Source organism: Methanoregula sp. UBA64 (assembly GCF_002502735.1).
In the GTDB taxonomy this organism is placed as follows: domain Archaea; phylum Halobacteriota; class Methanomicrobia; order Methanomicrobiales; family Methanospirillaceae; genus Methanoregula.
The window spans coordinates 53,473-107,380 of record NZ_DAQC01000008.1; the positions used below are offsets into that span (position 1 = coordinate 53,473).

Annotated in this window: 62 protein-coding genes, 1 tRNA gene and 1 pseudogene (2 of these 64 running past the window's edge); 21 read left to right on the plus strand and 43 right to left on the minus strand. The window is 59.2% G+C overall.

Annotation, left to right across the window (positions count from 1 at the left end; translation table 11 throughout):
- The 3 genes in view from BP758_RS10755 to BP758_RS10765 are tightly spaced (each overlapping or abutting the next) and all read right to left on the minus strand, a layout consistent with a single transcriptional unit that may run on beyond the window.
- A protein-coding gene (locus BP758_RS10755; protein ID WP_292370883.1) for a DEAD/DEAH box helicase crosses the window boundary here: on the minus strand, window positions 1-1,929 show its 5' portion. Its footprint begins 156 nt before the window's first position; only the first 1,929 of its 2,085 coding nucleotides appear in the window; the start codon lies at window positions 1,927-1,929; its stop codon lies beyond the left edge, outside the window.
- Window positions 1,926-2,735, minus strand: coding sequence for a MarR family transcriptional regulator (locus tag BP758_RS10760; protein WP_292370884.1), 810 nt, complete (start codon window positions 2,733-2,735; stop codon window positions 1,926-1,928). Before BP758_RS10760 ends, BP758_RS10755 begins: the two co-directional genes overlap by 4 nt.
- Window positions 2,719-3,231 (minus strand): ArsR family transcriptional regulator, encoded by a 513-nt coding sequence (locus tag BP758_RS10765; protein WP_292370885.1) that lies wholly within the window; start codon window positions 3,229-3,231, stop codon window positions 2,719-2,721. Before BP758_RS10765 ends, BP758_RS10760 begins: the two co-directional genes overlap by 17 nt.
- 58 nt (window positions 3,232-3,289) lie before the next feature.
- On the opposite strand from BP758_RS10765, the gene hypF reads away from it, so the two are divergent.
- The 4 genes from hypF (at window position 3,290) to BP758_RS10785 (ending at window position 8,011) form a co-directional block, all read left to right on the plus strand.
- A complete protein-coding gene (gene hypF / locus BP758_RS10770) occupies window positions 3,290-5,524 on the plus strand; it encodes a carbamoyltransferase HypF (RefSeq protein WP_292370886.1) in 2,235 nt (744 codons plus the stop codon).
- Window positions 5,525-5,650: 126 nt separating this feature from the next.
- Window positions 5,651-6,064 (plus strand): hypothetical protein, encoded by a 414-nt coding sequence (locus BP758_RS10775; RefSeq protein ID WP_292370887.1) that lies wholly within the window; start codon window positions 5,651-5,653, stop codon window positions 6,062-6,064.
- Window positions 6,065-6,096: 32 nt separating this feature from the next.
- On the plus strand, window positions 6,097-7,095 hold the full coding sequence (locus tag BP758_RS10780; protein WP_292370888.1) for a radical SAM protein: 999 nt from the start codon (window positions 6,097-6,099) through the stop codon (window positions 7,093-7,095).
- 301 nt (window positions 7,096-7,396) lie between these two features.
- Window positions 7,397-8,011, plus strand: coding sequence for a TetR/AcrR family transcriptional regulator (locus BP758_RS10785; protein ID WP_292370889.1), 615 nt, complete (start codon window positions 7,397-7,399; stop codon window positions 8,009-8,011).
- Window positions 8,012-8,112: 101 nt separating this feature from the next.
- Here the strand turns inward: BP758_RS10785 and rpl12p are convergent, their stop codons facing one another.
- The 5 genes from rpl12p to BP758_RS10810 all read right to left on the minus strand — a co-directional run bounded on the left by rpl12p (window position 8,113) and on the right by BP758_RS10810 (window position 11,079).
- On the minus strand, window positions 8,113-8,424 hold the full coding sequence (gene rpl12p, locus BP758_RS10790) for a 50S ribosomal protein P1 (protein ID WP_292370890.1): 312 nt from the start codon (window positions 8,422-8,424) through the stop codon (window positions 8,113-8,115).
- 26 nt (window positions 8,425-8,450) lie between these two features.
- Window positions 8,451-9,299 (minus strand): 50S ribosomal protein L10, encoded by an 849-nt coding sequence (locus BP758_RS10795; RefSeq protein WP_292370891.1) that lies wholly within the window; start codon window positions 9,297-9,299, stop codon window positions 8,451-8,453.
- Window positions 9,299-9,943: a 50S ribosomal protein L1 gene (locus BP758_RS10800; RefSeq protein WP_292370892.1), complete on the minus strand. Its 645-nt coding sequence runs from the start codon at window positions 9,941-9,943 to the stop codon at window positions 9,299-9,301. Before BP758_RS10800 ends, BP758_RS10795 begins: the two co-directional genes overlap by 1 nt.
- A gap of 57 nt (window positions 9,944-10,000) precedes the next feature.
- Window positions 10,001-10,477: a 50S ribosomal protein L11 gene (locus BP758_RS10805; protein ID WP_292370893.1), complete on the minus strand. Its 477-nt coding sequence runs from the start codon at window positions 10,475-10,477 to the stop codon at window positions 10,001-10,003.
- A gap of 134 nt (window positions 10,478-10,611) precedes the next feature.
- Window positions 10,612-11,079, minus strand: a complete 468-nt coding sequence (locus tag BP758_RS10810) for a hypothetical protein (protein ID WP_292370894.1) — start codon at window positions 11,077-11,079, stop codon at window positions 10,612-10,614.
- Between the two features lie 173 nt (window positions 11,080-11,252).
- Between BP758_RS10810 and BP758_RS10815 the strand changes: the two genes are divergently transcribed.
- Complete coding sequence (locus BP758_RS10815) at window positions 11,253-11,465, plus strand: hypothetical protein (RefSeq protein ID WP_292370895.1); 213 nt, start codon at window positions 11,253-11,255, stop codon at window positions 11,463-11,465.
- Window positions 11,458-11,733: a type II toxin-antitoxin system YafQ family toxin gene (locus BP758_RS10820; RefSeq protein ID WP_292370896.1), complete on the plus strand. Its 276-nt coding sequence runs from the start codon at window positions 11,458-11,460 to the stop codon at window positions 11,731-11,733. Before BP758_RS10815 ends, BP758_RS10820 begins: the two co-directional genes overlap by 8 nt.
- A gap of 95 nt (window positions 11,734-11,828) precedes the next feature.
- Here BP758_RS10820 and BP758_RS10825 read toward each other — a convergent pair whose 3' ends face one another.
- The gene (locus BP758_RS10825; RefSeq protein WP_292370897.1) at window positions 11,829-12,581 is read right to left on the minus strand and encodes an ABC transporter permease; all 753 of its coding nucleotides are present in this window, start codon (window positions 12,579-12,581) and stop codon (window positions 11,829-11,831) included.
- Between the two features lie 715 nt (window positions 12,582-13,296).
- On the opposite strand from BP758_RS10825, the gene BP758_RS10830 reads away from it, so the two are divergent.
- Window positions 13,297-14,142: a class I SAM-dependent methyltransferase gene (locus BP758_RS10830; protein ID WP_292370898.1), complete on the plus strand. Its 846-nt coding sequence runs from the start codon at window positions 13,297-13,299 to the stop codon at window positions 14,140-14,142.
- Between the two features lie 82 nt (window positions 14,143-14,224).
- On the opposite strand, the gene BP758_RS10835 is transcribed toward BP758_RS10830, so the two are convergent.
- Complete coding sequence (locus tag BP758_RS10835; protein ID WP_292370899.1) at window positions 14,225-15,001, minus strand: hypothetical protein; 777 nt, start codon at window positions 14,999-15,001, stop codon at window positions 14,225-14,227.
- A 402-nt stretch (window positions 15,002-15,403) separates the two neighbouring features.
- Here BP758_RS10835 and BP758_RS10840 point away from each other — a divergent pair, with 402 nt between their 5' ends.
- Genes BP758_RS10840 through BP758_RS10850 form a run of 3 tightly spaced genes read left to right on the plus strand, consistent with a single transcriptional unit; the run spans window position 15,404 to window position 18,881 of the window.
- A complete protein-coding gene (locus BP758_RS10840; RefSeq protein ID WP_292370900.1) occupies window positions 15,404-15,676 on the plus strand; it encodes an AbrB/MazE/SpoVT family DNA-binding domain-containing protein in 273 nt (90 codons plus the stop codon).
- Window positions 15,677-15,693: 17 nt separating this feature from the next.
- A complete protein-coding gene (locus BP758_RS10845) occupies window positions 15,694-17,064 on the plus strand; it encodes an NAD(P)H-dependent oxidoreductase (RefSeq protein ID WP_292370901.1) in 1,371 nt (456 codons plus the stop codon).
- A gap of 59 nt (window positions 17,065-17,123) precedes the next feature.
- Window positions 17,124-18,881 (plus strand): cation:proton antiporter, encoded by a 1,758-nt coding sequence (locus tag BP758_RS10850; protein WP_292370902.1) that lies wholly within the window; start codon window positions 17,124-17,126, stop codon window positions 18,879-18,881.
- A gap of 9 nt (window positions 18,882-18,890) precedes the next feature.
- Here the strand turns inward: BP758_RS10850 and BP758_RS10855 are convergent, their stop codons facing one another.
- The 6 genes from BP758_RS10855 to BP758_RS10880 all read right to left on the minus strand — a co-directional run bounded on the left by BP758_RS10855 (window position 18,891) and on the right by BP758_RS10880 (window position 23,512).
- Complete coding sequence (locus BP758_RS10855; protein WP_292370903.1) at window positions 18,891-19,436, minus strand: GNAT family N-acetyltransferase; 546 nt, start codon at window positions 19,434-19,436, stop codon at window positions 18,891-18,893.
- 179 nt (window positions 19,437-19,615) lie between these two features.
- Window positions 19,616-20,131, minus strand: coding sequence for a hypothetical protein (locus tag BP758_RS10860; RefSeq protein ID WP_292370904.1), 516 nt, complete (start codon window positions 20,129-20,131; stop codon window positions 19,616-19,618).
- Window positions 20,132-20,360: 229 nt separating this feature from the next.
- Window positions 20,361-20,891, minus strand: a complete 531-nt coding sequence (locus BP758_RS10865) for a transcription elongation factor Spt5 (protein ID WP_394339202.1) — start codon at window positions 20,889-20,891, stop codon at window positions 20,361-20,363.
- A 6-nt stretch (window positions 20,892-20,897) separates the two neighbouring features.
- Complete coding sequence (locus BP758_RS10870) at window positions 20,898-21,104, minus strand: protein translocase SEC61 complex subunit gamma (RefSeq protein WP_292370906.1); 207 nt, start codon at window positions 21,102-21,104, stop codon at window positions 20,898-20,900.
- Window positions 21,105-21,110: 6 nt separating this feature from the next.
- Window positions 21,111-22,202, minus strand: coding sequence for a cell division protein FtsZ (gene ftsZ, locus BP758_RS10875; RefSeq protein ID WP_292370907.1), 1,092 nt, complete (start codon window positions 22,200-22,202; stop codon window positions 21,111-21,113).
- Window positions 22,199-23,512, minus strand: a complete 1,314-nt coding sequence (locus tag BP758_RS10880; RefSeq protein WP_292370908.1) for a D-aminoacyl-tRNA deacylase — start codon at window positions 23,510-23,512, stop codon at window positions 22,199-22,201. The genes ftsZ and BP758_RS10880 overlap by 4 nt, the downstream gene beginning before the upstream one ends.
- 98 nt (window positions 23,513-23,610) lie before the next feature.
- Between BP758_RS10880 and BP758_RS10885 the strand changes: the two genes are divergently transcribed.
- On the plus strand, window positions 23,611-23,796 hold the full coding sequence (locus BP758_RS10885) for a hypothetical protein (RefSeq protein ID WP_292370909.1): 186 nt from the start codon (window positions 23,611-23,613) through the stop codon (window positions 23,794-23,796).
- 10 nt (window positions 23,797-23,806) lie between these two features.
- A complete protein-coding gene (glp, locus tag BP758_RS10890; RefSeq protein WP_292370910.1) occupies window positions 23,807-25,012 on the plus strand; it encodes a gephyrin-like molybdotransferase Glp in 1,206 nt (401 codons plus the stop codon).
- Between the two features lie 10 nt (window positions 25,013-25,022).
- On the opposite strand, the gene BP758_RS12325 is transcribed toward glp, so the two are convergent.
- From BP758_RS12325 to BP758_RS10905, 4 genes and pseudogenes are all read right to left on the minus strand, one after another.
- Window positions 25,023-25,232 (minus strand): hypothetical protein, encoded by a 210-nt coding sequence (locus BP758_RS12325; protein WP_349680510.1) that lies wholly within the window; start codon window positions 25,230-25,232, stop codon window positions 25,023-25,025.
- An 85-nt stretch (window positions 25,233-25,317) separates the two neighbouring features.
- Window positions 25,318-25,488: pseudogene (locus tag BP758_RS12330) on the minus strand (TIGR00725 family protein); the annotation flags it as partial.
- 7 nt (window positions 25,489-25,495) lie between these two features.
- Complete coding sequence (locus tag BP758_RS10900) at window positions 25,496-26,932, minus strand: aldehyde dehydrogenase family protein (protein ID WP_292370911.1); 1,437 nt, start codon at window positions 26,930-26,932, stop codon at window positions 25,496-25,498.
- A 141-nt stretch (window positions 26,933-27,073) separates the two neighbouring features.
- Entirely contained in the window at window positions 27,074-28,885 is a 1,812-nt protein-coding gene (locus BP758_RS10905; protein ID WP_292370912.1) for a hybrid sensor histidine kinase/response regulator, read from the minus strand.
- A gap of 193 nt (window positions 28,886-29,078) precedes the next feature.
- On the opposite strand from BP758_RS10905, the gene ileS reads away from it, so the two are divergent.
- Window positions 29,079-32,261, plus strand: coding sequence for an isoleucine--tRNA ligase (gene ileS, locus BP758_RS10910; protein ID WP_292370913.1), 3,183 nt, complete (start codon window positions 29,079-29,081; stop codon window positions 32,259-32,261).
- Between the two features lie 41 nt (window positions 32,262-32,302).
- On the opposite strand, the gene BP758_RS10915 is transcribed toward ileS, so the two are convergent.
- From BP758_RS10915 to BP758_RS10935, 5 genes are all read right to left on the minus strand, one after another.
- Entirely contained in the window at window positions 32,303-32,659 is a 357-nt protein-coding gene (locus BP758_RS10915) for a DUF5615 family PIN-like protein (protein ID WP_292370914.1), read from the minus strand.
- Window positions 32,656-32,904 (minus strand): DUF433 domain-containing protein, encoded by a 249-nt coding sequence (locus BP758_RS10920; RefSeq protein WP_292370915.1) that lies wholly within the window; start codon window positions 32,902-32,904, stop codon window positions 32,656-32,658. The genes BP758_RS10915 and BP758_RS10920 overlap by 4 nt, the downstream gene beginning before the upstream one ends.
- Before the next feature lie 327 nt (window positions 32,905-33,231).
- The gene (locus BP758_RS10925; protein ID WP_292370916.1) at window positions 33,232-34,179 is read right to left on the minus strand and encodes a magnesium transporter CorA family protein; all 948 of its coding nucleotides are present in this window, start codon (window positions 34,177-34,179) and stop codon (window positions 33,232-33,234) included.
- A 129-nt stretch (window positions 34,180-34,308) separates the two neighbouring features.
- Entirely contained in the window at window positions 34,309-35,049 is a 741-nt protein-coding gene (locus tag BP758_RS10930) for a tRNA(His) guanylyltransferase Thg1 family protein (RefSeq protein WP_292370917.1), read from the minus strand.
- A gap of 95 nt (window positions 35,050-35,144) precedes the next feature.
- A complete protein-coding gene (locus tag BP758_RS10935) occupies window positions 35,145-35,417 on the minus strand; it encodes a PRC-barrel domain-containing protein (protein ID WP_292370918.1) in 273 nt (90 codons plus the stop codon).
- Window positions 35,418-35,470: 53 nt separating this feature from the next.
- Here BP758_RS10935 and BP758_RS10940 point away from each other — a divergent pair, with 53 nt between their 5' ends.
- A complete protein-coding gene (locus BP758_RS10940; protein WP_292370919.1) occupies window positions 35,471-36,607 on the plus strand; it encodes a site-2 protease family protein in 1,137 nt (378 codons plus the stop codon).
- 342 nt (window positions 36,608-36,949) lie between these two features.
- Here the strand turns inward: BP758_RS10940 and BP758_RS10945 are convergent, their stop codons facing one another.
- Genes BP758_RS10945 through BP758_RS10955 form a run of 3 tightly spaced genes read right to left on the minus strand, consistent with a single transcriptional unit; the run spans window position 36,950 to window position 40,724 of the window.
- Window positions 36,950-38,605, minus strand: a complete 1,656-nt coding sequence (locus tag BP758_RS10945) for a radical SAM protein (protein WP_292370920.1) — start codon at window positions 38,603-38,605, stop codon at window positions 36,950-36,952.
- Window positions 38,589-39,221: a 6-hydroxymethylpterin diphosphokinase MptE-like protein gene (locus tag BP758_RS10950; RefSeq protein WP_292370921.1), complete on the minus strand. Its 633-nt coding sequence runs from the start codon at window positions 39,219-39,221 to the stop codon at window positions 38,589-38,591. Before BP758_RS10950 ends, BP758_RS10945 begins: the two co-directional genes overlap by 17 nt.
- Before the next feature lie 33 nt (window positions 39,222-39,254).
- A complete protein-coding gene (locus tag BP758_RS10955) occupies window positions 39,255-40,724 on the minus strand; it encodes a DHH family phosphoesterase (protein WP_292370922.1) in 1,470 nt (489 codons plus the stop codon).
- A 115-nt stretch (window positions 40,725-40,839) separates the two neighbouring features.
- Between BP758_RS10955 and BP758_RS10960 the strand changes: the two genes are divergently transcribed.
- A tRNA-Lys gene (locus tag BP758_RS10960) sits at window positions 40,840-40,913 on the plus strand.
- On the opposite strand, the gene BP758_RS10965 is transcribed toward BP758_RS10960, so the two are convergent.
- From BP758_RS10965 to BP758_RS10990, 6 genes are all read right to left on the minus strand, one after another.
- A complete protein-coding gene (locus BP758_RS10965; RefSeq protein WP_292370923.1) occupies window positions 40,895-41,017 on the minus strand; it encodes a hypothetical protein in 123 nt (40 codons plus the stop codon). The two genes, BP758_RS10960 and BP758_RS10965, sit on opposite strands and share 19 nt — an antisense overlap.
- On the minus strand, window positions 41,014-41,403 hold the full coding sequence (locus BP758_RS10970) for a PIN domain-containing protein (RefSeq protein ID WP_292370924.1): 390 nt from the start codon (window positions 41,401-41,403) through the stop codon (window positions 41,014-41,016). The genes BP758_RS10965 and BP758_RS10970 overlap by 4 nt, the downstream gene beginning before the upstream one ends.
- Complete coding sequence (locus BP758_RS10975; protein ID WP_292370925.1) at window positions 41,400-41,699, minus strand: AbrB/MazE/SpoVT family DNA-binding domain-containing protein; 300 nt, start codon at window positions 41,697-41,699, stop codon at window positions 41,400-41,402. Before BP758_RS10975 ends, BP758_RS10970 begins: the two co-directional genes overlap by 4 nt.
- Window positions 41,700-41,789: 90 nt before the next feature.
- On the minus strand, window positions 41,790-43,814 hold the full coding sequence (locus BP758_RS10980; RefSeq protein ID WP_292370926.1) for an Eco57I restriction-modification methylase domain-containing protein: 2,025 nt from the start codon (window positions 43,812-43,814) through the stop codon (window positions 41,790-41,792).
- A gap of 54 nt (window positions 43,815-43,868) precedes the next feature.
- The gene (locus BP758_RS10985) at window positions 43,869-44,261 is read right to left on the minus strand and encodes a cupin domain-containing protein (RefSeq protein ID WP_292370927.1); all 393 of its coding nucleotides are present in this window, start codon (window positions 44,259-44,261) and stop codon (window positions 43,869-43,871) included.
- A 50-nt stretch (window positions 44,262-44,311) separates the two neighbouring features.
- Entirely contained in the window at window positions 44,312-45,757 is a 1,446-nt protein-coding gene (locus BP758_RS10990; protein WP_292370928.1) for a DHA2 family efflux MFS transporter permease subunit, read from the minus strand.
- Between the two features lie 124 nt (window positions 45,758-45,881).
- Here BP758_RS10990 and BP758_RS10995 point away from each other — a divergent pair, with 124 nt between their 5' ends.
- Complete coding sequence (locus BP758_RS10995) at window positions 45,882-46,430, plus strand: hypothetical protein (protein ID WP_292370929.1); 549 nt, start codon at window positions 45,882-45,884, stop codon at window positions 46,428-46,430.
- 26 nt (window positions 46,431-46,456) lie between these two features.
- On the opposite strand, the gene BP758_RS11000 is transcribed toward BP758_RS10995, so the two are convergent.
- The 7 genes from BP758_RS11000 to BP758_RS11030 are packed head-to-tail and all read right to left on the minus strand — an operon-like array spanning window position 46,457 to window position 49,210.
- Window positions 46,457-47,137 carry a VTT domain-containing protein gene (locus BP758_RS11000; RefSeq protein ID WP_292370930.1) on the minus strand — a complete coding sequence of 227 codons (681 nt, stop codon included), beginning with the start codon at window positions 47,135-47,137 and terminating at the stop codon, window positions 46,457-46,459.
- Window positions 47,138-47,192: 55 nt separating this feature from the next.
- Window positions 47,193-47,492 carry a hypothetical protein gene (locus BP758_RS11005; RefSeq protein WP_292370931.1) on the minus strand — a complete coding sequence of 100 codons (300 nt, stop codon included), beginning with the start codon at window positions 47,490-47,492 and terminating at the stop codon, window positions 47,193-47,195.
- A complete protein-coding gene (locus BP758_RS11010) occupies window positions 47,446-47,799 on the minus strand; it encodes a hypothetical protein (RefSeq protein WP_292370932.1) in 354 nt (117 codons plus the stop codon). Before BP758_RS11010 ends, BP758_RS11005 begins: the two co-directional genes overlap by 47 nt.
- Window positions 47,800-47,802: 3 nt before the next feature.
- Window positions 47,803-48,024: a hypothetical protein gene (locus BP758_RS11015; protein ID WP_292370933.1), complete on the minus strand. Its 222-nt coding sequence runs from the start codon at window positions 48,022-48,024 to the stop codon at window positions 47,803-47,805.
- On the minus strand, window positions 48,021-48,338 hold the full coding sequence (locus BP758_RS11020; RefSeq protein WP_292370934.1) for a hypothetical protein: 318 nt from the start codon (window positions 48,336-48,338) through the stop codon (window positions 48,021-48,023). Before BP758_RS11020 ends, BP758_RS11015 begins: the two co-directional genes overlap by 4 nt.
- Window position 48,339: 1 nt before the next feature.
- Window positions 48,340-48,753 (minus strand): hypothetical protein, encoded by a 414-nt coding sequence (locus BP758_RS11025; RefSeq protein ID WP_292370935.1) that lies wholly within the window; start codon window positions 48,751-48,753, stop codon window positions 48,340-48,342.
- A gap of 1 nt (window position 48,754) precedes the next feature.
- The gene (locus BP758_RS11030) at window positions 48,755-49,210 is read right to left on the minus strand and encodes a hypothetical protein (protein WP_292370936.1); all 456 of its coding nucleotides are present in this window, start codon (window positions 49,208-49,210) and stop codon (window positions 48,755-48,757) included.
- A gap of 139 nt (window positions 49,211-49,349) precedes the next feature.
- Here BP758_RS11030 and BP758_RS11035 point away from each other — a divergent pair, with 139 nt between their 5' ends.
- From BP758_RS11035 to BP758_RS11050, 4 genes are all read left to right on the plus strand, one after another.
- Window positions 49,350-50,288, plus strand: coding sequence for a deoxyhypusine synthase (locus tag BP758_RS11035; protein WP_292370937.1), 939 nt, complete (start codon window positions 49,350-49,352; stop codon window positions 50,286-50,288).
- Window positions 50,281-50,928 carry an orotidine-5'-phosphate decarboxylase gene (gene pyrF, locus BP758_RS11040; RefSeq protein ID WP_292370938.1) on the plus strand — a complete coding sequence of 216 codons (648 nt, stop codon included), beginning with the start codon at window positions 50,281-50,283 and terminating at the stop codon, window positions 50,926-50,928. The genes BP758_RS11035 and pyrF overlap by 8 nt, the downstream gene beginning before the upstream one ends.
- A gap of 115 nt (window positions 50,929-51,043) precedes the next feature.
- Entirely contained in the window at window positions 51,044-51,406 is a 363-nt protein-coding gene (nrdD, locus tag BP758_RS11045; RefSeq protein ID WP_292370939.1) for an anaerobic ribonucleoside-triphosphate reductase, read from the plus strand.
- A complete protein-coding gene (locus BP758_RS11050; RefSeq protein WP_292370940.1) occupies window positions 51,403-52,284 on the plus strand; it encodes an adenosylcobinamide amidohydrolase in 882 nt (293 codons plus the stop codon). The genes nrdD and BP758_RS11050 overlap by 4 nt, the downstream gene beginning before the upstream one ends.
- 14 nt (window positions 52,285-52,298) lie before the next feature.
- On the opposite strand, the gene BP758_RS11055 is transcribed toward BP758_RS11050, so the two are convergent.
- Both BP758_RS11055 and BP758_RS11060 read right to left on the minus strand, forming a co-directional pair.
- The gene (locus BP758_RS11055) at window positions 52,299-53,033 is read right to left on the minus strand and encodes a C39 family peptidase (RefSeq protein WP_292370941.1); all 735 of its coding nucleotides are present in this window, start codon (window positions 53,031-53,033) and stop codon (window positions 52,299-52,301) included.
- 160 nt (window positions 53,034-53,193) lie between these two features.
- Complete coding sequence (locus BP758_RS11060) at window positions 53,194-53,388, minus strand: DUF1858 domain-containing protein (RefSeq protein WP_292370942.1); 195 nt, start codon at window positions 53,386-53,388, stop codon at window positions 53,194-53,196.
- Window positions 53,389-53,525: 137 nt separating this feature from the next.
- Here BP758_RS11060 and BP758_RS11065 point away from each other — a divergent pair, with 137 nt between their 5' ends.
- Window positions 53,526-53,908 carry the 5' portion of a nucleotide-binding protein gene (locus BP758_RS11065; RefSeq protein ID WP_292370943.1) on the plus strand. It continues 868 nt past the right edge of the window, so only the first 383 of its 1,251 coding nucleotides appear in the window; its start codon is at window positions 53,526-53,528; its stop codon lies off the right edge, out of view.

Below are 53,908 nucleotides of genomic sequence, written 5' to 3' on the forward strand. Positions count from 1 at the left end.
CAACCGTTCGATACCGATGAAGTGCTCGGACATCACCTTTGCAAGCGGGGAGAGGACGAGTTTTGTTCCCTCCTTATGCACGAGCCTGTGGGCAACAAGCTCCGGGAGCACCGGCTCCATCTTTCCCACCATCATCGTGTTGATCCGGGCGAGGTCCGCCTCTTCGCCTCCGCAGGCAACCGCGTTTGCCACGTACTCCTCCGAGCTTGCCTCAAGATCGTGCTCCGGGGCCACCTCTTCCATCTCCCCTTTGAGGAGTTTTAAGGCGATCTCCTCTTCCGTGCCCGGGATCTCCCGCGAATAGCTCCCGCCGGGTTCGGCCAAAAGGACGACTTTCCCGAGATCGTGGAAGTCGGGACGGCCCGCCCGGCCTGCCATCTGGTTAAACTCCTGTACCGAGAGCCAGCTCCGGCCCATGGCAAGCGCATCGAAGATCACCTGCGAGGCAGGGAAATCGACCCCGGCCCCGAGTGCAGCCGTTGTGACAACGGCCATGAGCTTGCCTTCGAGGAACTTTGTCTCTACCTCACGCCGTTCTTGGCTGGAGAGCCCCGCATGGTAGGCGGCCGCCCGCATCCCGAGGGCATCGGCTATCGTGTGGCAGCGGGCCCGGGAGTTCGTGAAGATGATCGTCTGGCCCCGGAACCCTTTCGAGGAAGTGTTCTTGTACTCCTCGGTCGTGAGCTTTTTGATCGTCGGGACCTTCTGCTTGCGCTCTAAAAAGAGGAGGTAGCGTTCGAGGGCGACCGGGCGGTCGTCGTACCGCACCAGCTGGCAGTTGAGCTTCTTTGCAAGGAGCTTCGGGAACCCGATCGTTGCAGAGAGATACAGGAACTGCGCCTGCGGGGCGAGGTACTTGAGCCGGGCGATCATCCCGTCGAGCCGGTGGCCCCGGTCCGGGTCCTCGAGCATCTGCACCTCGTCGATGACCACGGTCGCGATGTTTGCCATCTTCCTGCCGCACCGGATCATGTTGTCCACGCCTTCGTACGTGCCGACCAGGATCGGGGCCTGCGGGTTCCGGTCGCCGACTTTCCGGGTCTCGGGCAGGTTGAGGCGCGAGACCCCCGTTAAGAGGCCGGTCTTTGCAAAGGCACCGTACCGCTCGGTGAACCGCTCGTACTTCTGGTTTGCGAGCGCCACGAGCGGAACCAGGAAAAGCATCCGCCCACGGCCGGAGAGGTAGTTCTTCATCCCGGCCATCTCGCCGATGAACGTCTTGCCGCTCGCTGTTGCTGCGACCACAAGGAGGTCCTTTCCGTGCAGGAGGCCGGCCTCGACTGCGAGCTGCTGGGCCGGCATGAGGGTTTCCACCTTGCAGGCATCGACAAACTCGCGGGGCAGCGGCAGCTCCATAATGCCTGCCGTCTTGAGCACCGGGTGTGCCTCGATACGATCGAAGAGCGCCGACTTCATCGAAACGTGCTCGGGCTGGACGAGCGCGAGCACCTTGTCGAGGTTCCGGGTGGCAACCAGCAGTTCCTCGAAATGCTTGAGCGTCTCCCGGCCCATGTGCCCGAGCGGGGCAAGCTCGCGCCGGAGCTCGCGGCGCCCGCAGTCAAGGCAGATGCGTTCGCCCTTCCCGAAAATAACATGGTTCTCTTCGTTGATGGGCGTGTACCGGTCGTCGAGAAGGCACATCCGGCAGGCCTCCACATTCCCGCTCCGGATCTGGAAGGCCTTCATGAACTCCTCGAAAACGGAGTCCGGTTTTACCATCCGGACCTCGCCCTCGCGGAGCTGGGAGATGAGATCCTTTGACGGCGTGGCGTTGTAGTCTTTCCGTGAACCCCAGCGGAGCCGGTACCGGACCGGCCGGGGGCCTTTGGGGGTCTCGGTCATCTCGACAATGCCGACACCGACAACGTGCTTCCCGTCGAAAAAGAGAAGCTTGTAACTGCCTTTTGTGGGCTGGACGAGGATCTTCATGGGGCAAAGAGATCGACGATGGCGTACGAGAGCCCGACACCTTCGAGGCGTTTTAGGAAATCCGTGAACTCCTCGTCAACGATCACGATCACGCAGTCGATCCCGTGGAATGCCGCCTCGATGGTTCCTTCCCGGGCCCCGAAAAAGAGGTCCGGTTTCTTGCCGGCGGCCCTGAGCGCGATGTAGGCTTCGAGGCCAACCGCCGCGACAAACCCGGCCCCGTGGATCACTTTTTTTAGTTTTTCCGGGTCCACTTTTCGCGAACCGCCGTGCTGGATCCTCGGCACCTTGCAGATCCGGATCGATCCCTCGTGGTGCTCGATGATCCCGTTTAACCGGGCGACTCCCACGTCCTCATCCTTTTTTGCATCGGCGACAACCGTTCCCGTTGCCTGCTGGGGCTTTTTTGAGGCATACAAAAACCCGCCCTTCATGAAAACCCCGACCTCGTCGCCGGCCCGGAGGTTCTCGGCCGCAATCGCCGGCCAGACCGAGACCTGCTGGATGATATCGCGCCGGATATGGCGGGCATAGGCTTCGAGCGACTCGGCATTCGCGAGCACCCACTCGATGCCGGTCTTTGTCACCTCGTAGTTGCCCCGGCCGCTTGCCGAGACCATGCCCTCGTCGGTAAGCTCGCGGATGTACTCGGAGATCGCCTGCGGGGTGACCCCGAGTTTTACGGCAATCTCCTGCTGCCGGACTGCCGGCTGGTGTTCGGCGATCTCGACTAAAATCTGTAACCGGGATACCTCGCGCTTGCTGCGCAGAACAGAATTGAGGGGATCCTTAGCGCCCGGTGTCAAGCAGCACCAGCCCCTGTCCTTTCACGTCGAGCTCGGGGATCCTCTTTGCAAGGCCCCGGATAAAGACCGGGCTTACCCCGAACTTGCGGGAGAGATCGCCGATCGACGTGTTGCCGTTCCCCATCTCAGCTTCGATCCTGCCGACAACCTCGCGGAGGTTCTCGTCATTGGAAAGCGATATGTAAAGGATATCGGTTAAGTCCTGGAGGTTGCACTGGAAGTTTGCCCGGAACTTGTTGTAGGTCCCGCGGTACTCCCGCTGCGGTTTCTCGCCGGGTTTTGGCATCCGCCACTGTTCCTCGACGAGGTTGCCCTTCTTTAAAACCTGGATACAGACCGGAACGGAATCGTCTTTTACCTGAGCCAGCAGTTCATCCTCGGTCATCCACGATTTGCTGAGCAGTTCATAGACTTTCTTGAACGAAGGACTGTTGAACGTCATGAGGAGCGGAACCAGTTCTACGGGATCGTTGACAATTCGGATATGACCCGGCACAGTGAAAACCCTATAATTATATCGCGGTATAAATCAATAAATTTATGCGGTATACTCCATGCAAAAAAGGGGAAAAATTTCGGTTCGCGGCATCGTGCAGGGTGTCGGGTTCCGCCCTTTTGTGTATGCAAAAGCCATTGAACTGGGGATCTGTGGCCGGGTAAAAAACCTCGGGAGCGAGGTCGAGATCCTTGCAGCGGGGGACCGGTTCGACGAATTTGTTGCAAGCGTCTCCCGGGGTCCCCCCATGGCCCGGATCGATTCCGTGCAGGTTACTGATTTTTCGGGGACCATCCCTGAGGGTTTTTCTATTGAAAAAAGCGCAACCGGCTCTTTTTCCGGGATGATCCCGCCGGATATTGCGATCTGCGCCGCGTGCGTGAAGGATATTTTTTCCCCGAAGGGAAGGTACGAGGGGTACTGGGCGACCTCGTGCGTGAACTGCGGCCCCCGGTACAGCATCATCAACGCGATCCCCTATGACCGGGAGCGCACGAGTATGGACGCATTCCCGATGTGCGGTCCCTGCGCCGGCGAGTACGGCGACCCGCACTCCCGGCGCCACCACGCCCAGACCATCGCCTGCCACACCTGCGGCCCGCAGCTCCGGCTCCTCGACCGGGCCGGCGCCGATCTCCCGTGCAAAGACCCGGTCAGGGAGGCCGCGGCCCTGCTCGACAAAGGATCGATCCTTGCGATCCGGGGGGTCGGAGGCTTTCACCTTGCCTGCACGGAAGAGTCCTCGGGAGAACTCAAAAAGCGTCTCGGCCGGGTGGAGCAGCCGTTCGCGGTGATGACCCGGCCGGGCTATGCGGATGAAATTGCCGTGGTCTCGCCAGCCGGGCGCGAGCTGCTCGAAAGCCCGGTCCACCCGATCGTAGTGCTCGAAAAGAAAAACCCTGCCTCGCACGCAGGTATCAGCAACCTGCACACCATCGGCTGCATGCTTCCCTACACCGGGCTCCACCACCTCCTCTTCTCGCACCTCAGCCACCCGCTCCTCATCATGACGAGCGCGAACATGCCCGGCTACCCGATGATCACGGACACGGAGACGGCGCTTGAGAAACTCGCCAAAGACGCCGACTATTTCCTCGTCCACAACCGGGCGATAGCAAACCGGGTGGACGACTCGGTTGTCCGGGACGGGTACATCCTCCGGCTCTCCCGGGGAATTGCCCCGAAGCGGACGGCCATCGATCTCGGGAACAACTGTATCCTCGGCGTAGGCCCCGAGCTCAACGCGAATGCCACGATCTACAAAGGGGGCTTTGCCGTCACGTCCCCGCATGTGGGCAATGTCCGGAACCCGGCAACGCTTGCGTACCTGCAGGAGACCATAGAAAAACTCACCCGGCTCCTCGGCGCAGAGTACGATATCGTGGCCCACGACCTCCACCCGCAGTTCCTCTCGACCCGGTACGCACGGGAGATCGCAGAGGAGAAGGGGATCGGGCTTGTCCCGGTCCAGCACCACCGGGCCCATATTGCCGCAACCACGACCGACCCGTGTGTCGGAATTGCAATCGACGGCGTCGGGTACGGGGACGATGGCACGGTCTGGGGCGGCGAGGTCTTTGCCGGGCAGGTGCCGGATCTTGCCCGGGTCGGCCACCTCGAACCGGTGCCCATGCCGGGCGGCGACCTTGCAACAAAGTTCCCCGAGCGGATGCTCTACGGCATCCTCCCCGACGATGCATGCAGGGACCTGCTCTCCTCCCGGGGCTGGACAGGGATCGAACTGGGCGTGATACAAAAACAGGTCGCCACCGGTTTCAATGTCACGATGACGAGCAGCACCGGCCGGGTGCTCGACGCGGCAGCGGCACTCCTCGGTATCTGCCGGGAGCGGACCTACGATGGCGAACCGGCCATGAAACTCGAATCCGCAGCTGCCGGGGCCACGCCCGAAGTATGGGAGCCGGTCATCACGACCTCGGGCGGCTGCGAGGTTCTCTCGACCCGTGCGCTCCTTGCCACCGCCCTTTCCCGGTACACCGCAGCACTGGCGGGGGACAGGGCGGCCGTCAGCACTATTGCCGCCTCCGTCCAGTACAACCTTGCCCGGGGAATCGCGGCCCTTGCGATCCGGGCAGCGGAACGCGAAGGGATCCCGACGGTCGCCTTGAGCGGGGGCGTTGTCGCGAACCGGGCGATCCGCGAGACCATCCGTTCCGAGGTAAGAGGCGCCGGCCTTTCCTTCCTCATCAACGACGCGTACCCGCCCGGCGACGGCTGCGTCTCGTTTGGCCAGTGCGTCTGGGCGGGTATGCTCTCTTTAAAGCGGGACTGATCCTCCCGCCGCGCCGGCGTTCTCTTTTTTTATTTTTACCTCCGGGTTTTATTTTTTACGATGTACGATACCCTAAAAAAACAAGCCTTTTATCTTGACGGAAGTACAAAGATGAGATAACGAACGATGTATCCGCTGGACATCATTCAGGAACAGGAACAGAGGATCCAGAGCCTTGAAAAAGAGCTCACCGAGCTGCGGCAGGGCCTTGCAGCAGTCCAGGAGTATTTCCTCCAGATCAAGGCACGGGCCGACGAGGAGAGCGTCAGCGCCGAGCTCAACTTCGGGATCGTCCGGCCGCTAAAAGACGATGACGCGGAGTTCGAGGGGATCTGGGACTTCCACCAGAACCTGCTCGTCACCGATCCCGCGGGAACGGTTCCGCTCGATATCATGTACGATACCTACGTCCAGTTCTGCCGCAGGAACAAAAAGACCCCGGTGGACAAGGATGCATTCGAGTACCTGCTCCCGCAGATGGAAAATCCCCGCCCGGTCATCTTCCGGGGCAAGTGGCAGGGTTGCCGGTTCCGTAAATAACGGCCGGTGTCGGGCGGACAGGATTACCCCGTATGGCACATGTCCGCATCACGGCCGAATCTGATATCCCCCTTGTCGGGTCGCTCTATTTTGGTGTTATCGACCGGGGCACGAGCCTGTTACAGGTACGCCCGAGCTGCGGCTGCAACTTAAACTGTCCCTTCTGCTCGGTCGATGCCGGCCCGGAATCGACCACCCGGGCCACGAGTTACGAGGTGGAGCTCGATTACCTCCTCTCGGCAGTAGAGGAGATCGCCCCGTTCAAGGGAACCGGCGTGGAGTGCCACATCGATTCCCCCGGCGAGCCGCTCATGTACGCACAGCTTCCGGAACTTGTCGCGGCACTCAAGGCAATCGACGCAGTTTCGGTTGTATCCCTCCAGACCAACGGCACGCTCCTTGACGACAAAAAGATCCGGGCCCTTGCCGATGCCGGTCTCGACCGGGTGAACCTCTCGCTTCATGCGCTCGACCCGGCGCTTGCGCAGTACCTTGCCGGCACGGACCGGTACGATATCGGGCAGGTGACGGCGGCGGCCCGTGCGGTTGCACTGAGTTCCATGGACCTGCTCGTCGCCCCGGTGTACATGCCGGGGATCAACGATGCAGAGATCCCAAAGCTGATCGCCTTTGCCCGGGAGTGCGGGGCGGGAAAGAAGTTCCCCCCGCTCGGGATCCAGAAGTTCGAACGCTACAAGTACGGCCGGACGCCAAAAGGCGTGAAAGTCCAGAGCTGGTGGCAGTTCTTCAACCGGAGCATCAAGGAGTGGGAGAAGGCCTCGGGCCTGCACCTCCGGCTCGATCCCAAACGCGATTTTGCAACTGTGCGCCGGCCATCGCTCCCGCAGGTTTTCAGAAAAGACGAGAAGGCAACCGTCGAGATCCGGGCTCCCGGGTGGATCCATGGCGAGCAGCTGGGCGTTGCGCGAAACCGGGTGGTCTCGGTCTTTGGCTGCGACAAGGAATCCGGGCAGGTCCGGGTAAAGATCGTATCCGCGAAGAACAATATCTACGTGGGCGTGCCGGTGTAAGGGACCGACCCCAAAAACTGCTTTTCCCAGGGTATTTCCAGAAGACAGGAAAACGAAGGGTGGCTGCCCTACAAACCTGTCCTGACACGAGTGAGAGGGTAAAGAGGTGTCATTTTTCACGACAAGGGTTGTCGTTACCGGACAGGTTTTGCCCGGGGCAGCCTGCGGGAGAGCTTTCCCCGCGTCCCATAGTATTGTAATCACGTTTACTATATTAAACTGTTGTTCAGTTATTTTCCCCGCGGTTCAGATAACCCAACGAAAGGTGAATATAGGCAGAATACAAAGTTCAGGTACATCCATGCCAAGGATCAACCCCGAATACCGGAACGTTGCAAAAAAGAAGATCATCGATGCCACCCTGGAGATCGCCCACGAAGCCGGCTGGAATACCGTAACACTCGAAACGGTTGCCCGCAAGGTCGGCGTGACCAAGGGGGCCCTCTATACCTATTTTGAGAACAGCGACGCCCTCATGGAGGAGGTCGCAGTCGAGCTCGTAAAGCACCTCAGCTACTCCTTAAAAACCGCCAGTGCCGAGACAGAGTCCGATATCCACGATCTGCTCGCACTCATTGCAGAAGCGATCTTCTCCGGCAAGGAACCGGCCGCACCCATCTTCATGCAGGCCCTTGCCCGGGCAGCGCAGGACGAACAGTTCCGGGACCGGATCTGCAAAGGGTACGACGATACCCTCGTAAAACTCCGCGATGAGTTCGAAAAACGCCAGGCCGCGGGCCAGATCCCGGCGGAGGTCGATATCAGGACCGCGGTCCGGGCAATCTACGGCCTGACGCTCGGCCTTGCATTCATCTACCATATGCTCGGGAAAGACCGGCGCGAGGCCAAAAAAGACTGGCTAGTCTCAGCAGAACGGATCCTGATGATTGGGCCAAAAGACGGGAAAACACCGTAATACCCGGGCGCTCCCGCTCTGTCGCATTTTACTTTTTTTTAGAAAACCAAAGCGCCCGGTACCGGGCAGGAATGTACGGATAAGAAGAAAAGAAAAAGGGTTTAGCCGAACAGGGCACCGAGCCCTGCCATGCCGCTCTCTTCTTCCTGCTTCTTGTCCTCTTCCTTGTGCTCTTCCTTGGCTGGTGCTGCATGGCCTGCTGCTGCGGGTGCTGCGGCTGCAACGGCGACCGGTGCTGCGGCTGCCTTGCTGATAGCCTCTTCAATGTTGACACCGTCAAGAGCTGCAATGAGTGCCTTGACACGTGCGTCGTCTGCCTTTACACCTGCGGCGGTAAGGACTGCCTTTACGCCGTTCTCATCGACATTCTTGCCTGCCTTGTGCAGGAGAAGTGCTGCATAGATATACTCCATCTTAGTTCACCTTTTTTGTAAATCTCTTATTTTACCAGGGTCTGTAACACCTGGCTTTCTCTCTGGGCTTTACCGATAATCGCGTCGACCACGTCTTTCTCGTAGATAGCCGCTTCAATCGCAAGACCGCGTGCATCACGGACCGCCTTTGTCAGGATCGGTGCCATGGTCTCCTTCGTGGGGATCGCTGCATTCACCGACAGGTTGAATGCCTGGCGGCCTGCAAGCTCGATCTGTCCGAGGATCTTCGCATCGTCGATGGCAAGCACGGACGGCTCGAACATCTGGCCTTCGTGGAACGCTGCCTGCAGGGCAAGACCAACGTCCATGGGCTTGATGTCCAGCTTGATAAGGACAGTTGCAAGCTTTGCCGAGATAACGGCGCCTTTCTTGACAACGGTCTTGGTCTCCCTGATCTTGACCTTGCCGCCTTCAATTGCTGCGGGAATGCCGGCCTGCTGAAGCTCGCCGACAATCGGGCCGGGCTTGAAGCTCGTCGGGCCCTTCTCGATGACAATGTCCTCGGGAGCGGTCTCGCCGGCTTTTGCGGCCATCTTGGTCTTGGTCTTCTCAAGCTGCTTGTAGAGCTTGAAGGGGTTGTCGTTCGAGAAGATCATTGCGGAGTGGCCGGAGATGAACTTGGTGAGGCCTTTTGCATCCCCGCCAATCTCGCCGAGCGCGTGCTCGATCAAGGTGTTTCTTGTTACCTTGATAACGGCCTTGCCGCGGAGGTTCCTCCTGATCTGCTGCACCTGCTGTGCCGGGATGCCGTACATGTCGACAAGCCCGATCAGGGTATATTCCTTCGCGTGCTTCTTGAGCTCCGCAACTTCGTCCTTTTTCCATGCCGGCAGGTGATGGGTGTAGATTGCCATTATACCAGCCTCACGGACGGACCCATGGTTGTCTTTACGAAGATCGACCGGACGTTGAGGTGTCCCTGTTCAAGGACAGATTCGACACGCTTGACGACCGCATCGATGTTCTCGGAGACCTGTTCCGGGGTCATTGCCGTCGAGCCTACCTTCATCGAGAAGACCGTCTTATCCTTGGTGCGGATCTTCACGGAGTTTCGGAGACGTTCGACAATCGGCCGGATATCGGTCTGGCCTGCGATCGGCATCGGCATGCGGCCCCGCGGACCGAGCCGGGGACCTAAATAGCGACCGACCTGCGGCATGACCGCGGTCTCGGCAAGGAAGTACTTGTAGGTACTTGCGACCCGGCGTGCTTCACGCGGGGCGCCTCCCAGCCGTTCCACTTCTTCGGGACCGATGATCAGATCAACCTTGGCTTCCTTTGCCTGCGTGACGATATCGCCTTTGCCGATAACACAGATGCCGGTCTTTTCGCCGGTTCCGTTCGGGAGCAATACCGTCTCGTCGATACGATTTTTCGGTTGCGCCATATCGATATTCTTGAGATTGATGGTAATATCGATGCTTTCGGAGAACTTCCGCTTTGGCGCCTTTTCAATTGCCGTTTTCACGGCTTCCAGAATCTTGGCCCTTTCAACCATCAGTATCCTCCATAGTTTGCGACCGGACCTGTCCGATCTCCTATGGTGTTCACCTGATTATTTCACGAGGACGCTGTCGTACTTGCCAGATTCGATGTCGGAAAGCACCTGTTTTGCGCGCTTACCGTCAACGTTGACGCCCATGCTGACGCACGTGCCAACGACCTCTTTTACTGCGGTCTTGACTTCGTATGAGAGCATGCCTTCAAGTTTCATCTTGGCAATTCTGACTGCGGCTTCGAATGGCAGATTGCCTGCCACTGTGGCGTTGGGCGTTGCTGCACCTTTCTCGATACCGGCTTCTTTCTTGATGAGAGCCGTCGTCGGTGGGATACCCACCGTGACCGTGAATTTCTTCTTGTCGTCGACTTCGACCTTGACCGGGACCTGCATTCCGTTGAATGAGGAGGTCTTGGCGTTGATCTCGTCAACTACAGCCTTCACGTTGATACCGAGTGGTCCAAGCGCCGGTCCTAATGGCGGACCTGCTGTTGCCTTCCCGCCGGGTACTAAAACCTCGACCACTTCTGCCATAGTCTTTGCACCATGCCGTCCCTCCAGTGGAGGGTTCCGAGCTTGGGTCTGTTAAATTTGACGTGAAGGGAAATAAAGGTGATCGTGGGAGGTGAGGGAACTATCGATCGCGAATCTGTTTATTAGACCAAACCTCATTTGTTCATTTTATCTTTTACGACAGTATCAAAGACCGCCTTAAAGTCTTCACGAACTACATTATATTCATCAAGAGTTCCTTCAAATTTGAGTGAAACATAACGATTTTCATCAATTTTTACATAGTTTGTCATGCGAAATTTATTCCCTTTCAGTCTCTTGATCAATATCTGATACAATTTGTAAAATCCAGATATCGTGGTGATGATTTTTCCAAAATCATAAATATGATCTATGGGGATTGCAGATTCTTCCAATAAGCAAGAGAATGACGTTTGACTTTCAGAATAAAACTTAAAATTTATTTGATACTCTTCTGATATTGACTTATTAAATAAAAACTGATCTTTTGTAAAAAGACCGCGAACCCCGGGCATCAACAAAATGTCAGCTTGGATTAATTCATTGGTATTCGACAATTTAGGATAATTCAATAGTAATTGCTGGATGTCGAATAACTCCATATCAGTGCATTGATTAGGAAGGATAAAAACAGAAGGGATCGATAACTCAGTAAATATCATTCTTTTGGCGGCCGAGTGACCCCCATCGGATGGTGGGCATACACATAATAATCCAGAGATTCCAGCACAACGCCTTTGTAGGGCCAGAGCAATTATGGTATAAGAGGCCGCGAATGGGACCCGAAGCCGTATCCCTTAATACCCTTCTTGAATACGTTGATCAACTCGATATCGAAGACCAGCAGTACCTCCAGGAAGTCATCCAGCGAAGAGTGGCGGAGAAAAAACGCTCTGCCATTGCACGCCGCGCAACGCAGGCTAAAACTCATCTCACGAAAAGCAGGAAAGGGACTGCACAGGATCTCCTGGCGGATCTGAATGGTTGAGCTCATCTGGGACGAGCAATTCAAAAAGATCTACCGGAAGTGGATCCGCAGGCACCCGGACTTAAAAGACCAGTTTGCAAAGAAAATCATTCTCTTTGCCGAAGATCCTTTTCACCCCTCGCTCAAGACCCATACGTTAAGCGGCGTCCTCAAGGGGCTCTGGTCATTCAGGATCTCGTACGAACAGCGTCTCGTCTTTGATTTTACCGATGAGAGCCGGACAAAAGTTATCCTGATCGATATCGGCACTCACGAAGAAGTGTATTAGGATCCAGTTCTTTTTTTTCACCGGGTATCCTCCTGCATTCGGTCTTACCGGCCGGAGATCCGGGAAAAACCGGTATCAGAGACCGCAGAGACCGGCTACTTCATCTTCCGGAAGAGAAACGCCCCGGCAACGGTCGATGCAATACAGAACCCGCCGATCACGGCAATACAGATCGCGGGATGAATCTGCGATACTCCCGTCAGGCCGTACCGCATGCCTTCCACCCCATAGGTCAGCGGATCGATCAGGGTAAAGGGAACTGCCCACGAGGGCAGCGAGCTGATGGGGAAGATCGCACCCGACAACCCGAAGATCGGGAGCATGACAAAGTTCATGATCAGCTGGAAGCCGGCCGAATCCCCGGTGCGGGACGCGACTGCAATACCGAATGCCGTAAACCCAAAACCGATGAGCACCATGAACGCGAGGGTCACCGCAACACCGGCCATGTTCTGGATCTCCAGGCCGAGGAGGAGCAGTGCCGGGATGAGAAGGCAGCATCCCTGCAGTACCGCATTCGTTGCACCGCCGGCAGTCTGCCCGGCCATGATCTCCAGGCGCGTTACCGGGGCAACAAGGGTTTCTTTCAAAAACCCGAACTTCCGGTCCCAGAGGATCTGGACCCCGGATCCTATGGCAGAAAACATGACGCTCATGGTCACCATCCCCGGGATGAGGAAAAGGAAGTAGTCGCCGCCGCCAAGACCCGGGATGGTCACGACATTGTTCAGGCCGACCCCGAGAAAGATCAGGACAAAAAACGGCATCAGGATACTGCCGACGATACCGCTCCGCGAACGGATGAATCGCTTCATGGACCGGAGCCAGATGGCGTACACGATATCCATGATCAGGAACCCGTCATCTTCCGGTGTATCCGCAGGTGGTTACCCATAATCTCTTGATTGCCGGAACCCTCTTTCCCGGGGGATTTTTAGCACCCGTCGGAACTTGGCAGAGTGCCTGATATACCGGCAATAAAATGGTGAAGTTTTTTTTTAATCCGATTCCTGTCGGTTCGGCAACAGGAGATCAAAGGTGTTCAGCAGCAATACCCCATTCTCGCGCATCTAGCGCGATTATCGCAGATCCAACAGTACCAGTGGCACATACTACCGCATATCTTTCCGTTGCAAAATATATCTGGCGATGAATGAAAAAATAATTGCAGTTATTTTTCGCTTGCCCGGGGACATACCGGCTTCAGGTTTTTTGGATTATTTCCCGCCCGTTACTTTGTACCTTAAGGATACCCTGCCCGACTATCCCTTTGCAAGGCTTTGCCTCCACTTCCGGTTCTGCTCCGTAAAAGCAGCCGGGATCCTCCCCAATCCCGGGCAAAAATGCAGGGCCCGTGTGGGGGATCGTTAAGGTACATTTTGTTTTTGCGGAACGGATCCGGTCGGAAATATTCCATTTTTATGACGTAAGAACTCCGGTTCCGTCCGGATACCGCGGATCATTTTGTACCTGCACGATCCCCCCACTCCCTTCAGAAAAATTCCCGACCACATCCCATTTAACCGTACAACGAACACTCCTAATTCAGAGTCTGAACCATCCATGGACATTCCGGCAATCCTCTTAAGTTCCTGCAAGCCCCCGCTCTTTGAAAAAGGGACGGCGAGCATGTGGGACGACGACCATATCTCCCGACACCTCCTTGCGCTGCACCTGAGCCAGGATACCGATGAGGCAAGCAGGAAACGGGAGGCCATCGACGCGACCGTCCGCTGGATCGAATCGTACTGCGGCGGTGCACCAAAGAAGATCCTCGACCTCGGGTGCGGCCCGGGCCTCTACTGCGAGAGGCTCGCCGGGCACGGCCACCAGGTCACCGGGGTTGACCTCTCGGCCCGGTCCATTGCCTATGCAAAAAAATCGGCAGCCGAGAAGGGCCTTACTGTCGACTATCTCACGAAAAATTACCTTGACCTCGATATCACGGGCCGGTTCGATATCGCCCTGATGATCTACTGCGACTTTGACGTGCTTCTCCCCGAGGATCGCACGCGACTGCTGGAGAATGTCCGGCGTGCCCTGGTGCCGGGAGGGCTTTTTATCTTCGACACGCTCAACCCCAAAGCCCCGGAGATGATGCGGTTTCCCTTAAAATCGTGGGAGGTTTCCACAAACGGCTTCTGGAGAGCCGAGCCTTACCTGGCGCTCTTTGAGGCCTTCCATTACCCGGAGGCAAACGTCATCCTCCAGCAGCATATCGTCTGCCCGGAAGCGGGAGGGCAATCGGTGTACCGGTTCTGGAGCCGGTACTATTGCCCGGAAGATCTCGCCGCGATCCTCGCCAGCCAGGGATTTTGTGAGACTACGTTCCATGACAATCTCCTGCCCGACGATGGTTCCGGGACCGGGGAGATGATCACGTTCTGCGTGACGAGAACGCCCCGGTAAGCCTAAAAAAAGGGATCCGCGTTTCTCCTTTCGGCAGACACGGGGACAGGTATAAGCGATCGGGGCCGCTTTTTCTGCGGTTTTATGGGTTCTGCGGCAGGGCCGGCCCCGGCCCCATCTGCGGGACTGCCGGGACCGCACTGATAGTAACATTCCACGGGTGCGGGCTTGACCGCGGGATTGCACTCACCAGGTACGAACCGTTCACGGGGATCGCCATGATCGCGAACGGGTGCATCGAGCCCTCCCCCAGGCACGGCAGGACGCAGGTGTTGTTCGCATCCATGACAACGCTCCCGTTTGCATACCGGAGTTCGTACAGGGGAGAGGCAAGCCCGACCTCGTCCCGGGCAAAGATGTACTCCCCTTTCTCCAATACAAACGCCGGCGAAACCTCCGCACCAGTGCCGGTCAGGTTTACCGGCACACTGAGCGGCCGGGTCGTATCCGGGCGGGTAAGCTCTGCCGTCCATGTGCCGTTACCGGTGATGTTGAGCTGGTATTCTGCGGTGTCCGGCGGGCCAAAAACCAGCGACCCGGTGTACGGCCCGGTCATCACAAGGTCGTCGGACTCGCCATAGATCGTCTCCGCTCCCTCCGTAATACCAAACGTCATGGCCTGCGGCCCGTCCGCGGTAAACGTGAGCACGACTGCACCGTGTTCGAGCTTTACGCTCGCATTGGGCCGGGCACGGGAAAGTTCTGCAAGAGGGGTGCCCGTTACCGGGGTACCTGTTACGGTTGTGACCGCAGGTGCGGATGCCGTCTGGACCGCGGTGTCCTTTTCAGATGTACTCCCCGTACACCCGGAGGCCAGTACGAGAACAATCAGGATAACAATCCCATATACGCACTTCATACACGAATGATTGATGCAACCGGTAATAAAACCGGAGGATCTATTTTTTTCCGGGGAATGATATGCCTGCAAAAATCCTGCCAAAAGCCATTCCCCCGTAAACCAACCCCTCTTCACAGGGACGGACGTATTCATAGACATTCCGGCATATCCTGAAAAGCTCCCGCAGGACCCCCCCTTGGTATCATATGGTGTATTTTTGTAACCATGCTTATCCCGAGGTCCGGAAACACGGTGTTTTTACGACGGGAGAGGCTTGGACATGCCCGGATACCGCGGATCACTTTTGCACCACGCGACACTCTTTGCCCGCCCAGTCAGGGCCCCGGGCAAAGGCCGCCCCGGGCCGGCCCGGCACCGGCACAACCGCTAAATACGATCAATCGTACAAATATGAATTGTATGAAAAATACGAAATGTGGGAAAGAGGCCCTGGTGGACGAACTGGTAGCACCACGGAAACAGCAGACCAAACACCTCTTCGGGAGCGTGAAGGTCGGCGAACGCGGGCAGGTGGTGATCCCCAAAGAGGCCCGGGAGATCTTCGGGATCAAACCGGGCGACATCCTGCTCGTCCTCGGCGACACGGAACGGGGGATTGCCCTTGTCAAGGCCGATGCCCTCCGGGAATTTGCAAAGAAGATCCTCGACAGCGCTGTTTTGCCTGAGGAATAAGACACACGGGAGAGTCCATGAAAATAATCGTTCTGAACGGCAGCCCGAAAGGCGATATCAGCGTCACGATGCAGTACGTGGCGTATATCGAAAAGAAGTTCCCGGGCAACAGGTATGAGACGCTCAACGTAGCGCACGAAGTAAAGAAACTCGAAAAGGACGCAGCAGCATTTGACGCGGTGATCGAAAAGGTCCGGTCGGCCGATCTCATCCTCTGGGCGTTCCCGCTCTACGTCATGCTTGTCCCGGCCCAGTACAAGCGCTTCATCGAGCTCGTCTTCGAACGCGGCGCAGGGAACGCCTTTGCCGGGAAATACGCAGCGGTACTGACCACCTCGATCCACTACGCCGACATGATCGCCCACGACTACCTCCGCGCAATCTGCGACGATCTCGGGATGAAATATATCGGGGCGTACTCTGCGGATATGCACGACCTCCTCGTGCCGGGGGAACGGGAACGGCTTACCAAATTTACAGCCCTCACCTTCGCAGGCGTGGAGAGAAACGTCCCGGTCCAGCGCGGGACCGCTCCGCTCATTCCCCCGACCCTTGCCTATGTCCCGGGAAACGGGCAGACAACCGTCGAGCCCGGGGCAAAAAAGGTCGTCATCCTCACGGACGATGACGGCAGTTCCGCGAATCTCACGGCAATGATCGCACGGCTCTCCTCTGCCTTTGCCGGGAAAGCCGAGATCATCAATCTCCACGATATCGATATCCGCGGCCCCTGCCTCGGGTGCTGTACGTGCGCCTACGACAACACCTGCGTGTACACCGACGGGTTCGTGGACTTCTACAAGAACCGGCTCGGAGCGGCCGACATCCTCGTCTTTGCCGGCGCCATCCGCGACCGCTACCTCTCCTCGACATGGAAATGCTTCTTTGACCGGAGTTTCTTCAAAGGCCATACGCCCGGCCTCGGGGAAAAACAGGTCGGCTTTGCCATTGCCGGGCCCCTCTCCCAGGTCGCCTGTCTCAAAGAAGCTCTCACGATGTGGGCGGACAGCGGCAGGTGCAATGCGCATTTCGTGACCGACGAGACCGCCACCTCCGCGGAGCTCGATGCCCTGCTCGACTCTCTTGCAGGACGGCTTGTTGCCGGGGCAGAGGCCGGGTATACCCCGCCGCACCTCTTCTACGCGGTCGGCGGCCACAAGATCTTCCGGGACAGCATCTACGGCGGGATGCGGTTTGTCTTCCAGGCCGATTACCGGTACTACAAAAAACACCACATGTTCGATTTCCCGCAGGGGGACACAAAGACCCGGGTCACGAACGCAGTCATGATGCTGTTGACAAAGAGCAAAACGGTCCGGGAGAAGGTGTACATCGACATAAAACACCACATGATCGAACCATTTGCCCCGGTGCTCAAAGGAGACTGATCCTATCGGATTTCCCCCATCCATCACTTTTTTAAAACTCCCGGGAAAGTACCACCCACGTGCAGAACCTCGACCTGATCCTGACGTTGACCGGGGCCTTCTTAGCAGCGCTCATCTTCGGGTATATCACCCACCGTCTCGGCCTCTCCCCAATCGTGGGGTACCTCTTTGCCGGGATCATGGTAAGCCCGCACACCCCGGGCTTTGTGGCAAACGCCGACTTTGCCCAGCAGCTCGCCGAGATCGGCGTAATCCTCCTCATGTTCGGGGTCGGCCTCCAGTTCAAGGTAAAGGAGTTCTGGTCCGTACGCTGGATCGCTCTCCCCGGGGCGCTGATCCAGAGCCTGGTGACCGCAACGCTCGGGGCGTTTGTCATGCATCTCCTTGGCTGGGCCTGGCCGGCAGCGATCGTCTTTGGCCTTGCAATATCGGTGGCGAGCACCGTGGTCATGACCCGGGTCCTCTCGGACAACAACGAGATCCACACCCAGACCGGCCATATCGCGCTCGGCTGGCTCGTGGTAGAAGATCTCTTTACCATCTTTGTGCTCGTGCTGCTGCCGATCCTCTTTGGCCCGGATGGCGCCGGCACCGCCGGGATCCTGCCGGCGTTCGGGTTGACCGCGATAAAGATCGTCCTCCTGGTGGCCTTTACCTTTGTGGTCGGGGGCTGGGTGATCCCCCGAATACTCGCGAATATTGCCGACACTCATTCCCGCGAGCTCTTCACGCTTGCCATCCTTGCAATAGCCCTCTCCCTTGCGGTCGGCTCGGCCTACCTGTTCGATGTCTCGATGGCTTTGGGAGCGTTCCTTGCCGGGATGATTGTCGGGCAGTCGGACTTCAGCCTGCGGGCAGCGACCGATGCGATCCCCTTACGGGACGCCTTTGCCGTGCTCTTCTTTGTCTCGGTCGGGATGCTCTTTGACTGGGGGAGCCTGATCCAGACGCCGGGCCTTGTGCTTGTAACGCTTGCCATCATCCTTATCGGAAAACCGCTGGTGGCATTTGCCGTTGTCATCTTCTTAAAATATCCGCTCAAAACCGCACTCTCGGTGGCGCTTGTCCTCTCCCAGATCGGGGAGTTCTCCTTTATCCTTGCTACTATGGGGGCAGGCCTGGATATCCTCCCGGCCCAGGCCCAGAACATCCTCGTTGCCGCAGCCATCATCTCGATCACGCTCAACCCGCTCCTCTTCCGGGCCGGCGGGGGGATCGAGCGCTGGCTCGACCGTCATGCCCCCGGCCTTACCGCCTGGATCAATACCCGGTGCGGACCCGGGGCAGATACCGGGGGACAGGAAGTTCCCCGGCCTGGCACCGCCCGTGCTATTGTGGTGGGGTACGGCCCGGTGGGCCGGACCGTGACCCGGCTCCTCGGGGAGAACGGGATCAGCGTGACCGTTGTCGAGCTCAACCTCCAGACCATGCAGGAGCTCAGGTCGCAGGGTATCCCGGCGGTGTACGGGGATGCCACGAAGATTCGGACGCTCGCCGAAGCAGGCGCTGCTACGGCTGCGGTCCTCGTGATCAGCGTCCCCGATCTTCGGGAAGGTATCGCGGTGCTCCGGGAAGTGCGGGAGATCAACCCGAAGATCCGGATCATTGCCCGGACCACGTACCTTGCTGAACAAAACAATCTCGTGGCTGCCGGGGCGGACGTTATCTTCTCGGACGAGGGGGAGATGGCGCTCTCGGTGACCGAGCTGATCCTCCGGGAATCCGGGGCAACGCCCGAGCAGATCGACCGGGAGCGCCGGCGCGTCCACGAGAACCTGTACCGGGCCTCCGCAAAGCCTGCCGATGAGCGGACATAAAAAACGGGGTTATCCGGACCGGTATTCCTGGTCAAGCATCCCGTAATACCGGGTCGAGCGCCAGTGGTCCCGGAGCCAGACATGCTCGCGGAGCGTCCCCTCATACGCAAGGCCGCACTTCTCCAGCACGTGAGCTGATGCATGGTTTTCCTGATCGCATTTCGCAAAGACCCGGTGGAGGGAAAGCGTCCCGAACCCAAACGCCAGGAGCGACCGAAGAATCTCGGTGGCATAACCGGCCTTCCAGTACTCCGGCCGGAGGATACAGCCCGCCTCAGCCGTTGTCGGCTCTTCGGGATCGATCTCGAAGAGCACAAAGCCGGCAAAGTCACCGGTCGCCGGTTCCCTGATCGCGAGCACGTAGTCGTGCCGGTCTGGCCGGGCTGCCTCGTCGATTGCATGCTGCACAAAGCCTGCCACCTGATCCTCGTTTTCGAGCCAGATGAGCACGAATTTCATGACGCTGCGGTCGCAGGCGATACGCTGCATGGCGGCAAGGTCCTGCTGGTTCATATCTTCAAGGACCAGCCGCCCGGTGTTTAAGGAAAAAACCATGGTATGATGCTCCGAAGGGAATGCCGGAAAAGGGCCCGGGTTTCTCCGCCCGTGTCCGGATTTTTGTACAGGGTACCTGCAGAGGATTTCCCGGAAAAGACGATAACACTGGTGTTCTGTGAAAAAATTTTGACAGTCTCGCGGAACCGGAGAAAAAAAGTGAGGAAAACGATTTCCGGTCACTGCCCGGTGGCCGGCGTCCCGGCCGGTGCAGTGCGGTTGCCATGGTAGGCCCCGCCCGCCGGGAACCCGAATGCATCACGGAGCTGGTCCGGGGTCACGCCCATCTGGGCTGCGGCGTCGGTGAAGTTGACCCGCTGGCCGTTTGCGGGCGTCAGGGCGTTCTTGAGGTCCTGTTCGGAGACGCCAAGCTTTGTTGCGGCTGCGCTAAGCCGGGTCTCGTTGGTTAAGAAATTCTGGCCGGCGGAATACTGCCGGCTTGCATTACCGGAGTAACCGGATGTCTGCGACCCGAGGGTTCCCACACCATGGCTGACGCTCTGCGATCCGCTGGTGTCCTGGGAGGTCCCGGTGTCCGTGCTTCCCGGTGCTGCCTGCTGGCTGGTACCGGCAGTTGTTCCGGCAGACGATCCTGATGCGCTGCCGCTGTCCTGTGTGCATCCTGCAATGATTACCACGGCTACGAGCAGTGCCGTGGCAAAAACGGTGATAATTCCGAGTTTTTCCGATCTCATTATTGAGCCTCCGATCCTGAAGGATCAGGCTTGTTACCTGAGGGTGGTATGCCCGGGTAATGTAAGTTATACATTACATTTTGTAATATAAAAAGAGACCTGTATCAACTATTCTTTACACGAAAACGGCAGGACATTGCTGAAGTGGGCTGCACAAAGGAATTTTGTTACGGAGAGAACTGCAAAGAGTGTCATCCGGTACGTGCCGGGCTGGTGCAGAAAAAAGGAGTTACTGGTCGACGTTCTTGTCGACCACGCGGACATTGTCGCCCCGCACCGTGATCGGGATCGGGACAACGCTCTCGTACAGTTCGACCGTAATCTCTTCTTTTGCAGAGTCAACGCGCTTGACAACCGCCTTCTCGCCCTTGAACGGCCCGGCGATCAGTTCGACGATCGTGCCTTCGTCGATACCGGCGACCACCGGTTTCGGGATCAGGAAATGCCCGACTTCGGCAAGCGTGGTCTGGCCTTTTGCAAGCGCCCGGGCATGGGCGGTCATCTCGACGAGCTGTTCGATACGGTTGCGCTGCTCGGGGGTCTCGACAAGGACGTAGCCCTGGAGCTCGTTCGGGACGATGATGGAGGTGACCTTGATATCGGTCGCTTTGGTCTCGATGGCTTTTAAGATATTGTCGGCTACCGTGCGTTCCTGCTTGGAGGTGGTCTTGATCGCGAAGATCCGGTTATTGAAAACCTCAGGCTCGGCAGGGACCGCCGGTGCGGCTGAAGGGATGGTAGGTTCCGGAGTCATGGCCATCAGGATTTAAAACCCTAAGAGCGTCTTGTGGTCGAAGATCACGTAGATAATAAATCCAATCAGCCCGATGAGGAGGATCCCGGCCGCTGCTACGGTCGCGATCTTGGTAAACTCCTCCCGAGTGGGGGTGCGCGCGAGCTTTAACACACGAAGATATTTACGGAAAAGCTCCTCGTGCACGTCAACTTTGATATCCGGCTTTGAAATTTCCATAATAAATCACTTGAGAAAATCGATCTCAAACTGTTTCTGTACTTTGGGGGTAAGTTTCTCATTGCGACCATATATTTGTGGTGACCGTACGCCCGTAACAACCAGGAGGGTCCGCATCTTGTTTGCCATCGTCGGGTCTACCTGGGCGCCCCAGATGATCCGGGCATTCGGGTCAACGCGCGAGTAGACTTCCTGCACAACCCCTTCGGCTTCTGCCATGGTCATGTCCGGGCCGCCGACCACATTCACGAGCGCGGCGGTCGCGCCGGAGATGTCCACGTCAAGGAGCGGGGAGCGGATCGCCTTTTTGACCGAGTCTGCCGCCTTGTCCTCGCTGTCGCTTTCGCCCATACCGATCATGGCAACGCCCCCGCGCTCCATGACCGTGCGCACATCGGCAAAGTCCAGGTTCACGAGGCCCGGCATCGTAATGAGCTCGGTGATGCCTTTTACCGCCCGCATGAGCACCTCGTCCGAGACCTTGAACGCTGCGGAGAGCGGGAGCTTGGGGACGACTTCGAGCAGGCGGTCGTTCGGGACCACAATGACCGTATCCGCCACATCCCGGAGGCGTTCGAGGCCGGCCTGGGCATTCTCGAGCCGTATCGCACCCTCGGAGGCAAACGGCAGGGTGACGACCGCAATCGTGAGCGCACCTTCGTCCCGGGCAGCTTTTGCCACGACCGGGGCCGACCCGGTCCCGGTACCGCCGCCAAGGCCGACCGTGATGAAGACCATGTCGCAGCCCGAGACCAGGGCGCGGATCTCCTGCTCGTTCTCAAGCGCCGCCTCTTCCCCGATCTGCGGGATAGAGCCGGCCCCGAGGCCTCTTGTCCGCTGCCGGCCGATCAGCATGCGCTGGTCGGCATGGGTCCGGATCAGGTGCTGGGCATCCGTGTTGATGGCGGCAAGCTTCGCACCGTGGATCCCCTCTTCCATCATGCGGGTGATGGTGTTTGACCCGCTGCCCCCGCAGCCGATCACGGTGATCTCGGTCTTGAGTTCGCTTAAGATCTGATCAAGATCCTCGTTATTCTGCGAAGGCGCAGCTGTCTCGTCCCTCGCCTTGGTGAGTGCCTCTTCAACAATCGATCTCATGAATGGTTCTCCAGTCCCGGGATGTGGATCCTGGTCTCGGTTGCGACAGAGACTTCGTCCGGAGCAATGACCCGGCCGCCATATTCGACCGCCTGCCCGGTGGCAAGCTGCCGGTAGGCTGGGCCGGCCGGTATCCCCAGTATGCGCGCTTTTTCGGGGTCAAACCGGACCCTCTTGATGATCAGGTAATCATTCTCCGTCGCAGTGATTTCCCTGTTACGTATGATTTTCACGCACAATGTATTTAAAGCATTTATTATTTCCGAAGAATTTTTGGAAAATGCAATGAATTGCGGGAGTAACCGGTTGTCCTGCGTGGCCAGGTGGACGACCGGGATCGCAGAGAGGCCCAAAAGAAGTTCTGCCTCCCCGGCCTTTGCCGCCTCTGCCACGAGCACCGGGTCAAGGGAGAGGATCTCGGGCAGTCCTTCCCCGCAAAGGGCATGGACATAACACCGGGTCCCGGACCCGAGCGTGGCGGCGAGTTCCCGTACCCGGCAGTAGGTCTCCCAGGGGAGCCGGCCAAGGGAGGAGATCTCGCTTTCCGAGAGCCGCACCATACCGAGCCGGTCAAGGATCCCGCCGATGCGGTCGAGATCGCTGCGGGAGAGAGATTTCCGGTCGACATACGCGGCAACCGCCCCGCTCTTTTCGATCATCTGCCGGGCCATTGCCTCGTCAATTGCCGGTACCTGCCGCTGGGAACTCGCAATGTGGCCGAACGCCCCCCGTGTGGCAAGCGCGATCTCGGTCTCCCGCACCGCATAGTGCGTCCCGCCAAAACCGATGAGCGGCACGGCATCGGCAAGGGGTACGGCATCGAGCACGGCTTCTGCCACCGCCCGACCGGCCACCGGGTCGCCCCATTCTTTTATTGTGCTCCCGATCTCGACAAAGAACGAGGGAAGGGAAAGCGTGGTCGGGCCGTGGTGCGTGACCTCGTACGAGACCCGGTATCCCTCCGGGCAGTGCCGGGCAAGCGACCGCAGGACCGCGTGCATCATCGCGGGTGCGGCCGGGGCAAGCGTTGCCGGGCTCCCGCCAAGCTCCGCAACCCCGTAATTGCCGGTGACATGGACCGTGAGCACCGGCACCGGGTTCACGCTTGAATGCCGGGAGAGGAAGATCACGAGATCCGCCCTGGTGCCGGCATCTGCCCCCTCCGCGTGGATGAGCCGGCCGTCAACTTCGAAGAACTCGTACGTCCGCCCCGTATCCGGAACATTCCCTTCCCGCATGAGCTCTTCGATGCTGCGCCGGATCGTACATCCGGCCAGGTCCTGCCGGGAATTTACCAGGGCAACCTTCATGTACGATCCGGTATGCTCTGGGGGGCGAATAATTCTCGTATACAAACCCTCCCTGTTCATAACGCTTATTTGACCCTACAGCACAGGTGATCGTTACCATGGACGCACAGAAAAAAGAGCAGATAGCAGGGGCCCTCAAAGAGGCCGGCGTCTCAGAGGTGCTGACCTGCACGCAGGCATGTACGATCGCAGAAAAGCACCAGATCGCATTAGAAGAGATCGGGAAGTACTGCAACTCCCACGGGATCAAGATCCGTGGATGCCAACTGGGCTGTTTTAAGTGACCGGATCCCCATGAGCCTTTTCTTGTCCGTTGTCCCGGTAAGCAGGGCCGTCGAAGTTGCAAAAAGCCTTGCAGTCCCGCTGCACGCAGAGACGGTTCCCCTCGATGAGGCCCGGGAACGCGTGCTTGCCGCGGATATTATCTCGGATATCGATATCCCGGGGTTCACCCGCTCGGTCATGGACGGGTATGCGGTACTGGCGGCGGATACCGCGGGGGCCGGGGATGCTGCGCCGGCGGTCCTCTCCCTGAGGGGCCGGGTCATGATGGGATCTGCCACGGAACACGAGATCCTGCCGGGCGAATGCATCTACCTCCCGACCGGCGGGATCCTCCCCGCGGGCGCCGATGCGGTCGTGATGGCCGAGAACACCGAGCCGTTCGGGGACAGTATTCTTGTAAAGAAACCGGCTGCCGATGGCGAGAACATCATCCGCTATAACGAGGATTTCAAAAAGGGCGAAACGGTCCTCAATAAAGGCCGCCGGCTTTCGGCGCAAGACCTCGGCGTCCTTGCCGCGGTCGGCTGCGATCAGGTCCCGGTCACAAAACGGCCGCGGATCGGCATCATTTCGACGGGAAACGAGCTCGTGCCGGTCACGCAGGTTCCGGCAGCCGGGCAGGTCCGCGATGTCAACAGTTTTGTTATCGCAGCCTTTGTCCGTGACCACGGCTGCATCCCGGTCCGGTACGGGATCGTCCGTGACGACCGCGAGACCTTTGCCGCGACCGTACAAAAGGCTGCGGGAGAATGCGATGCGGTTTTGATCTCCGGGGGGAGCTCGAAAGACGACCGGGACATGACCGCGGCCGTGATCGCCGGTATGGGCGAGGTCTTCGTCCACGGCGTTGCAATCGCGCCGGGCAAGCCCACGGTGATCGGCCGGGCCGGCACGGTGCCGGCGATCGGCCTGCCCGGCCACCCGGCCGCAACCTTTGTGGTGCTCCTCGCCATTGCCCGGCACCTGCTCGACGGGATGACCGGGAACGCTGCGCCGGACCCGGTGACGATTCCCGCAACCCTTGCAATCAACGTGCCCTCGACAAAGGGGCGCGAAGACTTCCTCAGAGTCACCCTCAAAGACGGCGTGGCAACCCCGCTCTTCGGGAAGTCCGGCCTCCTAAACACCCTGGCCCGGAGTAACGGCATCCTCCGGGTCCCGGCAGAGAGCGAGGGCTTTGAGAAGGGAAGCCGGGTTGAGATTATTCCCTGGTAATCCTGTTTTTTTATTCCCGGCCCGTGCCGCGGGAAGATCCCTGTGCTGCGGCAACCGCTCCCCGTACCGCCTCTTCTGCGGTCCCGCACGCCGTAACGCCCGGGATATCCCACGTGCGAATGCCAAAGACCCGGCGCCCGGTCCTGAGGGCAACGGCAATTTCCGAGAGCGTGCCGTAACTCCCGCCAACCGCGATCACAGCATCGCCGGACTGCACCACCAGGACATTCCGTGCCTGGCCAAGGGCCGGTGCGGATCACGACATCGAGATATGCGTTTCCCTCACCGGTGCCGGGCAGGATGCCCACGGTCCGGCCGCCCGCCTCCCGGGCCCCCTTGCACGCAGCTTCCATGACCCCGAAAAGCCCGCCGCAGACCAGGGTGCCGCCGGCTTCTGCAACGAGACGGCCGGCCGCGTATGCAGCCGCATATTCCTCCGGTGCCGCTTCGGCCGCCCCGATCAGCGCGATCTGCATGATCCGGTTATGCCCCGCCCTGCCGGTTGATCACGAGCAGGCGCTGTTCGGTCATCTCTTCTATCGCGTACCGCGGCCCTTCGCGGCCGGTGCCGGAACCCTTGGTTCCGCCGTACGGCATGTGGTCGGCCCGGAACGTGGGGATGTCGTTTACCTGCACGCAGCCCACCTCCATCTCCTCGAAGGCAGAGAACGCCCGGTCGATATCCTGCGTGAAGATCCCGGCCTGGAGCCCGTACTCGCCATCGTTTGCCAGCCGTACCGCCTCTTCGAACGTGTCGTACGGGACAAGCGAGATCACCGGGGCAAAGACCTCCTCGCAGTTCACCCGCATGCCGGGACTGGTGCCTTCAAGGATCGTCGGGGCAAACATCGTGCCTTCGAGCGTGCCGCCGCAGAGGCAGCGGGCTCCCTGCCGGACGGCATCCTGCACCTTTGCATATGCCTGTTCGGCCTTGATACGGTCGAGCATCGGGCCGATATCGGTTGCCGGGTCCCGGGGGTCCCCGAAGACGAGCTTGCTGGCCGCGGCAAGGATCAGGTCGCGGGCCTTGTCGTACACCGGCCGGTGGATGAGGACGCGCTGTACCGAGATGCAGACCTGCCCGGCATTGGTAAACCCGCCGGTGGCGATCCGCGACGCCGCGTACGCGAGGTTTGCATCCTCGTGCACGATCACGGCCGCGTTCCCGCCCAGTTCGAGGCACACCTTCTTCCTTCCCGCGATCTCCCGCAGGTGCCACCCGACCGGGCAGCTGCCGGTAAACGAGAGGTACGCGATCCGGGGATCTTTTGCCAGCTGCTCTGCCCGGCCGACCGGGCAGGGGAGGACGCTGATGGCATCGGGCGGCAGCCCGGCTTCAACGGCCATATCCCCGAGGAGCAGGCTCGATACCGGGGTCGCGGACGAGGGCTTGAGGATCACGGAGTTCCCGGCCGCAATTGCCGGGGCGAGCTTGTGGCAGGCGAGATTCAAGGGAAAATTGAACGGCACGATCCCGAGCACCGGCCCGAGCGGGAAGCGCCGCAGGTAGCCGGTCCGGCCCTCGCTCTCGCTCCCCCAGTCAAGGGGGATGATCTCGCCATAGATCCTCTTTGCCTCCTCTGCCGCGGTCCGGACCGTAGTCTCTGCCCGGGCAACTTCCGTTGCGGCAAACTTTCGGGTCTTGCCGCCTTCCATCACCAGGACTTCCGCGAGCTCGCCGGATCGTTCGTGGATCCGGCAGGCAAGGGTATCGAGAATCCGGGCCCGGGCGTGGGTGGAGAGCACGCGGGTCTCCTCAAACCCCCGCGAGGCCGCGGCTACCGCTTCCTTGATCTCGACCGGTCCGGCCTGGCAGACCTCTGCATACACCTCGCCGGTGTAGGGGAACCGGACCTTTGCAATCTCCTGCGTTACCTTCTTCTTTCCCCCGATAAGGACCGGGTAGGGCGACTGTTCCATAATTCTGCTCCAAAAATTCCTGGCACCTGGGCCGGGAGGTTTTTGTCAGCCGGCACATTCCCTGCCGGACAGCTGTTTTTACGATAACAGCATCCTCCCGTATCCATAAAGACGTGACGGTCGGGGGGGCTGTTGGCAGGTTCAGGCTGCCGGTTCCCGGCAGGATCGCTCCGGCACGAAGATCTCGAACCGGGCTCCTTCCCCGGGCGTGCCGGTCTCTGTGATCGTGATGCCGTTAAGGGCGAGGATCTCCCGGGACAAAAAGAGGCCAAAACCGGTATTTTTCCCAAAGCCCATCTCGAAGATCCGTTCCTTATCCTCCCCGGGGACACCGACACCGTTGTCCTCGTACACGATACAAGTACCATGATCGCCCGGCCCGGTAGTAACCGAGATCCGGGAAAGCTGCCTCCCGCCATACCGCAGCGAATCCTCGATAAGGTTGTAGGAGACCTTGGAAAAGAGGGGATCGACATAGATCTCGGTGTCCTTCTGCGGAAGTGAAAGTACCACATCCTCCAGCGGGAGTTGTGCTGCAACATGGGTAAAGATCTCTTTGAGGCTGAGCCACTTTGGCGACATCAGCCCCACCTCCCCGTAATCCCGGGTGAACCGGAGCTGTTCTGCCAGTGTCCCTGCTATCGAGTCCATCCGGTTCAGGTACCCGTCGAGCCGGCCGGAGTCGCCCACGTGCGCCTTGGAGAGATCCAAGAACCCGCGGAGGGCGGAAAGCTGGTTGCTGAAATCGTGCCGGGTGACACGCGAGAGGAGGAGCAGTTTCCCGTTGACTGCCTGGAGGGTGTCCTCGATGCTTTTGCGGTCGGAGACATCGGTATAGTAATTCAGCGACGAAGGTTCCCCGCCCCAGGTAACGGCCACCGATTTTACATCGAACCAGCGCGAAAGGCCAGACTTCGTGCGGAGCCGGAACGAGTAGAGACTTCCTTTGCTGCGGCCATGGATCTGGTGGTTATGATTTGCGGATACCAGTTCCCGGTCATCGGGATGGGTAAATTCCAGGTACGGTCGCGAGAGAACCTCGTCCAGCGTGTATCCCACGGCATCCAGCCCGAACCGGTTCATGAACCGGACATACTCCCCCTGGATGACCGAGATCGCCAGGGGCGCATTTTCTACCAGGAACCGGTACCGCTCCTCGCTCTCTTTGAGCGCCAGCGCGATCTTTTTTTGCGCGGTCATGTCGGTGCCGATGCACAGCATCCCGGTAAATTCACCCTCTGCATCGAACAGGGGCTTGTTCCACCACTGGATCCAGACCCGTTCGCCGTTCTTTTTGATATTCTCGTTCTCATTGTGGGCATAGGCCCCGGGACTGCGCACGATCTCTGCGAGCAGGTTTGCAAGGTCCCGCTCCGATTCTGACTCCGTGGGCGGGACAATGGTGCCCACCAGAGACCGGCCAAGGATCTCTTCGCTGGAGAACCCGAAAAACTGCTGGGCGTACTCGTTAAAGAACGTAAGATTCCCGTTGCGGTCGCACTTTAAGATGATATTATTCGCATTCTCGACAAGCTCGCGGTACTTCTCCTCGCTTGCCCGTACCGATTCCCACGCCCTCCTGCGATCGATCGCTTTTTTGAGCTTGTGCGCCAGCTCGGCGTACTGTGCTTTCTGGTCGCCGCCTTTCTGGAGATAGAAATCCACGCCGCAGTCGATGGCACGTATAACTACCTCCTCCCGGCCCCGGCCGGTGAAAAGGATAAACGGGAGATCGCCATGCACCTTACGGATCTCCCGGAGGAACGCGAGACCGTCCATCCCCGGCATCTGGTAATCGGAGACAACGGCATCGCAGGGTTCCGACGAGAGCTTCCGGATTGCATCTGCTGCCGACTCTGCGGTGTCAACGCTAAAATTTTCGGTCCGCTCCAGGAACAGCTTCGAGAGTTCAAGGATGGCCGGTTCGTCATCGACGCAGAGGATACGGTACATCGTTACTATTGTTCGTACCCGCGGGGATATTTAACCATACCGGAATGTTTCTGTCATAAACCACCCCTGTACAGCGCAGGTGCTGCATGGAGGATCCTGAGGGTAATTCCGGTAAAAACTACTTTGTCCTTATACCGCCAACCCATACCGGTACAACCGGGCGTCCAGTACCGGTACACCTGAGGGATTCCAATTGAAGGAAGTCACCGCAAATTTTTCCGCGAAAGATATCGAACGTGAGGTGCAGGAGTTCTGGCGCACCCACGATACGTACAAGGCAGTAAAGGAACAGCGCGAGCGCTCCGGCCGGGCGTTCTTCTTTGTGGACGGGCCGCCGTACACCACGGGCCAGATCCATCTCGGCACCGCGTGGAACAAGATCATAAAAGACTCGATCCTGCGCTACCACCGGATGAACGGGAAAAACGTGATCGACCGGGCCGGCTACGATATGCACGGCCTCCCGATCGAAGTCAAAGTCGAGCAGAAGCTGGGCTTTGCCTCGAAAAAGGATATCGAGACCTTCGGGATCGAGAAGTTCATCCACGAGTGCCGGGAGTTTGCCATAAAGAACAAGGAACTGATGGACGCCCAGTTCGAGAACCTCGGGATCTGGATGGATTTTAAAAATGCGTACCAGACGATCAAGCCCTGGTACGTGGAGGCCGCGTGGTGGACGCTCGCAAAAGCCCAGGAGAAGGGGATGCTCGAACGCGGGTACCGGGTCGTGAACTGGTGCCCCCGGTGCGAGACGGCGATCGCGGACGCCGAGGTCGAGTACTGGGACGAGACCGACCCTTCCGTCTTTGTGAAGTTCCCGATCAGGGGAAAAACTGACGAGTACCTCGTCATCTGGACGACAACGCCCTGGACGCTTCCCGCGAACGTCGCGGTCGCGGTAGGTAAGGAGTTCGTGTACGCCCGGGTCCATGCCGAGAAGAACGGGCACGAAGAGTTCCTCTGGGTGGCTGAGGACCTTGTCAAGTCCGTGCTCAAGAAGGGACGGTACCAGAAGTTCGATATTTTGGAGAAGAAGAACGGCGCCGATCTGGTCGGCTGGGAATACGACTCCCCGCTGCTCGAAAAAGTCCCGCTCCAGAAGGAGATCGCCCACCGGGTCGTTGCCGCGGACTTTGTGGCAATGGAAAATACCGGCATGGTTCACATTGCGCCGGGCCACGGGTGGGACGACTACGTGCTCGGGACAAAGGAGAAGCTCGCCATCGTCTGCCCGGTGGACGGGGCAGGGAAGTTCCGGCCCGAGGCCGGGATCTTTGCCGGCAAATTTGTCCGGGACGCAAACCAGGACGTGCTCGACGCCCTTGGCGAGCGCCTGCTTGCAACCGAGAAGATCACCCACCGGTACGGCCACTGCTGGCGCTGCAAGACACCGATCATCTTCCGCGCCACCTCCCAGTGGTTCCTCAAAGCCTCCGAGATGCGGGACCTCATGCTCTCCGAGGTCAAAAAGGTCACGTGGTACCCCGAGTGGGCCGGCAGCGCCCGGTTCTACGACTGGATCAAGGAGGCCCGGGACTGGTGCGTATCCCGCCAGCGCTACTGGGGCATCCCGATCCCGGTCTGGGTCTGCGACAAATGCGATCAGTACCGGGTCATCGGCACGATTGCCGAACTCGAAAAAGCAAGCGGGCAGGCCGTTCCCGATCCCCACCGCCCGTTCGTGGACAAGGTCACGATCCCCTGCGCGTGCGGCGGCACGATGAAGCGGGTCGGGGACATCTTCGATGTCTGGTTCGACTCCGCGGTCGCATCGTGGGCAACGGTCGGCTTCCCGGCAAAGACCGAAGAGTTCGAAAAACTCTGGCCTGCGGACTTCATCACCGAGGGGCAGGACCAGACCCGGGGCTGGTTCTACTCGCAGCTCGGCGCAAGTACGATCGCATTCGGGAAAGCGCCGTACAAGAGCGTCTGCATGCATGGCTTTGCGCTCGATGCCGAAGGCCGCAAGATGTCAAAGAGCCTCGGGAACGTGGTCGCTCCCGAGGAGGTTGTGGCAAAAGTCGGGGTCGATGTGCTCCGGCTCTACGTGCTCTCCAGCTCTGCACCCTGGGACGACTTAAAGTTCAACTGGGACGGGGTTGCGACCGTCAACCGCACGATAAACATCCTCTGGAACGTGTACCGGTTCCCGATGCCGTACATGATCCTCGACACGTTCGAGCCCGAGGCAAAGGACGGGACGTGGGACGGTTCGTTTATCCGGTCGCACCTCCGCGAGCTTCCCGATGAGGACCGCTGGATCGTTTCACGGATTAACACGGTCGCCGGCATTGTCGATGCCGCGACAAAAGAGTGCCAGCTCCACCGGGCAACCCGGGAGATCCTCAACTTCATCCTCGAAGACCTCTCGCGCTGGTACGTCCAGCTGGTCCGGCCCCGGATGTGGCTCGAAGGCGAGTCCGAGCAGAAGATCTTTGCCTACGAGACGATCTACTACGTGATGCGCCGGCTCGTCGGCCTCATGGCGCCGTTTGCCCCGCACATCACCGAAGAGATCTACCGGAACCTCCGGTGCGCCAATGACCCGGCGAGCGTGCACATGCTCGACTGGCAGGCCTGCGACAATGCGCTCGTCAACCACGAGCTCGAACACGCCATGGAGCTCGCCCGCTCGTTCGACGACGCGGTCCAGAACGCACGGCAGGCAGGAAAGAGGAAACTGCGCTGGCCGGTGGGCGAGGTCGTGATCGTGACGGCAAAACCGGAAGTAAAGGACGCCGTCGCCCGGCTTAACGCGATCTGCATGGACCGGGCCAATGCCCGCAAAGTCACGGTCGTGATGGGCCGCTGGGAGCGGATCGGGTGGCACGCGGAGCCGGTGATGAAGGCGCTCGGGAAAGGGTTCGGGAAGAATTCCTTTGCGGTCAAGGGCCTCATCGAAGCAGCGGACGGGAACGCGATCAAGGCGGCAGTCGATGCCGGGCAGACGTACACGCTCGAAAAGGACGGCGCGAAGTTCGAGATCGGCACCGACCACGTGACGTTTACGGAGAAAATGCCGACCGATATCTTCTCGGCCCCGATGGAGGACGCGACGGTGTACGTGGACGTTGCCCTCACGCCCGATCTCGAAGCGGAAGGCTATGCCCGCGAGATCATCCGCCGGATCCAGGAGATGCGCCGGCAGCTCGATCTCGCGGTCGAGGACTTCATCGCGGTCGATGTGGCGGTCAAGGACGAGCGGGTCTGCACTCTCGTGGGAGCAGGCTGGAAACCCGGGATTGCCGAAGAGGTCCGGGCAAAGACGCTTGCGCTCCACAATGCTGCGGAGCCGGCTCCGTCATCATACCAGTTATCCAAAGACTGGGATGTCGAAGGGATCGCGATGACCATCGGGATCTCGAAGGCGGCGTAATTCCGTAAAAAGGACGTTCATTTTTTTAATCTGTTTTGATCTTATCGCGAGAGCGGCCGCATCCGGATCCGCTCATCTTCAATAACTGAGAAATGGCCCGCCCAGTCCTGGCGCGATCGGATTATTTCCCGGATATATTCTGCCAGATCCGACGGATCCTTTTTGAATACACGTATCAGGATAATGCCCGGGCAGGGGGCTGCCTGATCGCGTATTGCCAGTTCGCCGAAATCCTTGTCAAATGTCAGGATGATCCGGTTTTTCCGGCGAGCCTGATGCAGGACTTCGGCATCCGGGACACCGGGCGATTCCTCGCGAATCCATACAACATCGTGCCCATCTTTCAAAAGATCCCGGACAATCGATGCCGGTATATTCTCATCGGCAAGCAGGTTCATCCGGCAATCTTTTCCTGCGGGGATGTAGAATAGACTCGCTCGGATCTGACAATTTCCTGGGCATAGCGTATGCAGGCAAGGATATCCTCGTGCTCCAGTCCCGGATACTCCTTGAGGATCATCGCTTCCTGCCAGCCGGATGCGAGGAGTTCGAGAACAAGATCGACTGAGATCCGTGTCCCCCGGATCACCGGTTTGCCGGCCAGGATAGAGGGATCCAGAACAATCCGTGAGACCGTATTCATGAAGAACAATGGGGGCGGCAAATATTATACCTATGCCCGGAATCCCATAACTCCAGTTCAAAAAATGCAGAATCTTCCCAGATGCCCCTCACAGCCTCATATCTTCGTTCTGTCAGATCCACATCCCCCGGCACCTTTCCAAAAATTTCAGCCACGGGAAATGTGCTATTAGGTGCGTTTTCCTCCGGGGGTAAAACCCGGATTTTTCCCAAATTCGTGCGGGTTTTGCAGGAATATGTGCGTATTTGTCAAGAACAGGGAGTATTCCGGGGCCATTGCGTGCCTGGATTAGTGAGCGTCTATGATCCCGGGAAAACGATAAAAAGATCAGAAGATCTTTTTTCTCCACATCAGGATGCCCATAGCAGCCGAGATCATAAACGAGATGATAAAGATCGTCTCGAACGCAAACGGCCGGCCGGCGAGCGGGATATCGCCCACGTTCATCCCGTAGAAACTGGCAATCATCGTGGGGATCGCAAGGATGATCGTGACCGAGGCCAAGAACTTCATCACGATGTTTAGGTTGTTCGAAATGATCGTTGCAAACGTATCGGTCATACCGTTGATGATGTGCAGGTAGATCTGCGACATCTCGAGCGCCTGCTTGTTCTCGATGATAACATCGTCGAGGAGCTCTGAATCCTCCTCGTACATCCGCAGGGGTTTGACCCGCATGATCCGTTCGAGTACCACTTCGTTGCTCTTGAGCGAGGTCGAGAAGTAGATGAGGCTCTTTTGCATCTCCATCATATGGAAGAGTTCCTCGTTCTTTAAGGACCGGTGAAGCTCGGATTCGATATGCGAGATCGATTTCTCGATCTGGCGGAGGTTGTGCAGGTACAGGGACGCGTTCCGGTAAAAGATCTGGAACAAAAACCGGGTCTTCTTGAACGTTGCGAAGTGCCGGACCTTTCCGGACAGGAAATCTTCGAGCAGGTGGGACTCGTACTTGCAGACCGTTATGATGTTTTTCTCGGTAACGATGATCCCGAGCGGCAGCGTTGTTAAGGTTTTGATACCCTCGTTCTCCATCATGGCCGGGATATCGATGACAACAAGCACAACCCCGTCCTCGGTATCGATACGCGGCCGTTCCTCCTCATCGAGTGCGGCCTTTAGGAAATCGAGCGGGACGTCACAGGAATCGGAAAGAGTTTTGAGCTCGTTCTCGGAGGTATTGAACAGCCGGATCCATGCGCCGTCTTCGATCGTACTGACACAGGAGGTAATGTCCCGGTCCCCGTCTTTTCTGGTAAGAATGATCTGCTGCATATGTTCCTCCTGTGCATGGTCGCCTGTCCCATGGAAATTGTGCCTGTACGGGTAGTACACGGGTAGGTACGCCCGCATCCATAATACGGTTTTCTTAAAAAAAAAACAAAAACAGGAACAACCCGGTTTTTAAGATCCCGGGCTGCCGGCGATCAGGTCTTTGAGGAAGGCCTGGCCTTCGGGAGTAGTAAAGAGCGGGAGGTCGCGGTCGGCGGCAACCGTGCTCCGCTGCACGATCACCTGCTCTTGTGTCAGCGGGTTGTAGCCCTCCTTTGTTACCGGTTTTTTGCAGACCAGGATCCCCCGACGCTGCCAGGCCGGCGTCTTTGCAAGGTTAACGCCCCGCTCATGCATCATCTCGTGAAGTTCCTGTGCCGGAAGACCGCGGAGTTTTTCTGCCGCCTCTGCCATGCTCATTCCCTCCGAGACGAGCGCCTGCTGGCAGTATGCGTTGAGGTGGTTGCGCCATGCCTCGTCCTGCCGCCCCGCCATGTACTCAACCGCAACCTCGGGGGTCGCGATCACGATCCGGGCATCGAATGCGAGCGGCTCGTCCACACCAAGGGAGAGCGTGAGGGCGCTCGCCGCGAACGAGGCGGCAACCGAATCGATCTTCTCCACGCGGCCCGAGAACGGGAGCTCGCGGAAGTACAGGCTGATCTCATCCGAGAACGTATAGGCAAAGACCGGGGCAAGGCCACTCTCTCCCACGAGCAGCCGCGAGACCTGCTCCATCGCCCCGCTGAACCGGTCGTCAAAGGGCCGGGCAAATCCGAGTTTTTTTGTCAGGCCGTGGAATGCCCGGCCGTCGAGCCGGACAAAGACCGGGGGGACCGTGACAAGGTTTGCAAATATCTCGCGATCCTCCATGAACGATATCCTCCCCTGAATTTTTTAAAATAAGAAAAATACCCGGGGGCTGCCGGCAATAGGCCGCCCCGTATTGCCCCAGAAAAACCGTGGCTTTACTGCTGTTCCTCGATCGTGCCGGATCCCGAGAATGCGCCGGGTAAGTGGCGGATGAGGACAATATCGTCGATGGCGCTGATGATCCGGTACGGGATCTTGAGGCCCTTGTAGTTCTTGAGCTCGAAGAGCTGATCGTTGACCTTGCCCACGACAAGCGCCTCGATCTTTTTGGAGTCCACGTCAATGACAACATCGTCGACTTCCCCGATATACATGCCCTTGTCCGTGTAGATTGCGAGCCCGAATAAATCCGTAATCTGGGTTTCCATCGTTATCAGATGAAAGTATATACCATATGGGTTAAAAAGATAATCCATACTTTATGGACGGATCTCTTCGGATCGGGCGGCTTTTCGACATCCCGATCCTTCTTCATTACACTTTTCTCCTGGTCATCCCGCTTTTCGCGTTTATTATCGGGAGCGAGATCGGGCCGACCACCGATATGCTTAAGGAAATTTTTGCGGTACAGATCGACACGTCCCTGATCACCTCCGGGTTCATGCCGTGGATCCTCGGGACGGTCGTTGCCCTCGGGCTCTTTTTGGGCGTCTTTGTCCACGAGCTCGCCCATTCCCTCGTGGCCCGGGCAAAGGGCATCAGGATGCAGAGCATCACGCTTTTAATGTTCGGCGGTGTCGCCCAGATGGAAGAAGGGACGCCGGAGCCAAAGACAGAACTCCCCATGGCACTTGCCGGGCCGCTCATGAGCCTCGCGTTCGGGCTGTTGTGCAGCGGGCTTGTCTATGTTGTCCCGGATATGACGTCCGACCCCGGTTACCAGGGCCTTCTCGTCTTTGTCTTCGGGTACCTCGGGCTCTTAAACATCATCCTCTGCCTCTTCAACCTGATCCCGGCGTTTCCCATGGACGGCGGCCGGGTGCTCCGGGCGGTGCTTGCCACCCGGATGCCGCTTGACCGGGCAACGGGAATCGCGGCAACGGTCGGCAAGATCTTTGCAGTGATCTTCGGGATTGTGGGCCTTGTCTTCCTCTCGCCCTTTTTGGTGCTCATCGCGCTCTTTGTCTATATCGGGGCGAGCATGGAATCGACTGCGGTAAAATACCATTTCCTCTTAGAGGACGTGACCGTGGGGAGCATGATGACGACCCCGGTTACCACGGTCCCTGCAAACCTGCCGCTTGCAAAAGTCGTGGAGATGATGTACGCGAGCAAGCACCTCGGTTTCCCGGTCACCGACCGCGACATGCTGATCGGGATGGTGACCCTTGCGGACGTAAACCGGACCTCGCCCATCGACCGCGATGCCATGCAGGTAAAAGATGTCATGACCCGGGAGAACATTGTCACCCTCCCGCCCGAGGCCCCGGTGATGGAGGCGCTCCACCTCATGACCACAAGAAACATCGGCCGGATCCCGATCGTGCAGGACAATCATATTGTCGGGATCGTGACAAGGACGGACATCATAAAAGTGACGGAATTAAAGAAGGTCTGAACGGCCCGGGCAGGGAATTTTTCCATTTGTTTTAATTTTTATTTTGGATTTTTCAGGTATCCCTGACGCTCTCGGGGGCTCCGCCCCCGCCGCTGTGGCGCCCCCAATTGCAATGATGCTGTATTACCTGCATTCAGATTTGTCGATCTTCCTGTTCGGGAAAACCGTGACAATTATTACCGGCTTTATTACTCTTATAAAAAATCCAATAGAAAATTCCTGCAAGTACGCCCGTACCGTCCCTTGCCCCGTCGTGCCCCGCGAGGGGCCCTGAGGCGGGGAGCCATCATTCAATTTTCATACGGCCCGGTTTTACCATTACGTCCGCAACAGAAAATCCCCTCACACCACCAAAAATTGGTCCAGCTCCGAGCTCCCCGCCACCTTCACAAACGCCGCCACATCCTTAAACGGCCGCTTTGCGATAACGGCCGCTACCCGCTTCTTTCCCACGCCCGGCATCCATTTGAGGACAGAGGCCGGCATCGTATTCACATTGAGCGGAAGGGGGAGGGCGGTAAGGGAGCGCATGCCCCAGTCCACCACGACCGCATCGATCACGGTCCCTTTCGGGATATTTACCGGGATCCCGGCAAGGATCGGGTATGAACCGGGCTGGCGCCCGAAAGAGATCTCCCCCGAAACTTCGATCCGCACATCGCGGAGCACGGTGCCAGCCGGGAAGACCCGCCTGAGCATGACAAGATCGATCTTCTGCCGGACAAACTCCTTGAATGCCTTGAACCGGCGGTCGTGCTTCCCGAGCGTATTTTCAGTGTAAGCACGCGTTCCCTCAAAGGGCATCACCTGCCGGATGTTGACCCGCCGGACCAGGAGGCCGGCCGCGAGAACCCGGGAGAGAAACGCCTCGTTTTTGTCATACGTTGCCGGGGTCTCGCCCGCAAGCCCGCAGACAAAGTTGAGGCCGGGCAGCAGTTCGGGGATCCCGCCGTTCCTTATGCCCCCGGCTTCGTTCACGATCTCAATGGCCCGGAAGACCTCGTCCGGCCCGGCCTTGAGGTTGTTTGCCGCAACCACGGCCGGGTCCGCGGTCTCCATCCCGAACGCAGCCACATCGCCGGGCGTGTGGTGCCGGATGATCGCCGCGAGCGCCTCCCGGCTCTTTTCCTCGTGCCGGGCGATTGTTCCGGGATTCGTGTTGTCGATGTGAAGCGTCTTTAAGGCCGGGGCCGCGACACGGATCGATGCAAAGAGTTCTTCGATGAGGTCCGGCCGGGGGGCCGGGAATTCCCCGGGCCCCGCCCCGTACGCAAGGATATCCGGCTGCCGGCCGACCCGAAAGTGCACGGCGCCGTTATGCGCAAGGGCTGCGACCTCGCTTTTCACCCCGGCAACGGAGCGGTAGCGCGGCGCCCCGTAGAACGGCTCGGTGCAGAACGAGCAGCCGCCGGAAAGCCCGTGGGAACAGCCCCGGGCGGTTTCGAGCTCGCACATCACGAACGGGAAGTCCGGGTGTTGCCTGATGATCTCTGCTCCCGCAATGCTCCACGGGTCGGTTCTGGCATAATCGAAATCCCCTTTGGGCTCCCCACCGGCAAGGTACCGGTCGAGCGCAACCGCCGGGTCACCATCGAGCAGGGCGTCAAAACCGGGGATTGCCTGTTTCACCGCTCTTGTCCCGCCTTCCCCGGCATAGCCGAAGCCGATCGGACCGCCGAGCAGCTTCTTTGGGCCCCGCACCATGTGCCCCGCCTGCTGGATCTCGGTAAGGGTTGCCGGCGTCCCGCCAAGATATTTTCCGGGCACCGTGACGCCGGCGATCATCACGAGCACACCCGCCCGGTTCATCGCGGAAAAGATCTGCGGGTCGGTTCTCAGCTGGTCGATGGTAAAATAGTTGGGAGAATACCCGCGTTCAGCAAGCACGCCCGCCACGGTCCGGATGTACGGCGAAATGTACGGCGGGACGCCCAGGCACGCGGGCTCGTCCACGTAGCCGTCGAGGATCACCGCGGTGCGTTCAGGGTTTGCAGTCATGGCCGATCAGGGCAAGGAGTTTTTTCGCCCACGCTAACTTTCCCCGTTTTACCGGGTCGACATCCTTATCATCGAGATCGAACCCGGCAAACGCGATCGATCGTGCCCCGAGAGCGTCCGCGGCAAAGACTGCCCGGTCCCCGTCCGAGAAACCGCCAAAGTTATAGACGTGTTCAAGCGGCCTGCTCTGTGTGGTCGCGACCACCGGGCCGGTGAAGCGCCGGGCCCAGTGATTCAGGAGCGGGATATTGTCGCCGTGCGCATGGGCGACCACGATCGTCCCTTTCGCATTCATCTCCAAAAGAAGGTCCGTTGCCCCGTCGAGATCGGTAAAGACCGCATCGGGCCGGATCCCGTGCGTGTACAAAACATCCGCTGCTGCATCGGCCGCAAGGACAACGCACCCTTTTTGTATCCGGCCCAGTTCTTGTGCGAGACACGGCGCATTCCCGCAGACCACGACATCGCGGCCCTTAATGAGGGAGGCAAGCGCTGCGCAGTCGTCGCGGGGAACAAGCGTGGCAAGCAGCTCTGCCGCCTTCTCGTCGTCTTCGCGGGAGAACCCGAAGTACGCGAGGATCTCGACATAGTGCGGCTCCCATGCGGCAAATTCCATTATTCCCCCCGGCCCGGTACGATCTGCACGGCCTTACTCGGCATTCTTTTTGTCCTCGTTTTCGAGGCCCACGAGGTTCTTGAACTTCTGGAGGATTGGCTCGATCGTGATATCGAGAAGCGCCGCCTTGTCGCCCACATGTCCGAAGTAGTGGAGCGGGAGGTTAGCCGCAGCCATGTTCGGGTGGCCGCCCGCATCGCCCATCTCCCCGAACGCTTCGGCAAGGGCGTTTCCGATATGCAGCCGGATGTCCCGGTTCCGGGCCGAGATCACGATCGAGGTATCCGTGATCCCGTACACGAGCGCCGTGTTCACGCCTTCGAGCGTGATTAAGAGATCGGCTGCCTGCGGGAGGGCGTCGCGGTTCATCACGTACCCGACATTCGAGAAGAGGTACCCGCTCTGGATCTTCCGGTTCTGGATCGCTTTACCTATCACGTCCAGCGTCTCCTGCGACATGGACGGGGACATGATCTTGTCGAGCAGGTCCGCATCCGTGAGCGGGAGCAAAAACGCCGCGTTCCCGAGATCCTGCGGGGTCAGGTTCCGCTTGAACTCCTTTGTGTCGGTCCTGATACCGTAGAGGAGTGCGGTCGCGACCCGTTTGTCGACCGGGATGCCGAGCTCCTGAAGATACTGGGTCATGATGCTTGCCGTAGCCCCGATCCCCGGCCGGATATCGGTAAACGTGCCCTGGGCCGGGAGATGGTTGCCGTCCTTATGGTGGTCGACGATGATATGGATCTTTGTCTGGGAAGGGACGTCGTTGTTCGCGCCCGGGCCCGGGCAGTCCACCATGGCAAGGTACGTGCATTTCTGGAGCGCATCTATCGTCAGGTGCTCCATCTTGATATCGAGGAGATTGACAAATGTCCGGTTCTCTTGGTGGCCGATGTTGCCTTCATAGAAGATCCGGGTGGTGAGCGTTTTTGAGTTCGCGTGCTGCGCAATCTCGGCAAGGGCCATGGCGCTTGCGATGGCGTCCGGGTCCGGGTTCTTGTGCGTGATGATTCCGAGGATCCCGTCCCAGCCGGCAAGGAGCGAGAAGAGTCTCTGCGAGACACGGCTCGCGTGCTGCTTTTTGACCTGGAAGACCGCGGTCCGGGCAACGACCTCCTGCGGGTAGATCACAAGGTCCGCACCGGCTGCCGTGAGTTTCTGGCCGGTCACCGGGTCGACTGCCCGGGCGATCACCTGCACCTCCGGGTAGCGTTTTTTTATCGTGAGCACCGCAGCGAGGTTCGCGTCCGCATCGCCGGCCATGACAAACGCGATCTCGAATGCGGGCAGACCGACGAGCATGTCGGACGCGGTGATGTCCCGGATGTACGCATCGTATTTCTGGTCGCGGAGGTGGCGGACGCGCGATTCGTCCCGGTCGACGACAAGGGTCCGCTCGTTCTCTTTTGCGAGTTCGAGAATAATGTTGTACCCGTTCGTCCCGCACCCGAAGATACAGTATTTTATCGGAAGTGCCGACTCGATTCCGGCGGTGTCAGGCATGTTAAGAGAAGATGTACCCTCCTTACGGTATAAAGGAATTCTCCGCACCGGCAAGGGGGGCGCGATCTTCCAAAACCTTTATTCCTAGGCATTGACCATCTTATTAGGTCAAACTGGGTCTGTAGCTTAGTTCGGCATAGCGGCGGACTCTTAATCCGCAGGTCAAGGGTTCAAATCCCTTCAGGCCCGTTTTCTTTTCCCGGTTTTTCCCACATAGCAGCTCCTTTCATCAGGCCATGAACAGCTTCGACTTTTTTGCCCGTAATGTTGCTTTCCCATCGTGACTGTGTCATACATTAACGGTTTCTTCAAAACCGGCAAAGTGCCGGTCGCCGGTAAGGATTTTGAGACGGTATTCCCGCGCTGTTGCCAGGATCAGGCAGTCCACGGCACCCATGGAAGAGCCGGCCCGTTTCTGTTCGGCTTTGACAGATCCGGCAGCGATCGCGATCTGCATGTCGATGGGGATGATATCATTATGAGCGATGATTGTTGCTAGCAGGGAGCCGGTTTTTTTGTTCCCGTACAGATCGCTTAAGCGGTATTGGAGTTCGTACAACGTGAGCGCCGAGACATAACAGGAGGAACTATTTTCGATTCTGGCGAGTGCCCGTCTTCCCCACGGGGTGTCCTTAAAGATCTCAATCCATGCATACGAATCGATGAGGATGCCGGTCACTCCTCATCCTCCTCTGCAACCTCGCGGTCGTGATCGCGGTAGATGGCTTTGAGGTCCAGATCGGGTAGTATCCCCAAGAGCGATCTGAGGGGCTTGACCGGGACCAGTTCGATGTGCCCTTCCGTTTCCCGGACCACAAACCTGTCGGCGCCGTAGTGCTCCCGGATTTTTTTGGGAAGAACCATGCGCCCGGTTGCATCGATGGTTACCACGGGACCGGCTGCATATTCCGCTGCCGGCTCGCTGACACCGGCGCTTAGCGGGTGTCTGCCATGCGGCCGGGACGTGCGTTTCATGGGGTCATACTCCACCGGATAGTACAGTATATGGCAAAATATACTTTTTGGCAAAAAGAAAAAAAATGGTAGAGAAAATCTTATGGAATTTCACTGGCCCGCCGGAAGTTCGCTAAAAAGATCCTCGACTACCGCAATCTCCTCTACGGAAAACCCGTAGATGGCATAGACAAGCGAATCGATCTGCTTTCCTGCCGAGCGTATCTCCCGGCCGATCGCTTCGCGTTCCCGCTCCGGCCGGGCACGCGAGTGCTGGCTGATGAGGGCCTGGTGTTCTGCCACAAGCGCTTCCAGCCGGCCGTGCCGGGCGGTATCGGCCGGGTCGTCAAAATCCGGGACTGCCACCGGGAACCGGGCAATGATCTCTCCGACCGGCTCGTGCGGGGTTCCTGCCCGGGCAAGGCTCGCAAAGACAAACCCGGCAAGCCGGCTGGTGAGAATCCCGAGCAGGTACCGGCTCCCTGAGGGGATGACCCCGGTCCCCGGCCCGAACGCGGCACGTTTTCCGGACAGGACAAACCGCGGCGGAAACGCAGCCGGGTCGAACCGGATCCGGTCCCGGCCCCGCTCCCCCGGCGGCACCGGGCCGGTGCCCGGATCGTACCGGATCCCGCCGAGCACGTACTCCCCGAGCGGGGTCGTTCCTTCACGGATCTTCTCCATCAGCCGTTCCCGGCGGGTATCGCGGAGCGTCCAGCCCCCGTCGGAGAGATCCCGGGGATCGACCGGGAAGCCCGGGGTTTTTTCGATCGCATCCGCAGAGACCGGATCCGGCCCGGGGTTTTTTACGGTAAACGGCCGGGCGACCCGGGCGTTTTCGAGCAGGAGTAACCCCGCATCGTCGCCGGCCGTTACGATCTCAGTTACCTGCCGGGACAACACGAACGTGCGCAGCGCCGTACCGGACCGGCCGTGGAGCCAGCGGCTGCCGGTAATGATCCCGGCCACTCCCCGGGGCCGCAGGAGGGCGAGGCTTTTTTCCGTCACGTACGCGGAGAGCCCGGCTTCAGGATCGTACACCGCATAGTGGCGCTGGAAGTAGCGCCGGAGCCACTCGCGGCCCGGCACCGGGCGGTCCGGGGGGCCGGAGATCGCGGCGTCAAAACCGCCGGGCTGGAGGACCTCGGGGAACTGCTCATTCCACGCGAAAGGGTGTATCGCGTGACGTTCCCGCGGGGAACAGAACGCCCACGACTCGTCCTCTGCAATGGCCGGGCCCACAAGCCCGTTCCCGCACCGGATCGTGCCCGACAGGATAGCAAGGTACCCGCGGAATGCGGCAAAAAAGGCGGAGAGCAAAAGAGGCGTGTCCCTGCCCTCGCAGGCGGCAAGGGCAAGCAGGACCCGGGCCGCCGCGACCGCATGGGGGTCCGGGTCGGCACCGTGGATAGTGTACCGCAGGAGATCCTCCGGCTCGCCACCCCGGGACCGCAGGACACTAAAAACATAGAGCAGCATCCGGCCGGCCCCGCAGGCCGGGTCGATCACCCGGAGCGGGAGGGGATCGGACAGCGGACGGCCATCACAGGCAGCGGCGAGCGTACGTTTTGCTGCGTACGCGGCAAGGGCCGGGGGGTATCCCGGCTGCCCGGCCCCGGCATCCGGCCGGTCGACAACAATGGCATGGTGCGGGGCGGAGCGCCGGACCGTCCGGGCCAGGTACCGGTCGAGGACTGCTGCAATCCCGGCAAGCGGGACCGATGCGAGGCAGTTCGGCCGGTCCGGAGACAAAATACTGCCGGCGATCCCGCGGATCGGTTCCTGATCGATGACCGGATCCGGCTCCCCGGTCTTTGGTTCTTCCCCGGTGCCGGCCCAGGCGTCGCCAAACCCAAAAAGAACCTCCTCCCACCGGGTCTCTCCCGCTGCAATTCCCCGGAGGGTGCCCGGGGTAAGGATCCCCCGCTCTTCTGCAATAGCGAGCACGAGCAGGGAGAATACCTGGCAATCGACCAGGATCCCGATCCTGCTGCTCCGCATCCCGATATTTTCCCGGGCAATGCTCCGGGCCAGCTGCTCGCGCCATGCAGAGAGGGATACCAGCAGTGCCTCTTCCGGGCCGGCCGGCGCCGGCACATCCATACTGCCGTCCGCACCGTCCCCGGGATCCTTCATGATGGTAGTACTCGGCGCGAGCCGGGCAATAATGTTGCTGGAGGGATACGCCCCTCACAGGAGAGCCGGCACAAAGAATGCGACCAGCAGGAGATCCTCGTTGCCGGCCCTGACCGCGTGGGGGACATCTGGCGGGGTTGCACAGGACTGGCCGGCCGTAACGGGAATCTCCTTGTCCCCAAGAACGATCGTGCCGCTGCCGCGGAGGATCGTGTTCCACTCCCACGGGCCATCGTGGGTGTGGTTTGCCACTGCACACCCTTTTGCGATCCGGACAAGATGGTAGCTGAACTTCCCGCCGGTCTCCCGGCCCGTTGCCAGGTCTTTTAGGAAGACCCCCTCCGATCCCGGCGGGGCACGCCAGGGCCGGTCGGCGGCATCGGTCGTACAGCCGGGAAAGATCACGGTACCCGATTCAAAGCGTGCGGAAAGGTCGGAAGGATCCATACCCGTTCATTGTTATCCGATCCGCAATAAAGGCGGGCATGAAAAAAAGATCAGATGGCAAGAAGCGCCCCGTCATCATCCAACGGCGGAGCCCGTGCATGGACGGCAAACATCAGCACGATGCCGATCGCTTCAAGGACCATGCAGAAGAAGAACGCAGCGTCGAATGCGCTGGCAAGTTCGGCGGGTGCAAGGGCATGGGCCGAGTACTCGGCAAGCTTCGGGCCCGCGGCTATCGTGGCAACGAGCATGACGCACGCGACCCCGAGCGACGAACCGAGGTTGGTCATGACCTTGACAAGCCCGCTCGTGGATCCCCGGTCCTTTGCCGGGCACTCGCCCATCACGGCGCTGTTTAACGGCGAGAACGCGATACCCGTCCCGGCGCCGAGAAGGAACAGGTAGATGCAGACATGGCCCACGCTGGTCCGGTCCGAGAGGGTGGAAAGGAAGAAGAGCGCTGCCGTGCAGAGGGCAAAGCCGAGGAGGATCGGCCGTTTTGTCCCGATCACGTCCGAGATCTTTCCCGAGATCGGGGCGGTGATGATCATGCCCACGGGAAGGGCAAGGAGGATCGTGCCGGCGGTGTCGGTCGGGATCCTTTTTACGATCTCCAGGTAGAACGGCATAATCACCATCACGCCGGCCATCGCCATCTGGATCAGCAAAATGCAGGTGTTCTGGACTGCGTAGCCCCGCCCGGCAAAGAGCGAGAGGTTCACGAGCGGTTCCTTTGACCGGCGCTCCATGACCACAAAGAGGCACCAGGATAGTGCCGAGACGACAAGGGCCGCGACGCCCTTGAGCGGATCGGTGCCCTGCAGCGTGGTCAGGCCGTAGATGAGTGCCCCCAGCGCAATAAAGACGGCAACGATCCCGCCGGTATCCATCCGGGCCGACGGCGCGACCGCATCGTGGCGCGGGATCACTTTGAGGCCGAGCAGGATGGCAGCGATCCCGACCGGGAGATTGACAAAGAAGATGTACTGCCACGAGAACGTGCTCGTGAGAAACCCGCCCACCACCGGGCCAAGGGCAGCGCCAAGCATCGTAAACATCGCCACGATCCCGAGCGCCTGGCCCCGCAGGGAGGCGGAGAGGTACGAGGTGACCATGACCGCACCGAGCGCTGCGATAGCGGCACCGCCGATGGCCTGGATCATCCGCGAGACTATCAGGACCATTAAGGTCGGCGAGAGCCCGCAGAGGAGCGAGCCCGCGGTAAAGAGGGCAAAGCCGCCCAAAAACACGCCGCGGTAGCCCCGCATGTCCCCGAGACGCGAGGCGGCAAGGAGCAGGCTCACAAGGATGATGAGGTACGCGTTGAGCACCCACGATACTGCGACCGTGGATACTTCGAAAAACTTTGCAATGTCGGGAAGGGCGATGTTGACGATCGTTGCATCGAGGCCGGCCATAAACGAGCCCAGCGCAACCACGATGACGATCAAAAGGTCCTTTGCCGACATCCTGGCCGGCGCCTGCGGTGCGGTCATTCGGGATCACTTCAGTTTAGAGGGTAATTCGTTTTCCTGCTGATAAACGTTTCAGGGACCCCCGGCAGGGCATCCAGGAATTTTTTTATCTGTGCGGGCAGGATGTCTATCCGGGGACTGATGTATGACTGATCCATGCGATCCAAAAACGACCGGCACGGTCTCGTTCAAATCCGTTGCCCGGATCTACGACAGCGACGATACGTCGCCCGAGGCGCACCGCGACCTCGCGGACACGGCCGAGAGCCGGATCCTCCACGCGGCCCTTGCCGTTCCAAAAGGGCGGCATGCCGATATCTTCGACCGGCTGGAGATCGTGGTGCCGGACCTTGCACCGGGAGAGGACGCGGCAGTAGTCTCTGCCATCCGCGAACATTTCCTGCGCCGGGCCGGCGAGGTCAGGGACCAGACCCGGCTCACGGTCAGGACCGGCCTGCGGGAATGCCGGCTCACGGTCGCGGTCTGCGTTCCCTCGTTTATCGGGATCGGGATCTGTTCGCAGTTCAAGGGCGACCCGCTCATTGAAATTCTTGCAAACGTGCTTGTGATCTTCTGCTGGGTCACGATCTGGCAGCCGTTCCAGTCCCTTGTCTTCGACCGCTGGACACAGAAGGTGACCGCACAGATCTACCAGAAGATAGCAGGGATGCCCATCGAAGTCCGGGCCGGATAAAAAAAGAAAAAAAAATTACGCGGAAATTATCCTTCCTTCTTTTCCTTTTCTTCCGTCTTTTCCCGCCCCTTCCACATTGCGGCAATGATGGTCGCAAAGATCGAGACAAGGGCAAGCATCGAGACCGCGATGATCGCGTACACGATCAGGGCGAAATTGTCTTTTACGATCGGAAGATTCCCCACGAAGTACCCGACCGAGAGGAAAAGCCCCGTCCAGAGCACGCCGCCGAGTGCATTGTAGCCTAAAAACCATGAGTACCGCATCCGTCCGACACCGGCCAGGAACGGCGCGAAGGTCCGGATAAACGGCATGAACCGGGCGATAACAATCGTAAACCCGCCGTACTTCTCGAAGTAGCGGTGGGTCTCGTCGATGTGCTCCTGCTTGACCGGGCAGTACTTCCACTTGAGCAGTTTCATCTCGAAGGTGTAGCCGATCCAGTAGTTGCAGGTGTCGCCGAGAATGGCCGCGAGCATCAGCGTCACGAGCAGAATCCAGATGTTGAGCAGGCCGGCCGCTGCCAGGGCTCCCGCGATAAAGAGGAGCGAGTCGCCCGGCAGGTACGGCGTGATGACAAGCCCGGTCTCCAAAAATATGATGAGGAAGAGGATGACGTACGTCCAGAGCCCGTACTGCTGGAGGATGATGGGGAGGTACTTGTCGAAATGTAAAATAACGTCGATGATATTGAACGGGAGGTCCATGTACCGGATCTATTGGAACGGGCGCGATAAATGGCTTGGGGCACGAAAAAAAGGTTCACTCTTTTTTGAGTGAGTGTATTTTAATGAGCCCTGCGCAGGATTTGCAGGTATAATACTCGTCCTTCCAGCACGAATCGCAGGCCCAGCGCCCGCAGAGCACGCACTGGCGGAGCCCCGAGATCGGGTGGGGCGTGTTGCAGAGGTCGCACATATACTGCGCGAAGCTGCCGGGATCTTTTACCGGCGGCTCGCCCTGCTTCTTCATCACCGGGATCTCGGCTTTTAACTCCCCGAGGATCGAAGGCTCCTTACTTTTTGGCGCTTTTGCCGGCCAGTTCTTTTTCCAGAGTGTCAAGGCGTGCCTCCAGGGACGACAGCGCGGTCTGCATGCCGGCCTGCGAATTTTTCAAATCCGCAAGCCGGGCCTCTTCCTGCCCGAGCGCCGGCTCTTTATCCTCGGTATATTTGCCGAGCCGGGAGTGGGAGACGAGTTCCCATTCCTGCACCATACTCTCGAAACGCCGGTCAAGGTACTCGTCCACCCGGCTCTCCACCGGGCTCGAAAGGGAGACGTTCCCCTTCTGGCCTTTGAAATAATAATAGACGAGGAAGATGAGGGCACAGAGGATCAGGACGAGGAGAATGAACGTAAAGAGATCCATAATTTAGCGCCTCCCCTTAAGGACCGCTGCACGGCGTTCGAGCTCCGAGAGTTTCTCTGCTGCGGACTTGTCGAATGCCTTCTGCCGCGGGATCTCCTCTTCGATCGCTGCAAGCCGCCGGGTATAGTCCCCGAGATCGGGCTTTGTGGCAAGGTCCCACTCCTCCATGATCGCCGCCATGCGCCGGTCAACGTAGGCGTCCATGTACCGGTCCATGCCGATCATGATGACTTCTCCAGGGTTGATACGAGTTCGTCGAGCTTTTCGGTCCGTGCCTCGAGTGCAGCCCGTTCCGCATAGATCCCGGAGATCGCGCTTGTCACGCGTTCGAGGCGCTTGTCGAGGCGCACGAGATCGGACTCGGTCACCAGATCCCATTCCTCGATGATCGCAGAGAAGCGGCGGTCGAAGTAGGCATCGAGCGACTTGTCGAACGTGGGCACGCGGGACTCGATCGCCCCGGGGATCTCCGCGAACCGGTCCCAGAACGATCCGTCCGTGCTGTTCATCTCACCGTTTTTTAAAATTACCTCGCTCATCTCATTTCACCTTCTTTTCCTGTGTCGAGAGATTCTCAAGCATCCCGTCGAGCTTCTTTGCCTTCACGATATCTTCGAGCTTGGTGAGGCGCTTGTCAAGGAGGTTCTCCTTTGCAAAGTTATTGGTCTCGATGGTTCGGATCTCGTCCTCCACGCTCCGGATCTCCGCGATCTGCTCGGGCGAGAACCGGGTGAACGGGAAGAACTTTGCCGCCTCGTGTTGCTGGAGCAGCTTGAGCTTGTCCTTTTCCAGGTCGAGCTCAACCTTGCGGTTGGCAGTCTTCATGAGCCGGACCTCGCGGATCATGAGAAAGATCACGATCATGCCGAGGATGATGAAGATCCCGATAAAGACCATGTCGGAGATCCCGGAGAAGACCGGGACAGTCGCTGCTGCGGCTTCCTCTGCGGCCATTTCAGAGCTCGTCTCCTTTGCCGGTCGCGTCCTTGATCGTCTTCTTCACTTTTTTGGTGGTGTCCTCTGCTGCCTTGCTGATACTTGCCGAGGCCTGCCCGGTCTGCTTCTTGACCTCGGTCCCGACCTTTTTGGCCTGTTCGGAAACGGTGGTCTTTGCATCTGTGGCGGCTTTCGAGAGCTTCTCATTTAAGGGCACGGTCCTTTTCACGGAAACCTTGTCGCCATCAGCAAGGCCGAGCGCTGCAAGATCTTCGGCGCTGACGCGCACCTGTCCCTCAGGAACCTGGGTGTCGGCAATGACCGTTACCGTCACGGTCTTTTTGGTGGCTGCATTCACCAGGTCTACGTGTTCGCCGTCCTTGATCTGCAACCCGGTAAGATGCGCGACATTGATCCGCACCCGCCCGAGGCTCGGGAACGCCCGCTTTTTTGCAATGAGAATAACATCCTGCATAGACGAGTAACGACCGTAAAAGAGTAAATATCTTTCTGACGCAGAGACGGGTGGCGCAGCCCCCCTTTTTAAATAAAAGGCTGTTTAATGTGCCTTGGGCGCCAATACCATCCGGAAAACAAACGGACTTCTGATTGTTATGAAACACCAGTGCGATGAACCGGTCTCCCAGATGCATGTCCGGGCCGGCATGACGGTCGGCGAACTTGTCGAGGCAATGGGCAAAGCCGGCGCATACAACGGCGGCTCGCTGTACCATGCAGCACACATCTACGAGCAGATGTTAAACGACAAGGAGACAACGAAATTCTTCGGGCTTGCCGGGGCAATGGTCCCGGCCGGCATGGGCGGGATCGTCTCCGACCTTATCCGCGACGGTCACATCGACATCCTCGTCTCGACCGGCGCCAACCTCACCCACGATATCATCGAGGCGATCGGCTGCCACCATTTCCACGGCACTGCGTTCTGTAACGACGTCGAGCTCCGGCACGACGAGATCAACCGGATCTACGATGTCTATCTCCCAAACGAAGCTTTCGAGCACTTCGAGGAGTTCATGCAGAAGGTGTACGGCGAACTCGAACCGGGCAGCAAGATCTCGATCTCCGGGCTCCTCCGGCACATCGGCCTGCACTTAAAGACCGGTATCCTCGCAACCGCTGCACAGAAAGGGATCCCGGTGTACTGCCCGGCCATCCAGGACTCGATGGTCGGCCTCCAGTACTGGCTCTTCTCGCAGACCAACAAGGTGACGGTCGATGCCTTTGCCGATATGCCGGCGCTCCTTGACACCTGCTTTACCACCAAAAAAGCCGGGGCCCTCCTTGTCGGCGGCGGCGTGCCGAAAAACTTCATCCTCCAGAGCATGCTCATGACCCCGAACGGGTTCACCTACGCGATCCAGCTGACCGGCGACCGGCCGGACCTTGGCGGGCTCTCGGGCGCAACCCTGGACGAAGCCCGCTCGTGGGGCAAGATCACCGAGGAGGCGCAGGCCGTGACCGTGTACGGCGACGCCACCATCACGCTGCCGGTCCTTGTGGCGGCAGTCCGGGAGCGGTTAAGCCATGCCTGAACTGATCCTCGCGCTGGACGTAACGGAAAAGAAAAAGGCGCTCGAAATTGCGCACGCCTGCGCACCGTACCTCGACGCGATCAAGATCGGCTATCCCCTTGCCCTCTCGGCCGGGCTCTCGATTGCCAGCGAACTGGGAAAAGAGGGCCTCCCGCTGATCGCGGACTTCAAGGTCGCCGATATCCCCAACACGAACACGCTCATCTGCGACCAGGTTTTCGAGGCAGGATTCTCCGGCATCATCTGCCAGGGATTCTGCGGCATGGACTCGGTCAAGGCCTGCGTTGCCTCGGCCCGGGCCCACAAGGGCGCCTGCTACGTGGTAGCGGAGATGAGCCACCCGGGCGGGAAAGAATTTTTCACCGGCGGGATCCCGGAACAGATCGCGGCAAACGCCGTGATCGCGGGAGCCGACGGGATCATTGCCCCGGCAACCCGGCCGGACCGGGTCAGGGTCCTGCGGGGCTTTGTGGGCAAAAAGAAGATCCTCTCGCCCGGTATCGGAACGCAGGGGGGGGACGCGGACGCAGTCGCCACCCTTGTGGACGGCATCATCGTGGGCCGCTCGATCTACGAAGCCAAAGACCCGGCCGCTGCCGCGCAGTCCTATGCGCACCTCCGCCGGGATAAAAAACAATAATCCTGCCGTTTTTAATGCGCCGATTGCCCGGTGCGCGCAAGAGCGTACCGGAAATCAAATATTACCTTCAGGGCACGGCCTGAAAATTTATTAACAGGCTGCGAGATGTAGTAGTATGGATTGGAGTGCAGAGCAGCGGAAATTATCGGAAAAATACGGCAAACTTGAAGATATTCCCGAAATGGAGCGGAAATACAAGTGCCACACCTGCCACATGATCGTGGACCAGAACCCGTGCCCGAACTGCGGCGAGACGAAACTGGAGATCATGTGCCCGCTCGACAACTGCCACTGCAGCCACGATATGGTCTCGGGGATCGAGTACTGCCCGCTCTGCGGTAAACCGGTCTGCCCCGAATGCGGTTCCCACGATGTCGTCCAGATCAGCCGGGTGACCGGCTACCTCCAGGACGTCTCCGGCTGGAACGCGGGAAAACAGCAGGAACTCAAAGACCGGACCAGATACTCCGTTGCATGAGATATTTTTATTCAAAGGATACCCTTTTTGTCCGCGGGGCGTTCCGTGCCGCAAGCACCGGTATTGCCGGCGGGATCCGGGACACTCACGCGATCTTTAACCATACCGTGCCGGCCGACTGGTCGCATGACGAGCCGGAAAAAGAGATCGCCCGTATCGGCGCCATGGCCGGCTACGGGCCGGATGTTCTTGGCCTGCTCACCGCGGTCCCGATGCACACGCTCTGCGTGCTCCAGTACGATTTTATCACGGTTTTTATAACGGCCGGGATGCGGGAGCACCCGCCCAAAGGAGCCGGGACCATCAATATCATCGTATGCAGCAGCGAGGGGATGGCCGATTCGGCTCTGCTCGAAACGATCATGGTCGCGACCGAGGCAAAGGCCGAGGCGATGATCGCACTCGGGCGGGACGCCGGGACCCCGACCGATGCCGTGGTCGCTGCCTGCGAGGGAGAAGTCGTGCACCGGTACGCCGGCCGGATCGCGGAGCCGGGCCGGCGGGTCCGGGACGCGGTCTTAAAGGGTGTGCCCGGGGCCCTGCGCCGGTACGAGAGCGGTGCCGCTGGCGAACCGGCCTTTTTCATCTACAGCCGGTTCAAGGGCGAGCACTGGGTCGAATGGTCGCCCGTCAACTGCCCGTACTATCCCTGCCATTTCGCGGGCCAGCGGTGCGATTTCTGTTACTGCCCGTTCTACCCGTGCAAAGACGAGACGCTCGGCGCATGGGCCGAGAGCTCGTCGAACGGGAAGGTCTGGAACTGTTCGGGCTGCACGCTGCTCCACGAGCCCGCGGTCGCGGACTATGTGAAGAAAAATCCCGATGCCCCGCTTAAGGAAATAAAAAAACTCGCGGGAAAAAAGAACGGGGCCCGGTAGGGCACCGGAATATTTTAGGGAAGATTTTTGCCCGGCGGGACGGCAACCACGTACACGCGGTTCTGCATTCCCGGCGGGAAATAATGGGCATCGAACCACATGCCGTCGAACTGCCCGTAGTTCGCATACGTAACCCCGTCCACCCGGTCGTCGGCGCAGTCCGCGGAATCGGCAAAGCTGATCACATCGTCCCAGATCGTGTCCGTGCCCCGGGTATCGTAGCCGGTCACCACGACCCAGTGGCCGCCCCAGTTGATCCACTCTACCATCGTGGGGATCCCGGCGTCCAGGTTACTGCGGAGCATCTGGTACGTCCCGCCCGTGCCCCAGGTTGCGTTCCACCCCCGGCTCTTAAACCACGAGACGATCTGTACCGGGGTCGTGCCGTTCTTTGAGGTATTCATCTCGCGGGCAACCGCGATCTCTTCTGCATCGGTGTTCGGGAGCGGCATGCCGTAGTACGAGAGCACGGTCATGGACGCGACCGGCCCGCAGGTGTAGTTCGTGACCTGCTGCCGGTAGCTCTTGAGAGGGATGACCGTGAGGTGGTCGTTTGATTTCAGGGTATCGAAGTCGATCCCGGTATAATACCGTGGAGCGGGAAGCGACGGGTTGTCGAGGCCGTAGGTGATATTGCCGGAAACGGTTGTGTCACCACGGTGCCGGTACTCCCCGAGAAATTCCGCTGCCCCGAAAAGAACAAGGATCAGGATCGCAAGAACGATCAGTGCACGCCGGGTTTTTTCCATGAGTATCTCACTTCCGGCGCATTGGGCGCCGGAGGTAATGAAAGCAGCCGGTTTCGATCGCATGCCCGAACCGTACCGGTACCGGCCATGAACCTTCGGCAGGGAACGGAAACGGACAAAAACCTTTCCGGGGTGCGGGAACGGGACGAAAAAAGAGAGATTATTCCTTGATCCCGAGTGCCTTTAAGAGCTCGGGGAGGGGAATGCCGTGGGCCTCGGCGGCTTCGCGGATGGTCTCGCCGCGGGCGATCGCACAGCCGACACAGCCCATGCCGAACTTGAAAAGGGCCTCGGTTGCCTCGGGTTTTGCCTGGAGAAGATCGTAGATCGTAGAGTCTGCGGTTAATTCAGCCATACTACACTTAGTTCATGTGCCGGCTCATAAACCTCACCATCCCGGAGTTTCATTTCGGTAAGCATCAATACTTTCGCGGCGCACGCTGTCTGCTATATAACAAAACGCAATGCGACAGTACGTTTGGAGATGTACGAATGGATTATTCCGAAGTCACTGACAGAATCTCCCGAAAGTTCTCTAAGTCCGGCCATGAGATCGACCGGCAGAAAGTCGAAGGCAAACTGCGCAGGCTCATCGAGGAGTTCGGCGTCCAGCCGGCCGAGGCCGAGCGCAGCGTGACAAACGAGCTCAACAAGGAGTTCGGTATTGCTCCTGTCGCGGGAGCCGGGGCTGTTACCCCGGGCGGCGGGGCTACCGAGGAAAAGAAGGTTGCAGCAATCCAGTCAGGCGACTGGGTGACCTTAACCGGGAAAGTGGTTTCCCTCTCTGCGCCCGTATCGCCGGCAATTGCCCAGAACGGGATCATTGCCGACGAGTCGGGCGGGATACGGTTTGTGGTCTGGGCAAAGAGCAATGC

What these genes read in the sequence shown, in the direction of transcription:
- BP758_RS10940 (WP_292370919.1), top strand. Translation starts at nt 35,471, where the DNA reads ATGGACGGATCTCTTCGGATCGGGCGGCTTTTCGACATCCCGATCCTT.
- BP758_RS10800 (WP_292370892.1), bottom strand. Translation starts at nt 9,943, where the DNA reads ATGGTTGAAAGGGCCAAGATTCTGGAAGCCGTGAAAACGGCAATTGAA.
- BP758_RS10990 (WP_292370928.1), bottom strand. Translation starts at nt 45,757, where the DNA reads ATGACCGCACCGCAGGCGCCGGCCAGGATGTCGGCAAAGGACCTTTTG.
- BP758_RS11025 (WP_292370935.1), bottom strand. Translation starts at nt 48,753, where the DNA reads ATGGCCGCAGAGGAAGCCGCAGCAGCGACTGTCCCGGTCTTCTCCGGG.
- hypF (WP_292370886.1), top strand. Translation starts at nt 3,290, where the DNA reads ATGCAAAAAAGGGGAAAAATTTCGGTTCGCGGCATCGTGCAGGGTGTC.
- BP758_RS10955 (WP_292370922.1), bottom strand. Translation starts at nt 40,724, where the DNA reads ATGCCTGACACCGCCGGAATCGAGTCGGCACTTCCGATAAAATACTGT.
- BP758_RS10855 (WP_292370903.1), bottom strand. Translation starts at nt 19,436, where the DNA reads ATGGTTTTTTCCTTAAACACCGGGCGGCTGGTCCTTGAAGATATGAAC.
- BP758_RS10900 (WP_292370911.1), bottom strand. Translation starts at nt 26,932, where the DNA reads ATGGAACAGTCGCCCTACCCGGTCCTTATCGGGGGAAAGAAGAAGGTA.
- BP758_RS10810 (WP_292370894.1), bottom strand. Translation starts at nt 11,079, where the DNA reads ATGGAGTTATTCGACATCCAGCAATTACTATTGAATTATCCTAAATTG.
- BP758_RS10945 (WP_292370920.1), bottom strand. Translation starts at nt 38,605, where the DNA reads ATGACTGCAAACCCTGAACGCACCGCGGTGATCCTCGACGGCTACGTG.
- BP758_RS10950 (WP_292370921.1), bottom strand. Translation starts at nt 39,221, where the DNA reads ATGGAATTTGCCGCATGGGAGCCGCACTATGTCGAGATCCTCGCGTAC.
- BP758_RS10935 (WP_292370918.1), bottom strand. Translation starts at nt 35,417, where the DNA reads ATGGAAACCCAGATTACGGATTTATTCGGGCTCGCAATCTACACGGAC.
- BP758_RS10870 (WP_292370906.1), bottom strand. Translation starts at nt 21,104, where the DNA reads ATGGAAATTTCAAAGCCGGATATCAAAGTTGACGTGCACGAGGAGCTT.
- BP758_RS10815 (WP_292370895.1), top strand. Translation starts at nt 11,253, where the DNA reads ATGGGACCCGAAGCCGTATCCCTTAATACCCTTCTTGAATACGTTGAT.
- BP758_RS10985 (WP_292370927.1), bottom strand. Translation starts at nt 44,261, where the DNA reads ATGGATCCTTCCGACCTTTCCGCACGCTTTGAATCGGGTACCGTGATC.
- BP758_RS10830 (WP_292370898.1), top strand. Translation starts at nt 13,297, where the DNA reads ATGGACATTCCGGCAATCCTCTTAAGTTCCTGCAAGCCCCCGCTCTTT.
- BP758_RS11055 (WP_292370941.1), bottom strand. Translation starts at nt 53,033, where the DNA reads ATGGAAAAAACCCGGCGTGCACTGATCGTTCTTGCGATCCTGATCCTT.
- BP758_RS10835 (WP_292370899.1), bottom strand. Translation starts at nt 15,001, where the DNA reads ATGAAGTGCGTATATGGGATTGTTATCCTGATTGTTCTCGTACTGGCC.
- nrdD (WP_292370939.1), top strand. Translation starts at nt 51,044, where the DNA reads ATGGATTGGAGTGCAGAGCAGCGGAAATTATCGGAAAAATACGGCAAA.
- BP758_RS10880 (WP_292370908.1), bottom strand. Translation starts at nt 23,512, where the DNA reads ATGAAGGTTGCCCTGGTAAATTCCCGGCAGGACCTGGCCGGATGTACG.
- BP758_RS11020 (WP_292370934.1), bottom strand. Translation starts at nt 48,338, where the DNA reads ATGAGCGAGGTAATTTTAAAAAACGGTGAGATGAACAGCACGGACGGA.
- BP758_RS10825 (WP_292370897.1), bottom strand. Translation starts at nt 12,581, where the DNA reads ATGGATATCGTGTACGCCATCTGGCTCCGGTCCATGAAGCGATTCATC.
- BP758_RS10925 (WP_292370916.1), bottom strand. Translation starts at nt 34,179, where the DNA reads ATGCAGCAGATCATTCTTACCAGAAAAGACGGGGACCGGGACATTACC.
- BP758_RS11000 (WP_292370930.1), bottom strand. Translation starts at nt 47,137, where the DNA reads ATGGACCTCCCGTTCAATATCATCGACGTTATTTTACATTTCGACAAG.
- BP758_RS10865 (WP_394339202.1), bottom strand. Translation starts at nt 20,891, where the DNA reads ATGGCCATGACTCCGGAACCTACCATCCCTTCAGCCGCACCGGCGGTC.
- BP758_RS10920 (WP_292370915.1), bottom strand. Translation starts at nt 32,904, where the DNA reads ATGAATACGGTCTCACGGATTGTTCTGGATCCCTCTATCCTGGCCGGC.
- BP758_RS10805 (WP_292370893.1), bottom strand. Translation starts at nt 10,477, where the DNA reads ATGGCAGAAGTGGTCGAGGTTTTAGTACCCGGCGGGAAGGCAACAGCA.
- BP758_RS10860 (WP_292370904.1), bottom strand. Translation starts at nt 20,131, where the DNA reads ATGAGATCGGAAAAACTCGGAATTATCACCGTTTTTGCCACGGCACTG.
- glp (WP_292370910.1), top strand. Translation starts at nt 23,807, where the DNA reads ATGAGCCTTTTCTTGTCCGTTGTCCCGGTAAGCAGGGCCGTCGAAGTT.
- BP758_RS10885 (WP_292370909.1), top strand. Translation starts at nt 23,611, where the DNA reads ATGGACGCACAGAAAAAAGAGCAGATAGCAGGGGCCCTCAAAGAGGCC.
- ftsZ (WP_292370907.1), bottom strand. Translation starts at nt 22,202, where the DNA reads ATGAGATCGATTGTTGAAGAGGCACTCACCAAGGCGAGGGACGAGACA.
- BP758_RS10915 (WP_292370914.1), bottom strand. Translation starts at nt 32,659, where the DNA reads ATGAACCTGCTTGCCGATGAGAATATACCGGCATCGATTGTCCGGGAT.
- BP758_RS10930 (WP_292370917.1), bottom strand. Translation starts at nt 35,049, where the DNA reads ATGGAGGATCGCGAGATATTTGCAAACCTTGTCACGGTCCCCCCGGTC.
- BP758_RS10780 (WP_292370888.1), top strand. Translation starts at nt 6,097, where the DNA reads ATGGCACATGTCCGCATCACGGCCGAATCTGATATCCCCCTTGTCGGG.
- BP758_RS10795 (WP_292370891.1), bottom strand. Translation starts at nt 9,299, where the DNA reads ATGGCAATCTACACCCATCACCTGCCGGCATGGAAAAAGGACGAAGTT.
- BP758_RS10820 (WP_292370896.1), top strand. Translation starts at nt 11,458, where the DNA reads ATGGTTGAGCTCATCTGGGACGAGCAATTCAAAAAGATCTACCGGAAG.
- BP758_RS10845 (WP_292370901.1), top strand. Translation starts at nt 15,694, where the DNA reads ATGAAAATAATCGTTCTGAACGGCAGCCCGAAAGGCGATATCAGCGTC.
- BP758_RS10785 (WP_292370889.1), top strand. Translation starts at nt 7,397, where the DNA reads ATGCCAAGGATCAACCCCGAATACCGGAACGTTGCAAAAAAGAAGATC.
- BP758_RS11010 (WP_292370932.1), bottom strand. Translation starts at nt 47,799, where the DNA reads ATGGATCTCTTTACGTTCATTCTCCTCGTCCTGATCCTCTGTGCCCTC.
- pyrF (WP_292370938.1), top strand. Translation starts at nt 50,281, where the DNA reads ATGCCTGAACTGATCCTCGCGCTGGACGTAACGGAAAAGAAAAAGGCG.
- BP758_RS10840 (WP_292370900.1), top strand. Translation starts at nt 15,404, where the DNA reads ATGAAAAATACGAAATGTGGGAAAGAGGCCCTGGTGGACGAACTGGTA.
- rpl12p (WP_292370890.1), bottom strand. Translation starts at nt 8,424, where the DNA reads ATGGAGTATATCTATGCAGCACTTCTCCTGCACAAGGCAGGCAAGAAT.
- BP758_RS11030 (WP_292370936.1), bottom strand. Translation starts at nt 49,210, where the DNA reads ATGCAGGATGTTATTCTCATTGCAAAAAAGCGGGCGTTCCCGAGCCTC.
- BP758_RS10980 (WP_292370926.1), bottom strand. Translation starts at nt 43,814, where the DNA reads ATGAAGGATCCCGGGGACGGTGCGGACGGCAGTATGGATGTGCCGGCG.
- BP758_RS11035 (WP_292370937.1), top strand. Translation starts at nt 49,350, where the DNA reads ATGAAACACCAGTGCGATGAACCGGTCTCCCAGATGCATGTCCGGGCC.
- BP758_RS10905 (WP_292370912.1), bottom strand. Translation starts at nt 28,885, where the DNA reads ATGTACCGTATCCTCTGCGTCGATGACGAACCGGCCATCCTTGAACTC.
- BP758_RS10965 (WP_292370923.1), bottom strand. Translation starts at nt 41,017, where the DNA reads ATGACACAGTCACGATGGGAAAGCAACATTACGGGCAAAAAAGTCGAA.
- BP758_RS10995 (WP_292370929.1), top strand. Translation starts at nt 45,882, where the DNA reads ATGACTGATCCATGCGATCCAAAAACGACCGGCACGGTCTCGTTCAAA.
- BP758_RS10975 (WP_292370925.1), bottom strand. Translation starts at nt 41,699, where the DNA reads ATGAAACGCACGTCCCGGCCGCATGGCAGACACCCGCTAAGCGCCGGT.
- BP758_RS11060 (WP_292370942.1), bottom strand. Translation starts at nt 53,388, where the DNA reads ATGGCTGAATTAACCGCAGACTCTACGATCTACGATCTTCTCCAGGCA.
- BP758_RS11050 (WP_292370940.1), top strand. Translation starts at nt 51,403, where the DNA reads ATGAGATATTTTTATTCAAAGGATACCCTTTTTGTCCGCGGGGCGTTC.
- BP758_RS10775 (WP_292370887.1), top strand. Translation starts at nt 5,651, where the DNA reads ATGTATCCGCTGGACATCATTCAGGAACAGGAACAGAGGATCCAGAGC.
- BP758_RS11015 (WP_292370933.1), bottom strand. Translation starts at nt 48,024, where the DNA reads ATGATCGGCATGGACCGGTACATGGACGCCTACGTTGACCGGCGCATG.